Origin of the sequence: Micromonospora sp. NPDC048063, assembly GCF_043202855.1 — a bacterium.
In the GTDB taxonomy this organism is placed as follows: domain Bacteria; phylum Actinomycetota; class Actinomycetes; order Mycobacteriales; family Micromonosporaceae; genus Micromonospora.
The window spans coordinates 656574-710623 of the sequence record NZ_JBIDBG010000002.1; the positions used below are offsets into that span (position 1 = coordinate 656574).

Consider the following 54050-nt stretch of genomic DNA (forward strand, 5'->3'; position numbering starts at 1 on the left):
ACGCGGCCCGGCCGCTCCGGCTGGGCGCTCTCTGCGACCTGGGCGAGGTACTTCAACGCCGTCCGGATCGCGTCCTTCTCCGCCTCCGGCACGTCGGGGTTCGCGAGCCGCCGCATGATGACCTGGAGGTCGGGGTCGAGACCTTCGTCGGGGTTGCCGCCCATGTTGCCGGCGGCGCGGAGGGCGCCGCCGGGGTCGCCGAGGGCGTCGCCGATGGCGCGGGCGCTGGTGACGTTGGCGCCGCTGCCCTTGCTGCTCATCCAACGGAAGATCGTCGCCCGGTGGATGCCGGACTCGCGGGCGAGTCGGGCGACGCTCCACCCGTCGCGGTCGGTCATCCGCCGCAGGTACTCCGCCCAGCTCTCCCGCTTGCCACCGTCGCCCATAGGCGGACGGTACGCGACGGTGAACGGGTCAGCATGGTTGGCGGGGGGTCGCACTTTCGCGACGTGTAACCGCAGGTCAGGGTACCTGCTGCGGCGTCGCTTTACCGCTCCGACTGTGCACTTCTCGCTCATCTCTGACTCCCTGCATACGTCGCGTATAGGCGACGATAGGGGATGAGGGTCGATCCACTCCCTCGTCCGAACGGCTGATTTCGACGTCAATCCGCGACGCTCCTTGCGTCGCAGAATGACGACGGTCTAGCGTGGCCGGCATGGAAGCGACGCGAAACAGCGACGCTCCATCCGCCGAGAGCGACGCGAAAGTCCGTCTGCGGGTGGAGGTGTACGACGCCCTGGCCGCCAAGCGCGGCGCCAAGACGGTCGTGGCCCAGGCCAAGTTGCACGAGGTCGGCCGGCAGCACCTGTTCGACATCCGCGCCGGGCGGAGCCTGCCGAGCCTGCCCCTGGCGATGCGGATGGCCACCGACCTGGAGACGACGGTCGAGGCCCTGTTCGGGCGGGTGGGGCGATGACCTCGCGGCAGCCGATCAAGCCGATCGACCCGGCGTCGGAGGGCGGCAAGGCCGCCGCCGAGGCGCTGAGCCAGGTCCTCGCCGAGATCCAGGTCGCGGTGTGGCAGCGCCGCGCCGCCCGTCAGCAGACCTCGGCCGCCTGACCCCACGAAGCCCATGAGAGGGACCGATGAACGAGCTCATCGACACGACGATCGCCGCCCCCGGAAGCGGTGGCGGCAACACCAGCGGGAGCCAGAGCAACACCGGCGGCAACGCCGGCACGCACCCGACCGGTGCCGGCGGCACTCGCCCGAAGGCCGCCTGACCGTGCACGCCAAGCGCACGCAGCGCGCGGCGCTGGTGATCGCGACCTGCGTCACCGCGGCCGGGCTCGCGCTCATTGTCACGAACACCCCAACCCGGTGGGACGGCAACGGCCTCCAGGCCCTCGCCCTGCTCTGGCTGTACCTCGGCCAACGCCGCCGCGAGAACGAAGGCGGGGCCACGGCTCTCCACAAGCCGTGACCCCGGGATCTCTACCCGCACCAACCACTGACGAAAGGCACGGTCGAGATGAACAACGTACAGGCCACCCAGGAGGTGGCGCAGAGCATCGTCGCTGATGCCCTGGCGGCGCTCGCCGTCTTCGGTGTCACCACCGAGCGTGAGGCGGGCCAGCTGCTGCCGATGTGGCGCCGGTTCCACGAGATGACCGCTGCCGAGCGGACCGCCGTCTACCTGCACTACCGGCCGGCGCCGTCGACCCGGCCGGACACCGGCACCGCAGCGGAGTGCGTGCTGGCGGCCGCCGCCGGCCAGCCCGCGCACACCCGGATCGCCCGAGCGAACATGCTCCGCGCGATCACGCGCGAGTGCTTCGCCGTCGACCGCGCGGCACTCCCCGCCCCGGAGTCGGTGGCGTTCGCCGACGGCCAGGCGGTCGAGCTGGAGCTCAGCACCGTCGCCGAGGCGGAGGCGTGGGCGAGCAACCTCGACGCCACCCGCGACGCCCGGATCAGCGAGGGCCGGGACGTGGCCGGCGCGCTCTACCGCGGGTACCGGACGACCTGCAGGTGGCGCGGCTTCGAGGTGACCATCGTCGCGATCGAGCGGGCCGATCAGCCCGCCCAGGTTGCTGCGATCAGCGAGCGGCCCGCCGAGCCCGGCGAGGTGTGCACCTGCGGCCGCGCGGCGAGGACGGTGTTCACCGGCGGCCCGTGGGGTGACACGGGCTACTGCGGGCTGCCGGACGGTGGCCAGAGCGGGCCGTGTCCGTTCTGCGGCGGCCCGCGGCACCAGGGCACGCGGTGCTCCCGGTACGAGCTGCGGCCGGCGTGATGTGGGCCGCGATCGTGCAGGGCACCCAGGCGGCGGCGCCGGAGGTCGGCGGGCTGCTCGCCGTGACCGCCGTGGTGGCGCTGTGGACGTGGTGGGAGCTACGCCGGGCGGGCCTCCGGTGACCGCCGTGGTGACCGCGCCGGCGCGGATCCCGGCGCAGGCCGGCCCGCCGGCCGCCGAGCAGATCAGCGACGCGCGCCGACGTTGGGACCTGGTCGACGCCGCCGCTGGCGGCGACCGGCAGGCGTTCGGCCGCCTGTACGAGATGTACCGCGACACGGTGTTCCGGTTCGTGTACTTCCGGTGCGGGAACCGGCAGCTGGCCGAGGACCTCACCGCCGACACGTTCGTGCGGGCGCTGCGGCGTATCGACCAGGTGAGCTGGCAGGGCAGCGACATCGGAGCGTGGTTCGTCACGATCGCCCGCAACCTCGTCGCCGACTACTTCAAGTCCAGCCGCTACCAGCGGGAGGTCGCCGTCGGGGACATCCTCGACGGGGAGGACCGCGTCGACCACACCCGCGAGGGCGACCCCGCCGGAGCCGCCGTCGCCTACCTGTCCTCCAGGGACCTGCTCGCCGCCGTGAAGCAGCTCAACCCGGAGCAGCAGGAGTGCATCGTCCTCCGCTTCCTCCAGGGCTACTCCGTCCGCGAGACCGCCGTGGCGATGGGCAAGCAGGAAGGCGCGATCAAGGCCCTCCAGTACCGAGCGGTCCGGGCGCTCGCCCGGCTGCTGCCGCCCGGGATCGAGGTGCCGGCATGATCGGCGGCCTCACCACCGCGCAGCTCGCCCTGCCCCTGGTGCCCCTGGCCGACCTCAGCGACGGCTTCAAGGCACGGCACCAGGTAGGGCACTACCGCGCCCCTTGGGACTTCGCCGCCGGCGCGAAGTCGGGCGAGCCGGCCCCCCGTGAGGGCGACCTGGTGCCCGCCTGGCGGTGCTGCCACTGCGGCGGCATCGCGATGAGCCGGTACTTCCTCGTCCTCAGCCACGGCTGCGAGGACGTCCCCGGCGGGTGCCGCACGTCGTGCCGCTACCGCCCGGACGCCCCGTCCTCCCCGTACCGAATGGACGCCCACTGGATCCCGCCGACCTCGGAGGCACACCGATGAACGACCTGATCGACAGCGCCGTGACCGTGATCGCTGCCCTGACCGTCGGCCTGATCGTCGGCGCGATCGTCATGGCCTTCGCCGCACGCGCCCGCCAGCTGGACGACGAGCAGCGCACCGAGACCGCCTGGCGGGACATCCGGGGTGCCGTCGAGCAGCTCGGCGACCCGGAGATCCGCGCCCGGCTTCTGCGCCAGCTCGCGCAGATCCGCGACCGGTGGCTGCCGGGCGGCCCGATGCACCTGGACGCCTACCGCCAGCCCGCTGCCGCCGAGCTGACCCCGGCCTACGTCCACCGGCTGCTCGACGCGTACGCCACCGGCGACCCGGTCAACCTGGCCGGCTGCGCGGTGCCCCCCGATGTCCGGGGCCGGCTGCGGGCCATCCTGATCGGCGCCGCCGAGCGCACCGCCCCGCTGCCCTCGCACCCCGGCCTGGCCACCACGGCGCGCCCGGCCGACGTGCCGGGCAGCATCCCGCTCAGCAGGCGGCCCACCGATGGCTGACCAGAAGTGCCAGGACTGCGGCCGAGAGCTGCGGACCCCGGCCAGCCGCGCCCGCGGCCGGGGCCCGGTCTGCGAAGCGAAGAGCCGCCCGGCGCCCGCCGCCCTGCCCGGCCTCACCGGCCGGGCGGGCGGCTCGCCGGCCCAGGCCGGCCCCGACCTGCTCACCACCGCCGACCAGGACGACGCGGGCGAGGACGGTCCGCCGTGAAGACGACGCCCCGCCTGTGCCCCGAGTGGGACCCCGACCCGGACGTCCCGGCCGACCACCGCGACCGCGAGACGTGCCGCAACTGCCACCGCGTCGGCACCCCCACGGACGCCGGCCACACCCCGCCCACCGCACCCGCCCGCAAGCCCATGCCAGCGGCGCTCGCCGCCGCAGCCCAGGACCGCGACGCCGCGATCCTCGGCGAACGCGACCGAGAGGAGACCCGGTGACCGAGCCGTCCCGCCTACTGACCGACGACGAGCTGCGCGCGGCCGCCGCCACCCGGCCCGGGTACGCCACGTACCCGCAGTACCGCCCGCAGCCCGAGCGCCTCGGCCAACTGCCGGCCGTCGACCGCGACCTGCTGCTCAGCACGGTCCGGATCGCCGGCGTCCCGGCGCTGCTGCCGCCGGTCCCGGAGCACTGCTACCCGCCGGACGCGGTCGACCTCCCGGAGGCAAAGCCGGACGAGTCGCTCCGGCTGGTAGAGCTGCCACCGTCACCGGTGTTCGAGTTCCAGCCACACCGGTCCCCGGGCCGGCCGTGGTGGCGCCCGCGCTGGAGCTGGGCGGTGATGCCCGCCAAGGGACCCACCACGTGGGGCTACTGCTGGACGGAGGCCGGCGCCCGCCGCCGTACCGCCCGGGCAGCCCGGAGGGCGGAGTGCCGTGGCTGACAAGAGCGGCATCGAGTGGACCGACGCCACGTGGAACCCGGTCACCGGGTGCACGAAGGTGTCCCCCGGCTGCGATCACTGCTACGCGGAGACGCTCGCCGAGCGGTTCCGCGGCACGCCGGGGCACTACTTCGAGCAGGGATTCGACGTGGTGCTGCGCCCGGACAAGATGGGCCAGCCGCTGCGGTGGAAGCGCCCCCGCCGGATCTTCGTCAACTCGATGTCCGACCTGTTCCACGACCAGGTGCCGGTGGAGTTCATCGCCGAGGTGTTCGCGGTGATGGCGGCCGCGCACTGGCACACCTTCCAGATGCTCACCAAACGGCATGGGCGGATGCGCACGCTGCTGAACGATCCGGAGTTCCGGACGCTCGTGCAGTGCGAGTCGGCCACCCTCGGCCACGAGGGCATCGACATCACCACGAACAACCCGTGGGATGTGTGGCCGGTGCCCAACCTGCACCTGGGCGTCTCGGTGGAGGACCAGAAGCGGGCGCAGCTGCGCGTACCGGCGCTGCTCGCCACACCGGCGGCGGTGCGGTGGCTGTCGTGCGAGCCGCTGCTGGGCCCGGTCGACCTGGCCAAGTTCCTGCACTGGCGGCCGATCGGCGCGAACCTGGCCGAGGCCCCGCTGCCGCCGTCGTACGCCGAGGCGCTCTGCCTGCCGGCGCTGCATTGGGTGGTGGTCGGGGGTGAGTCCGGGCGGCAGGCCCGGCCGATGCACCCGGATTGGGCGCGGCAGCTGCGCGGCCAGTGCCAGGCCGCCGCCATCCCGTTCTTCTTCAAGCAGTGGGGCGAGTGGTCGCCGCTCGGCCCGCTGTACGAGCAGAGCGCCGACGACCCGGAGGCCGACGAGGCGCGGATGGAGGCCGCCGCCCTGGAGCTCAACGGCGTCCGGGTGGTCGAGCTGGAGCGGTCCGGCTACGTCCCCGACGGCCATCAGCCCGGCGACTCGCGCACCTGGCTGATGGCCCGCCTCGGCAAGCGGGAGGCCGGCCGGACCCTCGACGGCTGGACGTGGGACCACTACCCGCCCGGCGGCACGCCGTGACGGCGCTCGTCGGTCTGTGGCTGGTCGCCACCGAGGTGCTCCGCCGCCCGGTGGCGACCAGCGACCCGTACCCGCACCTGTGCGGGGTGACCCACCACGGCACCCGGTCCGGCACCCCGTACCGCTACAGCGGCCGGGACTGCGCCGCCTGCCACCACCAGCTGACCGGCGGCCCGAAGACCTCGGCGGCCCCGACCGCCCCGAAGATGCGCACGATCGGAGACACCTGATGGAGATCAGCCTGGACGCCGAGCAGGTCCTGCTGCTCGTCGCCGTCGAACAGGGCCGGGTCCACATGGACCCGCGCTACACGAAGCCCGATTTCGAGAAGGAGCCGGAGCACCCGTTCGGCCTGAAGCGGGCGACCCGCAGGCTGGCGCCCCTGAAGAAGGCCCGCCTGGTCGAGCTGGTGCCCGAGGAGGATGCCGGCCAGTACGGCGTCCGCCTCTACAAGCTGACCAGCCGCGGCCAGCACGTCCTGGAGCAGGTCCGGGAGATGGAGGCCGCCGCCCGCGCCGAGGCGAGCGCCTGATGGCCACCGCGACGGCTCCAGCAATCACCAGCCGCACGCAGTACGAGATCCTGCGGCTGTTCGCCGACGGGAAGTCGGAGATCGAGATCGCCGACTTCACCACCCTGACGCCGCGCGCCGTGTCCAAGGTGGTCAACGAGATGTGCGCCGGCGACCAGGACACTGCCCGCGAGCTGGCCACCGCGTACGAGCGGCGGGCCAGCCTGGTGGCTGCCGCCCAGGGCAAGCCGGGCGTACCTGGTGTCCCCCGGGTCACCACCGTGCCGCCGCCCGGCACTCTCCGGCCGCCGGCGCCCGCCCCCGGCCCGCCGGCGATGGCCCGGGCGACGGACGTCCTGGCAGACCTGCTCGCCGCCGCCCAGGTGTCCCCGCACCAGCGCACCCGGTCCCTGGGCGCGAAGGTCGCGGCGCTCGCCGAGGACCTCCGTACCCGGCTCACCGAGGAGCGGCGGGAGGCCGCGGCCGCCGAGGCCGCCGCCAGGGCCCGCGCCGAGGCCGAGCGCCAGGTGAAGGAGCTGGAGGCGCGGCTGGCGAAGGCCCGCGCCGCGCTGCTCGCCGCCGGCGGCAAGCCGGCCCGCGCGGCGGCTGCCGGGAAGACCACCAGCGAGATCCCGGCCAAGGTCGTCCGGGCCTGGGCCCGCGAGAACGACATCGAGGTGCCGCCGCTCGGCCGGATCCCGGGCCCTGTGATGGACGCCTACCTGGCGGCGCACCCCGGTACTCCGAAGGACGAAGGGAAGTAGCGATGGCCACCAAGCTGAAGGCCACCCTCCCGAAGTGGGAGGACAACGGCCTCGCCACGATCCGGGACCAGCTGCTGGAGAACCCCGACGGCCAGCACGTCGCGATCGTGGTCCTCGACTGCTCGCGCATCACGTACGACGTGGTGGACGGCGAGCTGGAGCCGACCCCGACGGTGCGGATCGTGCGAGTCGAGCCGGAGACGGACCCGGACGAGGCCGTCAAGCTGATCTCGTGGGCGAAGCGGCTGACCGACAAGCGGATCCCGCCGCCGGCCAAGCCGGACCCCATCCCGGGCCTGTCGGTGATCGGTGGTGGTGACCGTGGCTGAGGACGACCAGTTGCACTGCTACCACCACAGCTGCACGTCGGAGTGCGAGGACGGCTGCGACGACTCCGCCAATGACGACTGCGTGTGCTGCGACTGCTGCTGCACCTGCCTCGGCTGCGAGTACGGGCCGCGCGACGGCATGCTGATGTTCCCGGAGGCCAGCCGTGGGTGACCGTACGGTGCAGGTCAACCTGGCGGCGGCCGGCATCGGCGCCGGCGACGTGGTGGTCGACGGCCAGGACGTGTCCGCCGGGGTGTCCCGGCTGCTGCTCGCTGCCGGCGCCGGGGAGTCGCCGCGGCTGGTGCTGGAGCTGGCCCCGCAGGCGTACGAGGTCGACGCCCAGAGCGTGGTGGTCGGTGTCTCGCCGGTCGGCGCGGTGGTGCTGACCCAGCTCGGCTGGCGACCGCCGGAGACCGACCCTGCACCCGCCCCGGTCGGCCGGCTGTGCTCGGCGCTCTGCGCCGACGTCGAGCGCGACCGCGACGCCCTGGCCGCGATCGTGGCCGCGATCGGCGACGCGATCAGCCCGACCGGCGAGCGGCCGGAGGAAGCCCTTGCCACGCTCGCGGGCGACGTCGCTCGCGTGGTCGAGCAGCGCGATCAGCTGGTTGAGAAGCGGGACCAACTGGTGACCCTGGTCCGCGAGATGCTGCTCCACTTCACGGTGCGGGGCCACCCCGGCCGCCCGGCGATCCGCACGGGCTGGCTGCTGGAGAAGACGGTCAGCGGGTGGCGCTTCCGGCTTCACGAGCTGGCGTACCCGCCCGATCCGCCTCCCGAGTAGCTGCGGGCACCCCCGCCCGTCCTGCTGTTCCAACCCTCCGGCGCGGCCACCCCCCGATGGTGGCCGCGCCGTACCGCACCGGGAGAACCATAGATGTTGATCACTTTGGCGGCGGTCGCGTGGTCTGGCTGAAGTCGTCCGACAACAGCAACCAGCACCCCGCCGTGCTGGCCCCGCTGGCGTGGGACAAGGGCCCCGACGACGACCTGGACGGCTGGGACCTGCGCCTGCCGGCCGTCGCCGGCCTGGCCTGGTTGTGCGCCACCTACTCGGCAGGCCAGGAGACCGACTACGTGGTCCCCGAGGCCACCGTGGCGCTCTACGGCGGCCCGCAGTGGCGACGCCTCGCCGAGTGGGTGGCCCGGGCTGGCATCTGGACCCGGGTCGCTGGTGGCTGGCTACTCGCCGACGACTCCGAGCACCTGTTCCACATCCGCCTCAAGGCCGAACTGGAGTGGGAGCGCCAGCGCAAGAACGACAACGGCAACCCCGCCCTCACCATCCCCGTACGGCTGCGCGACGGCGACGCCTGCCGCTACTGCGGCCGGGTGGTGAACTGGGACGCCCGAAAGGGCGGCCTGGCCGGCACCTACGACCACCGCAACCCCGGCCGCGGCGCCCAGGGCCCCGACGACCTTGTGGTCGCCTGCAACCAGTGCAACGGCCGCCGCGGCAAGGACACGCACCCTGAGCGGTGGCAGCTGCTGCCCGCCCCCGCTCAGCCGTACTACGGCCAGATCACGGTGACGCACCTCGCCAAGCACGGCTACGACGTGCCGCCGTTCACCGGCCCGCGACCCTCCGGTCTGCCCGGGGGACCCCGCATCGAAGACCCGCGACCCGACGACCAGTCGGACCCCGCACCGCAGCACCCCGGGCGACCCGGCACCCCGCCGGACCACGCCCCCGGCGACCCGGCGTCCGGCCGGACCACGCCCGACCACCGCGACCCGGCCGCCAGCCGGACACCGCACCCCCGCGCGACCCCGACCACGGGCCACCGCGCCACCACCGCCCGCGCGACCCCGACCCAGGGGCACCGCGCCCTGCGCGACGCGGCCACCGGCCGCGCCCCGCGCTCAACCCCGACCCAAGATCAACACATCGGCCGATCATCGGCCGATCCGGCAGAACCCAAGCCTCCAGGATCTGGAAAGCCCGGGTCGGGTCGGGACGGGTCGGGCGCTCCACCCCGACCACCCCACCACCGCAAGCGAGGACGCAGAGGCCGCCGTGCACGCACCCAGCCTCCGCCGCCTCCACCAGCCCAGCCAGCACCAGGGGACCACCATGTCTGACGACCAGCCCACCAAGCCCCCCACCAAGCTGACCATCAGCAGCCGGGGCACCACCGTGACCATCGAGGCCACCGAGCCTCTCGCCCAGGTGGAGGCCATCGCCCAGCGTCTGCACACCGAGGCACACGCCCGCTGCTGGCCCGACCTGCCGGCCGGATTCGGCGGCACCCTGTGACCGACCAGACCGACGTCGACCGGCAGGACGCACTCGACTCGGCCGCCCGCCACGCCGCCCGCCTGCTGCACGCGTTCGGCTGGCTCCGCGTCCTGGTCGAGCCCGGCCGCGAGCCGCGGCCCGCCCCGCCGCTGCTCACCGACACCGCCCGCCACTGGCTCGGCATCCAGTCGGCCGCCGAGGCCGCCGACCGCGTGGCGAACCTCCGCGCCGGCCTGTCGGCCGCCCCGACCGGCCAGGTCCCGATCCGCCTGGAGATGCTCACCGCCCAGCACCACGCCCTGACCGTGGTCGACCAGCTGGTGGACCGAGTCGAGCGTGCCGGCGCCCGGGCCCGCCTCGGCGTGCCGGCGACCGGCCGGAACATCGTGCGGGTGCTGGACTGGCTTGCCGGCGACGGCGGACCACCCTGCTGGGCCGTGACGACCGGCGGCGTGGCGTACCGGCGCGGGGCACTGGCCGACGTCGCCGACCTGCGGGTGCTCGACCACGTGGCGCACCGGCTCCAGGAGGTCGCCGACCGGGCCCGGATGGCGATCGGCATGACCGAGGAGCGGACGGCACCGTACCCGCACCAGCCGTGCCCGGCCTGCCGCCGCCGATCCCTGGAGATCGACGCGACGCTGCGCAACGAGCGGTACTGGACGGTGGGCTGCACCTCGGCGGCGTGCCGCTGCACCGGCCCGGGCTGCCCGTGCCTCCAGCGCCACGCGATCGAGGGCCGCGGGCACGTCTGGACGTACGCCGAGCTGCCCACGCTGCACGTGGCCCAGCAGCGGCACCGCCTCAGCCACCCGGTGCGATCCGCCGCGGTTGGGCATGGTGGGTGGAGCAGCCGACGGAGGGGCGAGCGGTGAAGCGGAAGCTGGCCGAGGGCATGCACATGGTCACCCTGGACGAGCTGGAGACGCAGCTGGGCGCCTGGGTGAACGACGAGGCGCTGCGGAAGTGGCAGACCCGGTACGGTCTGGTCCGCGTCCAGCTCGACGGCGTCTGGTGGTACCACCTGGAGGCCGCGATCGAGATTGACTTCCTGACCGAGGGCCGCGGCCGTAGCCGTGGCAGCACCGTGGAGGCAGCGTGACGACGGCCGGAAACCCCGACTGGACGGACGCGGACAGCATGCGCTTCGCCCAGGAGCTCGGGCTGACCCTCGAACCGTGGCAGGCGGCTGTCCTGACCGCAGCGGTACGCGCGGGGCGCGAGCGTGCCGCGCTGTGCGGTGCTCGCACGGGCCCTGTGTGGAAGGCCGGCGGCGAGGTCTGCTCGTGCGTCGAGCCCGCCGGCCACGTCGAGCGCCAGGACGGCCGGTCCGGTGCCGATCACCGCTGCTCGTGCGGAGCGTGGTTCGTGGACGAGGTGGCCCGGCGGTCGCCCGACACGTGATCCACTGCGTGGGCCGCCGGGCCGATCGTGCGGTACATTGTCCGGCAGATGCAGCGCCCGTAGTGTCTTCACCGAACGCCCCGGTCCCCCGTGCCGGGGCGTTCGTCGTACCCGGGGAGGCCGGGTGAGCCGGCACAGCGAGGACAGCCAGGCATACCGCCGGCTGCGTGTGCAGTTCCTCGAAGACCACCCGGTGTGTTGGATATGCCGGCACGGCGGGGCCAACCAGATCGACCACAAGATCCCGAGGTCGCAGAGACGTGGGCGACTGGAGACGTGGAACTGGATGCCCTCGCACGGCCCGCCTGGCTGCCCGATCTGCAAGCAGAACTGCAACCAGGTGCGCGGCACCAAGACCATCGAGCCGACCGCATGGGTTACGTCGCCTGACTGGTGACTGATCAACCCACGTGACCTTGCGTTTGTGCAGGTCAGAGGCTTGCGACCACCGTTTTTAGAGCGTGGCCGCCCGTCGACCCCTAACCCAGGCGTCATTTTTTTCTCCCCGGGCTCTGTGCCGGGCCCTGATCTGATCGGGGGGATCAGCCGATGACCGAGCCGATCAGCACCGCGATCAGCGCCGAAATCACGGCCGCGCGGACTGCCCAGGGCGGCACTCGGGAGGATGTCGCCGCCGCCGCGCGGCTCGCTGGCGCGCCGGCGACGTTCACCGCGGCCGCGCTGCGGAACCTGGAGATCGGGCGCCGCTCTCCCTCGGTGGACGAGCTGCTCTGGATGGCCGAGGCGCTGTCGGTGCCGGTGCGGCAGTTGCTCGGCGAGCACCGGGAGCTGTTCGGCCACGACGCGTACCGGCCGCCGACATGCGGGGCGGTGGAGGACGCCACCCGCTCGGCGGTGGAGGACCTCGGCGACCTGACCGGCCGGCAGGAGGCACTGGCGCAGCTGGCGTACGCCCTGGCGGCCGACATCGACGGCGAGGGCGAGAAGCGGCAGCCGGCCGCGCTGGCGAAGGCGCTGACGGACACGCTCGACCAGTTGTGGAAGCTGAAGCCGGCCGACACCGAGCAGGACGATGAACTCGGCGCTGAGTGACCGGCGCCGGATCGGCCCTGTGCCGCTGCGGGTCGGGATGTCGCCGGAGGAGATCTTCGCGGCGTACGAGCTGACCTGTCCTCCCCGGGTGGGCACGCTGCGCGACCCGTCACGCAAGACGTACGGCGTCGGGGTGGCCCGGATCGCCGCCCAGCTCGGCCAGCCGCTGATGCCGTGGCAACGGTACGCGGTGGACACCGCGCTCGAGGTCGACCCCGACACCGGGTGGCTTGTCTACCGGGACGTGACGCTGGTGGTGCCCCGGCAGTCGGGCAAGACCACGTTGATCCTGTCGGTCAAGGCGCATCGGGCGCTGAAGATGGGCAGCGAGGCCGTGAAGTTCCGGCCGTCGCAGGGCAACCGCCAGTTCATCCTCTACGCCGCCCAGAAGCTGCTGGCGGCGCGGCGGAAGTTCGTGGAGGAGCACCTGCCGGTGCTGCAGGCGTCGCCGCTGGCGAGTCGGTTCACTACCCGGCTGGCGAACGGGTCGGAGAGCATCCTCTGGGACACCGGGGCGCTGGACAGCATCACCGCGAACACGGAGACATCCGGCCACGGTCCGACCTTGGACCTGGGCGTGGAGGACGAGTTCTGGGCGGCGATCGACCACCGTCTGGAGCAGGCGTTCTCGCCGGCGATGCTGACCCGGTGGTCGCCGCAGCACTGGCGGGTGTCGACGGAGGGCACCGAGGCGTCAACGTACATGGCCACGAAGGTGGACCTCGGCCGCGAGGTAGTGGCGTCCGGGGAGCCGACGCAGATCTGCTACCTGGAGTGGTCCGACCTCGACGGGCCCCGGGACTCGCCGGCGACGTGGCTGACGTGCATGCCGGCGCTGTGCCCGACCCCGGGCGAATGCACCTGCTCGCCGCACTGGCGGCACACGGTGACGCTGGACACCGTCGCCGGCGAGCTGGAAAAGTTCAAGACCACCCCGGACGAGTTCGACAGGGCGTACCTGAACCGGCGCAAAGGAAGCACCCTGCCGCCGGACCCCAACGTGCCGCCGGTGGAACGGTGGAACGATCTGATCGACATCCGGCAGGCGCCCGGCGAGGTGGTGGCGTTCGGCCTCGCCTGCGACTGGCAGGGGACGCAGGCGGCGATCGTCGCGGCCTGGCCCGGTGACGGCGAGGTGAAGCACCACCTCCGGGTGATCGAGTACAAACCCGGGATCGACTGGCTGCCGGGCCGCTGCGTACAGCTGGCCGAGCGGTGGCAGCCGGTCGCGTGGGGCGTGGACCTCGGTGGCGGTCCGACCAAGCAGCTGCAGCAGCCGCTCAAGGACGAGGGCATCGAGCTGCCGTCCGGTGACCCGGAGCGTGGGGACATCGCGTCACCGATGGTGAGCGACACCGCGGCGTACACCGGGACGCTGCTCGGTGAGGTCCGCGACGGCACGCTGCGCCACGAGGGCCAGGCCGCGCTGACCGACGCGTACAAGGTCGCCCGCACGAAGCCGTCCGGCCAGGTGTGGCTGCTGGACCGCCAGACGAGCGGGAACGTGATCTGCCTGCAGGCCGCGATCTCCGCGCTCTACGCGCTGGAGAGCCGCAAGCACCTGGCAGTCGAGCAGACGAACCCGTGGGACCACGTCCACTGATGGAGGGCCCCTTGAGCATGTGGAATCGTGCGCTGGCCTGGCTGGGCCTGCCCGGTGGCAGCCAGCGGGCCGCGCAGTTGGACCCGCTGATCGCCGCGATCAACTCCCGGTATCCGGCGGTCGCCGGCACGGTGGTCAGCCCGGAGACCGCCGCGCGGAAGATCGCGGTGGGCGCGTCCATCCGGCTGATCTCCAACGTCGGCCGGTCGCTGCCGATGCACGCCTACCGCGGTGAGGGCGGCGCGACCGAGCGGCTACCCGCGCCGCCCCTGCTGCGCGACCCGGACGCCACGAGCTACGGCCTGGGTGACTGGATCGCTCAGTTCCTATGGTCGGTGGCGGCCCGGGGCAACGGCATGGCGCACGTCGTGGAGCGCAGCGGCAACGCGCTGCCCCGGACGATCCTGGCGGTGCACCCCGACACGGTGTACCCGGACGTCCGCCGGTCGACGGGCGAGCTGTGGTGGATCCCGGCCCGAGGCAAGGAGATCCCGGCAGCGGACATGCTGCACGCCCGGATGTTCCCGGTGCCCGGCGCGGTGCTCGGCCTGTCGCCGATCGCCCAGCACGCGGCCACGATCGGCCTGGGCATCAGCGCCGAGCGGTTCGGCGCGGACTACTTCGATTCGGGCGGGCACCCGACGGCGCTGCTGAAGTCGGCGGCGCCGCTGAACGCCGCTCAGGCCCGCGTCGTCAAGGACCGGTTCGTGATCGCCTCCGGGTCACGGGAGCCGGTGCTGCTGCCCGACGGCATCTCGTACGAGCAGATCCAGATCAAGCCCGGCGAGTCGCAGTTCCTCGACGCCCAGGGCTACAGCTCCGCCGAGTGCGCGCGGATCTTCGGCCCGGGCATGCCGGAGATGCTGGGCTACGAGACCGGCGGATCAATGGACTACTCCAACGTGGTCGACCGGGACCTGCAGCTGTTGAAGTACACGCTCGACCCGTACCTCGTGATGGTCGAGCAGCTGCTGACCAGGTGCCTGCCGCGGCCGCAGTACGTGAAGTTCAACCGTGGCGCGCTGCTGCGGATGAACCTGCTCGACCGGTACCGGGCGTACGAGATCGCGGCCCGCATCGGGCTGGAGGTGCCCAACGAGCAGCGCGGCTACGAGGACAAGCCGCCGGTGCCGTGGGGCGACAAGCCGTACCCGGTGGGCAAGAGCGCCAGCACGGAGCCGGCGCAGCAGAAGGAGGCGCAGCAGCCGTGAGCACTCGACACCTGGACCGGCGGGCCCGGTTCGTCCGCCAGTTCAACGTGACCGCCGAGCTGCGCGCCGCCGGCGACGACAAGACCACCCTCGACGGGTACGCGTCGATCACCGGGGAGCCGTACGAGGTCAAGGACTGGCTCGGCACCTACTCGGAGACGATCGAGCGCGGCGCGTTCAAGAAGACCCTGGCGGAGAAGGACGACGTTCGGCTGCTGCTCAACCACGACGGTCTGCCGCTCGCCCGCACCAGCTCGGGCACCATGACCCTCGCTGAGGACGGCAAGGGCCTGCACACCGTGGCGGAGCTGGACCGCCGGTCGTCGCTGACCAACGACATCGCGATCGCGATGGAGCGCGGCGACCTCACGGAGATGTCGTTCGCGTTCTCCGTGACCCGGCAGGAGTGGAACGGCGACTACACCGAACGGTGGATCAAGGAGGTCAAGCTGTTCGACGTCTCCGTCGTCACGTTCCCTGCCAACCCGGCGACCTCGGCGAAGCTGCGCGCCGCCGACCTGGACGACCTGTCCGACGACGAACTGCGGGAGCTGGTCGCCCGCGCCCAGCGGCGCCTGGCGCCGCGCATCGACTCGACTCGCGAGCTGGACGCCCTGCGTCTGCTTGTCGAGCTGCCCTGAGCGCCAGGGCGCACCCGCCACTTCCCCGAGTTGCGCCGGAGCCCGCGCCGGAGCCGCCTAGCGGCCACCACCCGGGCCACCACCCGATGCGGACGCAGTGGCTCATCCACACCCACTACCGAAGGGAGCGGCCAGTCATGGACCCGCTTGAGATCCTCCGGCAGCGCCTGGACGAGCTGTGCACGCAGATCGACACCACGCGCTCCCGGGCCACCCAGATCCTGGGCATGCCTCAGGACCAGCTGACCGACGAGCTGCGGACCGAGGCGAGCAACCTGCGCTCGCAGCTGGTCACCCTGCACACCCGCCGCGGCGAGCTGGAAGGCCAGATCCGCGAGGAGGAGGCCGAGGCCAGCCGCCGCAGCGCCCGCCAGGCCGCGCAGGTCGAGCACGGCAGCGTGCCGACCCCCGAGGCGCGCGGCGTCGGCGGCGCCCGCGTCACCCGCGAGGAGCGCACCTACACCCGGGAGAAGACCGCCCGCGGTGAGAGCTCGTTCTTCGCCGACGCCTACCGGGCGCAGTTCATGGGCGACCAGGCGGCCGCGCAGCGGCTGGGCCGGCACAGCACCGAGCAGGCCGTGGAGGGCGAGGGCGTCCAGGAGCGGGCGACCACCACCGGCAGCTTCGCCGGTCTGGTGCCGCCGCAGTACCTGGTGGACCTGTACGCCCCGGTGCAGCGCAACGGTGCGCCGCTGGCGAACCTGCTGGACTCGCTGCCGCTGCCCCCGACCGGCATGACCGTGTCGATCCCCCGGGCGACCACGGGCGCCGCTGCGGCGTCGCAGGCGACGGAGAACAGCGCGCTGCAGAACACCGACGAGGTGTGGGCGGACCTCCAGGTGCCGGTCCGCACCATCGGCGGTCAGCAGGACGTCTCGCGGCAGTCGCTGGAGCGTGGCACCCCGGGCATCGACCTGATCGTGTTCCGCGACCTCGCTGCGGCGTACTACTCCGAGCTGGACCGGCAGATCATCGCCGGGTCGGGCGCGTCGGGGCAGATGCTCGGCATCACCAACACCGTCGGGATCTCGCAGGCGTCGGCGTACACCGCGGCGGCGACCGCGCAGACGTTCTACACAAAGACCGCCGGGGTGCTCGCCGCCGTCGCCGGCGCCGGTACGGAGATCGTGCCGGAGTTCTGGCTGATGCACCCCCGCCGCTGGTACTGGCTGACCGCCCAGGTGGACAGCCAGGGCCGGCCGCTGGCGGTGCCGCTGGCCAACGGCCCGGGCAACGCCCTGGCGGTCAACACCTACCCCGGCGGCACGTCGGCCGACAACGGCCAGCAGCCGCCCCGGCCGGTGGGCATCTACCACGGCCTGCCCGTCTACCTCGACGCCAACGTGCCCACCTCGGTCGGCACCGGCCCCGAGGACCAGGTCATCGCCGGCGACCCGTCCAAGGGCTACCTGTGGGAGGACAACGGCGGCGTGCCCCGGCAGCTGAAGTTCGAGCAGACCCTCGGTCAGAACCTGACCATCAAGCTGGTGCTGTTCAACTACGCCGCGTTCACCGCCGGCCGCTACCCGGCCGCGTTCGGCGTCGCCGGCGGCAACTCGGGCGCCGGCTTCGGCCAGGTCGCGCCGACCTTCTGATCCGCGCTCCGTGCCGGCTGGTCCGCGTCGGCCGGCCGGCACGGAGCCCGGCCCCACACCCGCGCCGATCGTCAAGGAGACGACCATGGAGCAGATCGATCCGGCGGCCCGGGCCGCCATGCTGATCCCGGACTCGACCCGGGCCAACTACGTCGAGCAGGTCCGCCGGGCCGCCGTCGCCCGCGGCATCTCGCTGGAAGCGGCCCGCGCCGAGCAGGTGAAGAGCTGGCGTGCCCAACACGCCGCCGACGCCCTCGCCGGCTGGAACGTCCTGGCGGACTGGCTGGAGAAGGCCGACCTCGGCACCGGCCCGGTCGTGGACCCGGCCGACGCCGCAAAGGTCCGGGCGCTGGAGTCCGCGAAGCGTGACCCCAGCAACCCGCAGGCGGCCGTGCTGGACATGTCCGACACGGAGGTCCGCGGCGAGGTCGACCAGGCCCGCCGTGACGCCGCCGCCCGCGGCTCCAACCTCGCCCCGGTGACCAAGGACGACGGCACCGAGGTGCCGGCCTCCGCCGTGGACGCCGAGCTGGACAAGGGCAGCAAGGGCACCAAGCCGGCCGGCGCGGCCGGCAAGGCGAACAGCTCGAACCGCTGAGCGGCACCGCCCGCAGCCGACCTGGCTGCGGGCGGCACCGCGCGTCGCCCTGGAGGTGGCCATGGCACGACTGATCGGGCCGGACGAGTCCGTACGGCTGGTGTACCTGCCGGACGGTCGGGCCAGGGCCCAGGGGCTCACGGCGACGCTGTACGCCGACCAGTCCGGCACCATGCTGGCCGATGTCCTCACCGAGGCCGGTGCGCCGATCGCCGGGTCGCAGGTGACGATCGACGCGTACAGCAAGCTGCCGCTGATCCAGTACCCGGACGGCGTGGACGTCGTCTACGCCACCGTGAACGGTGGGCCGCTGGTGCCGCTGTACGCCCGGCTGGACGACCGGGTGGACCAGCTGGGACAGACTGTCGCCGGAGTCGCCACCGACGTCGCTGACGCCGCCACGGCGGCGACGGCGGCGACGGCTACTGCCGCTCTGACCGTCTTCCGGTCGGGGTCGACGCTGCTGGTTCGGTCCCGGTTTGACTCGACGCGCGACATCCTCATGCCGCTGCACACCGGCGGCGGAGCGGAGTCGATGGTCCAACTGGTGCACGCCGGTCTGGCCTCGGTAGCTCTGACCGAGAGGACCACCCCGGACGCGCAGGTGTGGCCGACGGTGGCCGCCCCGACGACCGCCATCCACGACACCAGCGACGACAACTGCCCGCTCAACGTCGCGTGGTCGTACGTCGGCGCAAATCACGGCTACTCGGCCGGCTCGCAGGTCACCAGGACCGGCCACGGCAAGACCACCGCCGACCTCGGCTCGCAGTGGTCCGACGGCACCCGCACCTACACCCTGTTGCAGATCGTGGACGCCAACCGGCTGCTGTTCGGCAACCCCTACACGGTGGCCAGCGGGATCGTGACCGGCGGGTCTACCGCGCCGGCGACGACCCTGACGCACGTGTCCGGGGCTGCGAACACCGCCAGCGTGCCGATCACCGGCGGCGTGGCGGGCCTGGTGCAGATCCACCCGTCGACGTACGGGCAGACGGTGACCGTGGAACTGGACGGCAAGGCGCTGCCGGACGGCAAGGCGTACGGGCAGGTACTCACGGTCACCGAGACGTACCTGGTCGCCTCGTACAAGGGGCTGATCGACGCGGCGCAGGCCAACGTCGGCACGCCCGTGGCGTCGATCATGTCGCAGGTGTCGCCGTTGGCCAGGGTGTCCAACACCTACCGGATCAGCCCGGGGCAGGTGGTGGTCGCCCAGAGGGTGTCGGTGCTGGAGAAGACGTATCTGGGGATGGGCGTCACGCAGGCCATGGCTTTGACCGTGCCGGCCGGTGGCAGCCTCAAGCAGTTCATGGCCGGCGTCGGCGTCGCAGGCGGCCTCAGCTTCTCGACGCTGGCCGACCTGGCCTCTATGTCGGGCAACATCGACGTCACGTCCGCCGCGTACCTGTCGCCGGTCGCGCCCGCGGCCAGCATGCGGCAGTTCGCGTACAACTCTGGCGGTGCCGTCCAGTACGGCCTGGCGATGGGCATCCTCCCGGTCGCCGACGGGCACCCCACCCAGCGGCTCAAGAACGCCCCGGCGAAGTCGTGGTTCATCTCGGCCGCGACGAAGAAGAACTATCCGCAGGTCACGTGGGTGAAGATCGCCAACCCTGGGGAGTCGTACGCCGGCACCGCCTACCGGGCGTACCTCGCCGGTCCGGACACCGCCACGGAGCTGCTGGTGTCCGATGGCACCGATACGTGGGCGGTCATCGAGCGGACGACCACCACCAGCGAGGGCCGCGTGCAGGCACCGCAGTTGCTGGGCCGCACGTTGGTCTCGGCCGGTCCGGCCACCATCGCGGCGGCGGACCGGGTGACCGGCGAGGGCATCAGCTACACCGCGTCGGCCAGTCCCGCGTACGGGGTGTGGCGGGCGGCAGTGGACGCGCCCCGGCTGGAAACGATCCCCGGCGCGACCTCACAGGTGGGCAGCTACTTCCTGGTGGCGCAGGGCGCGGTCGCCACGTCCGCGCTGGCCGGCAGCTTCAACATTCTCTACCTGCACCCGATGTATCTGCCCGAGGCGGTGCTGGTCGACCGGGCATGCATCGAGGTGACGGCGGTCGGTACCGGGGTGGTGCGGCACGGGGTGTACGCCAACGACCCGGCCACCGGCCTGCCGGCGGGCGCCGGCCCGCTCGCCGACTTCGGCACGGCCGACGTGACCACCACCGGCATCAAGGAGAGCACTCTGTCTCCGGCGGTGCTGCTGCCGGCCGGGTGGCACTGGTACGGCTGGGTGTGGCAGGGCGTCAACACCACGGGACCGACGATGCGGACGTTGGGCACCGGCGTGGGGTTCGGCCCGCTGAACCTCGGCACCAGCGTGTCGCTGATGTCCGGCGCGCGGCTCGGATACTTCGTCAGCTCCGTCGCCGGCCCACTGGGCGCGATCACCGTGGCACCTGCAAGCGCTCACCAGCTGTCCGCGCCGCGCGTCGCGTACCGGCGCGCCTGACAGGAGGACGGCATGCCGATACCCGCTGGCGGGACCAACCTCGCCCCTACGCTGGACGACCTGAAGAAGCAGCTCAACCGCACTGACACGCGTGACGACGCGGAGCTGCAGCTCTATCTCGACGCCGCGATCGAGGTGGTGGAGAACATCCTCGGCGGCCCGCTGGAGGTGAAGACGTTCACCGAGCAGCACGTCGCCGCTCCCCGCGGGACGATCAGCGCGTTCCGCCGCGAGCTGGTAATCATCCCGGACCGGCGTCCCGTGGTGTCGGTGACGTCGCTGGCGCACGGCGGATCGGCGATCGACCCCGGCAGCTACAACCTCGACATGGGCGCCGGTACGGTCACGGTCGGCTACGCCTCAGAGGGCGACTACACCCTGGTGTACGAGGCCGGCTACGCATCCCTGCCGCCGTCGTACAAGCTCGCCACCCTCATCATCGCCCAGCACCTGTGGCGCACCCAGCACGGCAGCGGCGGCCGGGTGCCGCCGGGCAGCGAGGACGTCGTCACCGTGCCCGGGGCGTCGTTCGCGATTCCCTCCCGTGCGCGGGAGCTGCTCGCCAGCGGGATCCTCCCGGTGATCGCCTGATGGCCGAGTTCTTCTTCCCCGGTCTGGTCTCCGCTCTCTACGAGAGGTGGAAGGCCAACGCAGCCCTGGCCGCGCTCGACGTCGTGGTCTACGACGGGCCGCCTGGAAACGAGGCCTCAGCTGGCCGCAAGGAGCTGTTCGTCGGCGCCAGCGGCGAGGACTTCGGCGACGGCGAGGACGCCGGTGCCACCGAGCAGCAGTGGGCCAACGCCAACACCGTCGAGCGGGACTCCGTCGACCAGGTGGTGTGCGGGATCTGGTGGAGCCAGGGCGGCCCGGACACGGCCGCCGTCCGCACGGGGGTCGCCGAGGTCCTGGCGGTCATCGCCGAGGACCTGCGCGGCGACGTCACCGTTGGCGGCGCCGTCAGCTTCCACGCCGAGATGACCAGCGTGCGGTGGCGGCAGATCCGCGACGCCGACGGGTTCACCTTCGGTGCCGTGTTCGTCTTGCGGGCGCAGTCCCGCGTCTACATCTGAGGAGGGGGCAGCGGGATGGATCTCGTGAGACTGCGGTACCTCGGTGACGCCCGGGTGCGGGTGCCGAAGCTGGGCCGGGTGGTGGAGCCGGACGAGCTGGTGGGTGTGCCCCGCGACGTGTACGAGCGGTACGCGTGGCCGGAGGCGCAGTGGCGCCGCGAGGACGGCGACCAGGACCGGCCGCAGGACGGCGGCGGACCGAGCGCGCCGCAGGAGGGCGCCGGCGACCAGCAGCAGGCACCGGCCGAGGCGGCCGGCTCGAGGAGCAGGAAGGCAGGTGGCCGCGATGCGTAGCGGCCTGTGCGCGCAGTTCGGTTTCAAGGCGGAGGCGGTGGTGGGCACCGCGGTGACGGTGGACCGGTTCCTGCCGGTGGCGTCGTTCAACCCCACGCTGTCGAAGTCGGAGGTGGTGTCGGAGGGCGTGCGTGGCTGCGCCACCACGCCGCTCGTGGACGACTCGGTGATCGTGGGCCGGTCGGCGTCCGGGCAGCTGGCCACCGACGTCCGCTCGAAGGGGTTCGGGCCGCTGCTGCGGCAGATCCTCGGCGCGGTGTCCGGCCCGACGGTGATCGGTGCCACCCCGCTGTACCGGCAGATCCACACCCCGGGTGACCTGACCGGGGTGTCGCTGACGGTGCAGGCAGGCTTCCCGGAGTCGTACTCGTCCACCGTCGCGCCGTTCACGTACCGGGGCGCGAAGGTCACCAACGCGACGTTCTCCTGCGCGAGGGGTGGGCTGCTGTCGCTGTCGCTGGACCTCGACATGTGGGACGAGGACACCGCCACCGCGCTGGCGGTGGACACCTACCCGACCGGATGGGAGGTGTTCTCCTGGGCTGGTTTCTCGGCGACGATCGGCGGCACGCCGGCCACCGCGACCGGCCGCACCACGATCTCGGGCGGCGCCGCTATCAAGGGCCTGCGGGGCATCAGCCTGCCGTTCGCGCTGGGGCTGGCCACCGACCGGGTGTTCGCTGGCGGCAACGGGATCAAGTCCGAGCAGATCGAGAACGCCATGCGCTCGTACACCGGTGAGCTCGACGTCGAGTTCGCCGACCGGGCCCAGCTGCACGCGCTGTTCTCCGCGCACACGACCACGGCGCTGCAGTTCACCTGGACCGGCAAGGTCGACCTCGGCACCGGGGCGTACCCGGTGCTGCGGGTGACCTACCCGCAGGCCAAGCTGCTGACCGGGTCGCCGACCCTGCAGGGCCCGGACATCATCCCGGCGCAGACCACCTTCCGGGCCTACGGCGACCCGGCCGGCACGCACCCCGCCGTGCAGATCGAGTACGAAGCCGCCGACACCACCCTGTAGCGGAGGGCGTCGTGCGGCTGAAGGTGCAGGGATCGGCCCGGTTCCGGGCGGCCGCGCAGCAGCTGCGCCAGGCAGGCCGGGTCGGCCTCCGCCGCGAGATGGTCAAGGAGATGCGGGCGGCCGGCCGGGAAATCATCGCCGACCAGCGTGCCGAGGTGCGGCGCCTGGACGTGACCGGGCAGCGGTTCCACCGGTCCGGCACCAAGCGGCAGGTGGGCGCGGACGGCCGGGTGCGGCAGGTCCGGGTGCCGTACCGGCGCAACACCCGCTCGACCGGGCTGCGTGACCGGGTCGCGCGCAGTCTCGCCCTCGAGGTGAAGACCAGCGGCGCACCGCGGGTCCGGTTCGTGTCGAAGCGGGAGAAGATGCCGGCCGGTCAGGAGAACCTGCCCCGGCACCTGGACAACCCGAAGGGCTGGCGGCACCCGGTGTTCGGCAACCGGGAGATGTGGGTGGCCCAGCGCGGCGGCTCGTGGTTCTGGCCGCCGATCAAGAAGAAGATCCGTGTGTTTCGGGAGCGCCTCGACCAGGCGGTCACCCGCACCGTCGAGAAGATCGAGAGAGGGTAACGCGTGGAGTTCCACATCGTGCTGACCGCCGCCGACCGGGAGCGCCTCGGCGCGCCAGATCCGCTGGTGTACGACCCGGGGCACCTCATGGTCAGCGAGGCGACGGCGCTCTACAAGTCGGCGGGGATGACCCGCCAGGACATCAGCGCGGCGCTGAAGTCGGGCAACCCGGAGGGCAAGAAGGCGATCACGTGGCTGTCGCTGCGCCGCGCCGGCGTGCACGTCCGCTACTCGGAGCTCGACTTCAACGTGGTGGGCTGGGTGCTGGTCGACCCGAACCCGGAGCCCGAGGCGGACCCGGCCGCCGGCGACGCCGGGGGCGAGGGCGACGCTGAGGGAAATTCTGGGGCCCTCGCGACCGAGGGCCAGACCCCGCAGCTCTGATCGTCCAGTACGGGCCGGACCTGGAGCACTTCTTCGGGATCCGGCCCTGGGACCTCGATGAGGACCGCTACACCTGGGACCAGGTGGAGCAGCGCATCGAGTGGATCCGCGACTACTACCGGGCACGGTCGGCCACAACTCAACAGCGGGGGTGATCGGTCATGGCGAAGGCGCTGCAGCTGGACGTGCTGGGCGACGACAAGTCCGCCCGCAAGGCACTGAACGACACCGCCGATGGTCTGGACCGGGTGGCGAACAAGGCCGACGAGGCCGACGAGCAGCTGCGCGAGGCCGCCGACGGGGCGGACAAGCTGTCCACCGAGATCGCCAAGACTGAGAAGGCGATCAAGAAGCTGTCCGCCGAGTTCGACAAGACCGGCGACCGCGGCCTGTTCAAACAGCTGGGTAAGCAGCAGCGCGAGCTGGGCGTGATGCTGAAGCTACGCGAGCAGCTCGACGCCAGCCCGATGGTCGACGTCGACAAGATCGATGAGGACGTGGACCGGTCCACCGGCCGGCTCGCGTCGCGGCTGGTGGACTCGGTCAGCCGCAGCGGGGCGAAGGTGTCGGCGAAGGTCGCGGGGATCCTTGGTGACTCGGTGTCTTCGCTGCCGCCGCACGCGCAGGCCGGTATCGCCGCTGCGCTGGTCGGCGGTGCGACCGTCGCCGCGCCGCTGATCGGCGGGGTGGTGGCGTCCGGCCTGCTCGCCGGCGTCGGCGGAGCGGGCATCGGTGTCGGCGTCGCCGCCGCTCTGCAGGACCCGGCCGTCGCCGAGGCGGTCAGCGGGGTCGGTGAGCGGCTCAAGGACCGGCTGGCCTCCGCGATCGGCGACGACTTCGCCGCCCCGACGGTGCAGTCGGTCCAGCGGCTGGAGAAAGCCGCGGGCAGCCTGATCGGCCGGACGCAGGACGAGCTGGCCGAGCTGGCGCCGGTCCTGCTCGACGTGGCCGACGGTGCCGCCGAGATGGCCGAGCGGATGGGGCCGGGGCTGGAGGACGCCCTGAAGGCGTCCGCGCCGATCCTTCGGGCTCTCGGCCGCGAGCTGCCCGAGCTGGGCGGCGACATCTCCGACTTCTTCACCAGCGTGTCCGAGGGCAAGGACGGTGCGGTCCTCGCGCTGGTCACCGCCCTGGACCTGCTCGGTGCCACCATCCGGATCAACGGCGCGATCATCGAGGGTGCGGCGCACAGCTACGAGATGCTGGTGGGTGGCCTGAAGGAGGTGTCCTCCTGGGGGCAACTGCTCACCAACGACATCCCGGTCCTGGGCGACGCCTTCGACTGGACGACGGAAAAACTCGGCGGTCTCATGGCCGACGCCGGCCTGATGGGCGGGAAGAGCCGCGACCTGACCGACGAGACTACCGACCTGGCGCTGGCGCAGGAGCGGGCGGCCAAGGCAGCCGCCGAGCACGCGGACAAGCTGGACGAGCTGGCGGGTGCCGGGCAGAACGTGCGCCTGGCGACGTTGGACTTCAAGGACGGGCTGGCCGAGCTGTCGGAGTCGGTGGAGCGTAACGGCACCAGCCTGAACGAGAACAGCGAGAAGGGCCGCAACAACCTGCGGGTGGTCGAGTCGCTGATCAGCGCGGCCGACCGGGCCGGGCAGGCCGCCGAGAAGCGGGCCATCGCGGAGGGCAAGTCCGCCGACGCGGCCGCTGCGGCCGGCGCGAAGATGCGCTCCACGTTCATCGCCGACCTGATCTCGGCGGCCGAGAAGGCAGGCCTGTCCGAGTCGAAGATCCGGGCGATGGTCAAGGAGCTGCAGCGCGCCGACGGGCAGCGCGCCCGCATCTACATCGACCAGAACTTCCGCACCTTCGGCAAGCCCTACACGGACGTGACCGGCATCGGCGGCAACACGTGGCGGGGTCTGTCCTCCGGTGGTCTGGTCGGTGGTGGCGGCCCGCCCGGCATCGACACCCAGCCGCGGCTGCTCGCCTCCGACGAGTGGGTGGCGACCGGCCGCGCCCACCAGGCGCTGATGGCCGCGTTCGGCGCGGACGGCCTGGAGCAGCTCAACCGCACCGGCACCATCCCGGCCGGCGCCGCCGGCGGCGGCGCGATGGCCGGCGGGGCGGCGGCCGGCGCGGCCGCCGGCGGCGGCCCGATCGAGGTGGTGGTACGGGCGATCCTGCAGTGGCCCGACGGGTCGGTCATCACCGAGCAGGTGACCCGTCACGCGAGCAGGTCCGGTCTCGGCACCCTCGACGCGGTGTTCGGCATCCCGGCGGCCGCCGCGTGAGCGCCTACGACAGCTGGCGCTTCGAGGTGTCCAGCGCCGACCCCGATGCTGCCATCCCGGTCTGGGTGAACCTGACTTCCCGTGTGCGGACCACCGGCACCGGTGCCCGGCCGCTGCAGATCCGGCGGGGCGCCGGCTCTGAACGCGACGACATCCAGCCGTCGACGTTGACCGCGCAGCTGGAGAACACCGATCACTGGCTTACCCCCGACAACCCGATGTCCCCGTACGCAGGGTGGTGGGGGCAGGGCCGCAAGTGCCGGGTGGTGGAGACCGCCAACGGCGTCGACTACATCCGGTTCACCGGGTTCCTCAAGCCGCTCGACCTGCCCGATTGGGCGGAGCCCGGCGTGGAGCAGATCGTGACCGTGTCGGCGGTGGACTGGCTCGGCCGCCTCGACCGCGCCCCGGCGTTCGCCGGCACCCTCGGCGAGCACGTCCGCACCGCCGGCGGCCCGCTGGTGGAGCACTTCCCGTTGGACGACTCCTACCCACACATGTCCAGCAAGACGCTGGCCACGCTGACCCGCTACGTCTACGGCTTCCAGGAGTCCGTCGCGCAGGAGCCCGAGGACCTGATCAGGGCGACATCTCTGGCCGGGCCGCCCGGAGACGACCAGTCCTACCCCCAATGGGATCCGGTGGGGCACGTCACGGGGTTCCTCGCCCAGGCCAGACTCCGATCCCCGATCAACGTGCCCGTGGGCGCGTCGGACGTCGTGGCCGTCTCCGCGTGGCTCTACCGCCAACCCGACGAGGTCAACGACTACAGCGGCCCGATCCTGACGGTGGGCGATGCGCAGTCCCTGTCAGGGGGGCTGATCATCAACGACTTGAGGACGGGCAACTCGGTCGCCGGCACCGTGTACTCGGGCGCGTCGGACGTGGACGTGCTGGTCGGCAGGCGCCTGGAGTCCGACGTGTGGCGGCTGGTGACGGTGCGCTACGACATGACCAGCGGTGCCGTCGATGTGTGGTTGGGCAGCGACGCCGCCGCCTCTGGGTTCATGGCGCCCCCCGCGCCGTTCACGCTCACCGAGGCGTGGGTGGGACTGGAGTGGGTGGGCAGCATTGCTCACGTACAGGTGCGGGTCGGCCCGCCCGCGACCACCATGACCCGGGCCATGCACCTGGCGCAGTACGCCCACGGCTACCGCGGCCTGCACCGGCAGACCGTGGCCGAACGGATCACCACCCTCGCCGGGTACGCCGGCGTGCCGGCGGCTGACCTGAGCATCGACGCGGGCGCGTCGACCCCGATGCAGCGGGCCAGGCTGGCCCGGCAGAAACCGGCGTCGGCGATGCGGTCGGCGGCCTCCGCCGAGGGCGGCGCCCGGCTGTTCACCCGCGGCTCCGGGGAGATCCGGCTGCGGCCGAGGCAGGCCCGCTACCGCCAGGCCGTCACCCTGCAGATCCCGTACGCGTGGCTGCAGCGTGGGCTGCGGTTCCGCGAGGACACCCCGATCAACGACGTGGTGGCGTCGCAGGCAGGCGGAGGGCAGACCCGCCGCACCGACGCCGCCTCGGTGCAGCGGTACGGCTCCGGCGGGGACCCGGTCACCCTCGACACGGCGATCGACGCTGACCCCGGCAACTACGCGTCATGGACGGTGCAGGCGTACAAGTCGCCTCGGCTGCGCTGCCCGCAGCTGCACCTGGACCTGCTGCCCCGCACACCGGCCGAGCGGGCGCAGCTGCTCGCCCTGGACATCGGCGACCGCATCGAGATCACCGGGGGGCCGGCCACGATCCCCACCGCCGCCCGTCACCTGATCATCGAGGGCCTGGCCCCGGACGAGATCGGCGTGGCCTCCCGTTCGATCACCTTCACCACCAGCCCGCTGCTCGGCCCGTCGGCCGGCACTCCGCCGACCGGCGTGATCGTCGGGGACCTGGTCTCCCCTACGGCCGTCGTCGCTTACTGACCCGGGAGGACCTGCCGTGCCCACCGTTCCCCAGACCAAGGCGACCTGGACCAACGGCGTCGACGCGCTCAGCTCCACGAACCTGCACGCCTACCTGCGCGACCCGCTCCGGTTCCTCATGAATAAGCCGATCTGCCGGGTGCGACAGACCGTGGCGCAGTCGATTCCGAGCAACGCTGACACCCCGCTGACGTTCACGACGGAGGACATCGACACCGACCCCGACGCCATCGGCGGGCACTCCACGTCGACCAACACGTCGCGGTTTACCGCCCGCTACGCCGGCTGGTATCGGACGGGCGGCGGCGTGGCGATCAGCACCGCCGGGGCAGGCACCACCGGCTTTCGCGGATCGTCGTGGTTCGTCAACGGCGCGCTGGTGAGCGGCTCGAAGCTCTACTTCCCGAACAACAGCACCGCTGCGACGGTGCTCCCCGCCAGGTCGATGCTGGTCTACCTCAACGAAGGCGACTACATCGAGTTGGCTGGCTACCAAAACCAGGGCAGCGCCGTGAACACCTTCACCGGCACCGAGTTCCAAAGCTCGATGGACATCACGTGGGAGAGGCTCTGACATGTGGATTCCCGTTGGGGATAACCGCTGGGACTGGACCGCCGACGCCGATCGGCACCTGCTGGTGCTCGACGGCGACGCCGGGATGTTCGGCGAGCTGCACGGGCAGTACCTGCACCGGTACCGGGCGCCGGAGCAGGTCGACCAGGAGTGGCCACTGACCGATGCCCAGCACATCGACACGGCGCTGCTGGACGAGCCGGTCGAGTCCGACGAGCAGGCATGGCAGGTCCTGGCTGACGCCGTGGCGGTGACGGGATGACGTACGCCCCGCAGTCCTACAAGGACGTCCGAAACTTCCTGATCACCGAGCTGGACATGCACCCCGGCACAGCGGCGTACGGCGACGACCTGGACCCGGCCGAGGTCGGGATCGTCGGCTCCGCCGCCCACGTGCGTACCGGCACCTCGTACCACCTCGGCAAGAGCGACCTCAAGATGTCGCGCGACCCGTACAGCGCCCGGCTGGCCCGGGACCGGCGCGGCCTCACCGACGGCGCCGCCGCCCTCGACGTCGGCATCTTCCGCAAGACGCTGCCCAGCGGCAGGGTGGTCACCCACCGCACCCTCGGCACCTGGCTGGTCGAGCAGTGCCACGCCGGGGCGTCCGACGCGGCGTGGATCCGCGAGGTGATCTGGTCGCCGGACGGACGAACGGTGCTGCGCTACGACCGCGAACGCGGTCAGCGGTCCGCGCCGCGCGCTGGCGAGGCCGACGACAGCCACCTGACCCATGACCACGTCTCGGGCTACCGGGACGAGGAGGTCACCCCGAAACGGCCGCTGTTCCAGCGGTTCCTGCGAGAGATGGGAGATGACGACGTGAGCGCTGCCGAGGTGTGGGACACCACCAAGTGGGTGGGCAACGACGGCAAGACGAAGTACAGCGCCGGTTCGTGGCTGCGCAACGCGAACATCGCCGCTGCGGGCGCCAAGGCGGAGGCGACGAAGGCGCGGCTGCTGGCGGAGGCGATCCTGGCGAAGATGGAGGGCCTCGACACCAGCGCGGTGCTGGCCCGGGTCGACGCGCACGCCCAGGCCGAGCGCGACCGCGACGACGACGCCGCCCGCCGCGACGCCCAGCTGGCCGAGCTGGTCCGGCAGCACCAGTCCGGCGCGCTGGACGCGGCCGAGGTGGTCAGGCTCATCGGCGAGCGGCTCGCCGCGAGCGGCACACCTGACGTGTCTTCCGGTGCAGCAGGGTGACCGCGCCCGCCGTGGTGAGCGGGGGCGGGTTGAACAGCGGCGGCGCCGGGAAGGTTGGGACCGTGCGTGAAGGCAGAGCGAGTAGTCCGGATCTTGCGGGACGTCGGGTGCATCGGGGTCGGCCTGAGTGTCGTCTGGCATCAGACGTGGGTGGTGGAGCCGGGCAAGGCGTCCGAGGTGTTGCTGCTCGCGGCGGTGTCGCTGCTGGGTCTGCCGGCCGGGGCGGGGCTGCTGTCTCAGCGGACTGGCGATGGCGGCAGCAGTACGTCCGATTCCGGGTCGGACTCACCACCGCCGGACTCGTCGCCGCCGCGACGATCTCCGCCCTCGCCGGCGTCGTCCGGGGCGGGTAGCCCATGACCGGCCCGGAACGGGAGCGGGAGCGGAAGCTGCGGCTGTCTCTGCGCCGCAGCTGGCACATGCTGGCGGTCGGCTTCGTGTGCGCGTTCCTCGCCGCGGCGTCGGCGATGGTGTACGCCAACCGGGTGGCTCGGGACTCCGAACGGAAGTGGTGCAGTCTCATCGCGACGATGGACGATGCCTACCGGACCACCCCGCCGCAGACCCCGGCCGGGCGCAAGATCGCCAACGACATCCGCCGTCTGAGGAACGACTTCCACTGCCCGCCGTCCCGGTAGCTACCCGCTACCGGTGCTCGTGCCGGTGTTGCGTGACCTTGCCGCAGCCGGGCCGCTGGCAGCGCCACTGACGGCCCATCTCCCAGCACCCCTCAACCGTGCAGGCACCCCACGCCGGGGTGGTCTCTCCGTGCCCGTCGGGGCACGGCTCGGGCTGCTCCGCCCACCCGGCGGCGGTCCGTCTCATCCGCGCCACCAATCGACCGTACCCAGGAGGTACTCCATGTCCGAGCTCTACCAGCGGCCGGCGTCGGCCCCGATCGAGACGAAGGTGAAGGCCGCGGCTGCCGGCGCCGCCGGCAGCGCGGCGATCATCGCTCCGGCGGTGATCTGGGCCGTGGACGAGATCTGGTTCAACGGTGCGGCCGATCCGGCGGTGCCCCTGCCGCTCGTCGGCCTCATCGGCCTGGCCGTCACCGGAGTGTGTGCGTTCGTCTCCGGCTGGATGGCCAAGCACACTCAGCGCCCGGACCTCGCCCAGGCCTGACCCGCCTGACGCAGAGAGCCCGCCGTCTCCTTCGGGAGGCGGCGGGCTCTTTGTCATGCGTGTGGAGGGGATCAGGCAGCGTCGTGGAACACCTCGCCGCCGAGCACGGCCGCCACCGCGCGGCAGGCAGCCGGATCCGGGCAGCCCACCGTCCAGTTCCGGCCCAGCACCAGGTCGACGTCGGCCACGCCCTCCAGCATCTCGGCCTCCGCGTTCGGCTGCTCGCGGGCGTCGGCGGCCGATGCGTAGATGCCGATGGTGTACTCCTCTGCGCCGACCCAGCAGCTGCCGCGGGCGACCGCACCGGTGGGCTGGGCAACGGCCTCGTACCGTGCGCAGTTGATGCCGCCCTTCACCAGGGCGTCCACGAGCAGCAGAGGACTCTCGTAGGTGCCGCCGTCGACTGGCGGGGCGGCCGCTGCGGCCGACGTCGTGGCCGGGGGGCTGGACGGCGCGGCGGCAGGCTCGGGGGCGCTGGTGCAGCCGGCCAACGCGGCGAGAAGAAGAAGGGCGCCAGCGTAGTGGCGGGTGCGAGTCATGGCGGGCACCGTACTCCGGCGGCTGAAGCCCGACTGTCGGGTTGCCGACCCGGGAACGTCACGTACGCAGCGGGCCCCGCCGTCTCCCTTCGAGGGCGACGGCGGGGCCCGGTTGTGTGTCTGCTCGCTCTCACCACTCTGGGCCGGTGGTGCCGCATACTGACGGCATGGCTGCTGGTGGTTGGCGCTTGAACCCGCCCGAGTACATACAGCGCGCGGGGTGGCGGGACCGTGTCCGCCTGGCGTGGTCGCGGTGGACCCGCCGCCTTATCGCTGGGTCGTGAGCTGGCACTGCACCTGACCGGCGCCGCGCTCGCGCGACCGGTGCTCGCCGTCTGCGATCTCGCACCGGTACATGTCGTCGGCGTGGCCGGTCACCGTGATGGTGATCTGGATCCGTAGCCCGGACGTGTACGACAGGGTCTGCTTGTACTCGCCGCCGGCGACGGTCTCCCGGGTGTGGTCGCCGCGGTCCTGGCCGACCTTCGCGGCGCGCACCCACACCTTGTACGGGCCGGTGGCCTCGGTGACGCGGATAGTGACGGTCCGCTCGGCGCGCGGGTCGACCTGCCGGTCGGCGGCCGGCCGGTCGCTCTGGACGCGGCCCGGGTCGCCCTCGCAGGCGAGCACGGCGGCGAGGACGCCGACAGCGGCGGCCGTCTTGACGGCCCAGCGGGATCGGTGATGATGGAGCATGGTCATGGTCAGACCTCCGGTGTCTGATCGGATCAAGGCCCCGGCCGGCGTCTCCAGCGCCGCGTCCGGGGCCGGCCTACTTTGCGGGTGACCGCCGTGTCCGTCGGGAAGCGGCGGGGCTCTCATCGGCCGGGAACTGGCCAGCCTGCCGGCGCCGGCACTCCGGCTTCGGGCAGTCGCAGAACCAGCCCAGCTCGGCCGTCCGGATCCGGTTGCCGCCGCAGGTGTGCCCGACAGGCAGGATCGTCGGCGCGCAGCCGAGGCAGCGGGACGGGACCGCGTTGTCGAGGCTCACGGCCGGAGGGCCTGGTCTACGAGCAGCGCGGCCCACGCGGTGGCCCACGGCCAGCAGCGCTTCGCGGTGCGGCAGATGCGGCAACGGCCGTCGACCTGGCGGTGCTCGTCGAGGTCTCGCTGCCAGCTGGTGGTCCGGGTGTCGGCCGCGGCCGGGATGCTCACGGCCGGGCCCTGGCGGCGGCTGCGAGCACGTCGACGGACACCAGTAACTCCCAGCACCACGGCGCGGTGCAGTCCGCGGACGGCCAGCTGCACTCCAGGCCGTGCCCGTAGACCCACATCCAGGTCGGGTCGTGGGAGGCGTAGACGTGCACGATGCGGATGTCGTGGTGCGTCTGGCCGAGGATGCCGGGGCTGGCCTGCCACTCGCCGGCCCGCACGGACACTCGGGTGCCCGGCTCGGGCATCGTCGGCGCGGTCACCGGGCTGGCCTTTCGTCGCGGTGCCCGGCCTGGTGCCGCCGGGCCTGGTCGCGTAGCCGCTGGACGGCTGCGGCCTGGTCCTCGGCGTTCCAGACCTGGCCAGGACTGGACCGGGGAGCCTGCGATTTGCGGGTGACGAGGGTGAGGAGCCATTGCCACATCGACGTCCCTCCAGGGTCGATGGGTTTGCGTACGCAAACCTCTACGGAGAGTGTGCGCGGGGTCAGGCTGGCCCGTCAAGCATTTGGGTACGCATACTGTTGGCGCTGATCGTCCACTCGGGGAGGGAGGCCGCACCGATGCCGCCGATGGGATACCGGCAGATTGCCGCCGCACTCCGCGCGGCCATCGACGCAGGGGAGCATCCGCCCGGCTCGCGCCTGCCCACCGAGGCCGAGCTGGCGGCGGAGTACGACGTCTCCCGCGAGACCGTCCGGCGCGCCCTGGCGGTGCTCAAGGCGGCCGGCCTGGTGACGACCGCGACCAGTCAGGGCACGGTGGTGGCGCGTCCGCCGGTGCGGGTACGGCTGGCGCACTACGCCACTGCGGCCGACCCGGATCGGCCCGGCCGGGACCTCGGCCCGTGGGAGACCGCCTGCGCGGAGCAGGGTGTGACGTCGCGCGTGGAGGTGACCGGCGTCGACCGCGTCCCGGCACCGGAGCAGGTGGCCGAGCTGCTCGGGCTGCCAGCCGGCAGCGAGGTGGTCCGCCGCGGTCGCCGCATGTTCGCCGGCGAGGACCTGGCCCAGGTGCAGGAGTCGTGGGTGCCGGCCGACGTCGCCGCCGGCACGCCGCTGGAGCGGCCGGAGAAGCTCGTCGGCGGGCTGTACGCGGCGCTGACTGCTGCCGGCGTGGAGCTGGCGGCGGCGACTGAGGAGGTGGCCGGCCGTGGCCCGACGGCCGAGGAGCAGGATCTGCTCGGCCTGCCGGAGGCCGGCACCGTGCTCGAGGTGTGGCGGGTGACCCGGGACCGGACGGGTCGGGCGGTGGAGGTGCTTCACACCGTCTCGGATATCCGCCGGGTGGCGCGGGTCTACGAGGACCTGCCGATCGGCTGACGCCGGGCAGGCGGGCGCGCCGGACCGCTCCCGAGTGCTGCACGTGCGGGACGCAGCTCGCTCACCGTCCGGACCTCCACGCCCGTTCCAGTTCCTCGGCCAGCCGGTCGCGCTCGTACTGGCGCTGCTCGTCCTCGGTGGCCGTCCACCAAGTCCGGGCCGGCGCTGGCTCGGCAGGCTGCGGGGCAACCGCGGCCAACAGCAGCAGCACGCCCAGGAGCGTGGCGAGGATGGCGGCCTGGACGGCGACGACGACTCTCACCGCATGACGCCGATCACAACGCCTGCGGCGATGACCAACGCGGCCAGGATGGCGACGAGACGCTCGGAACGGGTCACCGGCGCCACCGACGCCGGCGCCGGCTGATTGACACGGCCCCCGCCGGGGATGGGTGGCGGGCTGGCGTGCGGGTAGTCGGGCATCACAATGATCACCCCGGATCAACTCTTGATCACCGCATGATTACTCTTCGCACCGTACTTAGGGTGCTTAGGGAGGTCAAGGACGCGGCTGTTGCCCTCTGTCGCTCATGGTGTAATTCGCGGGCCCAACCCCTGGAGATCCCTATATGCCCGCCCGCTGGCTCACCTATGAGCAGATCGCTGCTGACCTCGCCGAGAGAATCGCTCGTGGTGAATACGCGCCCGGCACACGGCTGCCGAGCACCCGCGCCCTCGCTGAGTTGTATTCGGTGTCCACGGCGACGGTCGAGCGGGCCCACATTGTTCTGCGCGAGCGAGGCCTGACGTTCGGGGTCACCGGTAGGGGCGTATTCGTGGCGGAACGTGAAGAAGGCAACTCGTAGCGCTATCAGGAAATCTGATGTCGTGCCCACGCTTCGTAGTACGTGAGCATGCGTGTCGGTCTATTCGCGTTCCGTGATCAAATCCGCCGTTCGGGCGCTCCGCCCGCTCACGCTGGGTGGTCGTGGTCTGGTCTATACCACGTGGAACTTCCACCCGCCACTCGGGGCGGTGCTCGGCTGGGGACAGCTACCTCAGTTCACCTGAGCAGGGCTTTCGCAGGCGGGTCGCACGGGTGTTTCATCAGTGCTCCGGTTTGAGTCTCCGTTAAGACAAGGAGCCCGCGTGCGCCACAATCCCTCCCCAATCCTCTTCCTCAGCGCCATCGCCGCCGCCACCGCCACCGCCTGTTGGGTGGTGAGGCGCGAGTGTCTTCGGGTCCGCCAGGCCGTCCGGGTACCACAGGATCCCCTGCCGCCCGTTGACTGCGAGACGGCCGCAGCACTCAGGCGGATCAACCTCCGGCTGGTGCACGGCAGCAGGTCCTGAAGGCGCGTGGGGGATGGGTGATGGTGGTAGTTACCCATCCCCCACCATCGTGGGCAACGTGTTGACGGCCCCGGAGTGGCGCCGCACCACCCAGAGCAACACCCTGGTGGCCAACTTCAAGGTCGCCTCCACCGCTCGCCGGCTCGACCGCGACAGCGGTCGCTGGGTCGACGGCAACAGCCTGCGCGTCCGCGTCAACTGCTGGCGCAAGCTCGCCGAGGGCGTGGCCGCCTCGGTGATGGTCGGCGACCCGGTGATGGTCTGTGGGCGGCTCTACACCCGCGACTGGACCGACGACGCCGGCAACCACCGCACCCTCTACGAGCTGGAGGCGGTCGCCGTCGGTCACGACCTGTCCCGGGGCCGGGGCCGGTTCATGCGCAACCGGCCGAGCATGACCACCAGCACCGTCGAGGACGCGGAGGCCGAGCACCGGGTGCACGGCGAGGCGACCGAGCCGGTGCCGGACGAGGACGCCCCCGCCCGGCCCGACGGCCGGCTGCTCGACGTCGAGTTCGAGCTGCCCGACTTCGGCCCGTCCGGGGCCGGCCCTGGCCTGCCGGCCGACGCCGGCTTCGACGGCTCGCTCGACCCCTTCGACGACCTGGCGGACGGCAGCCGCGACGAGGAACCCGCCGGCCCCGCGCCGGAGGCCGGCGACCCGACGCCGGTGCCCGAGGAGTCCGACGCGCCAGCGGGCTCGCACCCCGAGGAGACCGACGCGGGTTTCACCCCGAACGGGCGCGGCCGACGGGGTCGGGGGCGGGTGCCGCAGCCGGCGTGACCGGGCGGGCCCGGGCGACACGACGGGGGCGGGGTGACGTCGGCCACGCCGTCGTCACCCCGCGTGTCTCCCGCGCCCCCGTCCGGCGGACCCCGGCCGGTGTCGGCGGGCGCGTCCCCCGGCAGGGGTGGGGCGCGGCCCGTGGCGGTCGGGGGACTCCTGCCGGCGAGCACGGCCGTTGTCGGTGTGGCACGGCCCCTGTCGGGGCCCTTGTCGGTGGCACGGCCCCTGTCGGGGGCGGTGGCACAGCCCTTGTCGGCGGGCACGGCCCTGTCGGCGGGCCTTGTCGGCGTGGCGCGGTCCCTGTCGGCGGGCCGCCCGGTCGCTGGCCCGCGAGGACCGGTCGCTCCCGCCCGAGGGCGGGAAGGCGCTCGGCTAGGCTGGCCGGCCGGAGGTGATGGCGGGTGCGACAGGCGACGCCGGTGGCGACCGCGGCGGGACTGGTCGCGGGGTACGCCCTCGACGCGCTCCTCGGCGACCCCCGCCGCTACCACCCCGTGGCCGGTTTCGGCCGCGCCGCCGGAGCCCTGGAGCGGTGGATCTACCGCCCGGACAGGGGCGCCGGTACGGCGTTCGCCGCGCTGGCGGTCGGCGCGCCGGTGCTGCTCGGCGTGGCCGCGACGGTTGCCACCCGACACCGGCCGGTGGCCCGGGCGGCACTGGTCGCCGCCGGGACCTGGACGGTGCTGGGCGGGCGTACCCTGCGGCACGAGGCCACCGTGATGGGGCGGGCCCTGCGCGACGGCGACCTGCCGGCGGCGCGGCAGCGGCTCGGTCATCTCTGCGGCCGGGACCCGTCGGCGCTCGACGAGCCCGAGCTGGCCCGCGCGACCGTGGAGTCGGTCGCCGAGAACACGTCGGACGCCGTCGTCGCCCCGCTGCTCTGGGGCGCGGTCGCGGGCCTGCCCGGCCTGCTCGGCTACCGGGCGGCGAACACCCTCGACGCGATGGTGGGCCACCGCTCGCCCCGCTACGCCCGGTTCGGCACCCCGGCCGCCCGCCTCGACGACCTGCTCAACCTGGTGCCCGCGCGGCTGACCGGGCTGCTCACCATCGCCGTCGCGCCGACCGCCGACGGCGACCGGGAACGCGCCTGGCGGGTGTGGCGCCGGGACCGCGACGACCACCCCAGCCCGAACGCCGGGCAGTGCGAGGCCGCGATGGCCGGCGCCCTCGGCGTACGGCTCGGCGGGCGCAACGTCTACTTCGGCCGCTCGGAGGTGCGGCCGTTCCTCGGCGACGGCCCCCGGCCCGAGGCGCGGCACCTGAAGCGGGCCGCCCGGATCTCGGGCGCGGTCGGGCTGGCCGCGCTCGGCCTGGCGGCCGCCTACCCGCTGACCGTCGGTCGCCTGGTGACCGCCGTCGGCCGCCGCGCCCTCGGCCGGGGCGCTGTGGTGCGGCGCGCGCTGCGGCGGCCCGACACCGGGCAGGGCATCCTCGGGCAGCGCGCCGGGAATCGAAGCGCCGCCGGTCCGCTGGTGGGTGCCACCGGCCCGCTGGCGGGCACCGACGGTCCGCTGGTGGGTGCCACCGGTCGCCGCGTCGCGGCGACGGCGGGGCGGGTGAGCGGCCGGTGAGCGGCGGGCTGCTGGTCGCCGGCACGACCTCCGACGCCGGCAAGAGTGTGCTCACTGCCGGCATCTGCCGGTGGTTGCACCGCCGGGGCGTGAAGGTGGCGCCGTTCAAGGCCCAGAACATGTCCAACAACTCGGCCGTGGTCGTCGGCGCGGACGGCCGGGGCGGCGAGATCGGCCGGGCCCAGGCGATGCAGGCGGCGGCCTGCGGGCTCGCCCCCGACCTGCGGTTCAACCCCGTCCTGCTCAAGCCGGGCAGCGACCTGGCCAGCCAGGTGGTGCTGCTCGGCGAGGCCGTCGACACGGTCACCGCCGGCAACTTCCGCCAGCTGCGGCCCCGCCTCGCCGAGACGGCGTACGCGGCGCTCGCCGAGCTGCGGGAGGCGTACGACGTGGTGATCTGCGAGGGGGCGGGCAGCCCGGCGGAGATCAACCTGCGGGCCGGCGACTACGTCAACATGGGCCTGGCCCGGCACGCCGACCTGCCCACGATCGTGGTCGGCGACATCGACCGGGGCGGGGTGTTCGCCTCGATGTTCGGCACCGTCGCCCTGCTGGACCCGGCCGACCAGGCACTGATCGCCGGGTTCGTGATCAACAAGTTCCGGGGCGACCTCGGGCTCCTCCGGCCCGGGCTGGACATGCTGCACCGGGTCACCGGTCGGCCGACGTACGGGGTGCTGCCCTGGGCGCTCGACCTCTGGCTCGACGCCGAGGACTCGCTCGCGTACGGGCGGGTGCTCGGCCGGCCGGCCGCCCCGCGCGGCACCGACTGGCTGGACGTCGCCGTGGTCCGGCTGCCCCGGATCAGCAACGCCACGGACGTCGAGGCGCTCGCCACCGAGCCCGGCGTACGGGTGCGGCTGACCGTCGAGCCGGCCGAACTGGCCGCCGCCGACCTGGTCGTCCTGCCCGGCTCGAAGTCGACCGTGGCGGACCTGGCCTGGCTGCGGGAGACCGGGCTCGCCGACGCGGTGCTGGCGCACGCGGCGGCGGGCAGGCCGCTGCTCGGCATCTGCGGCGGCTTCCAGATGCTGGCCCGGGCCATCCACGACCCGGTGGAGAGCCGGCAGGGGAGCGTGCCGGGGCTGGGCCTGCTGCCGATCGAGGTCACCTTCGACCCACGCAAGACCGTCCGGCAGTCCGTCGGGGCTGCCGGCGGCGACGTCCCGGTCCGTGGTTACGAGATCCACCACGGCTACGTCTCGCACGCCGATCCCACGCTGACCCCGCTGCTGACCTGCGCTGACGGCAGCGGCGAGGGCGCGGTGGCGGGCACGGTGCACGGCACCCACTGGCACGGAGCCTTCGAGTCCGACGAATTCCGCCGCCGTTTCCTGACCGAGGTGGCCCGGCTGGCCGGCCGGTCCGGCTTCCGGGTCGCGCCGGACACGTCGTTCGCCGCCGCCCGCGAGCGCTCCCTCGACCTGCTCGGCGACCTGGTCGAGGAGCACCTGGACACCGACGCCCTCTGGCGCCTCGTCGAGACCGGCCCGCCGGCCGACCTCCCCTTCATCCCACCCGGCGCCCCACCGGCCCCCTGACCCGCCCCGCCCCCGCGCACGTCCGTGTCGAACGGGCCTGTGGGCTTGGGTGCCGTGCCTGCGCCTCGCACCTTCGCGCCACCGATGGTGGTCCCATGGACGGGGCAGCTCGACAGTGGCCGGACGGTGGGTGGCGGACCCAGACCATTCGGATCGGAGCCGCCGGATCGGACCCGCCGGTCCGGAGTCAGTAGCGGATGTCGGCCGGGCGGTCGGACATGGGCAGCCCCGCCTCGCGCCACGCCTGTACGCCGCCGATCACGTCGGTGGCGCGGTGCAGCCCGAGCGCCCGCAGGCTCGCCACCGCGAGGCTGGAGGCGTAGCCCTGCCGGCACACCACGACGATGCGCCGGTCGTAACCCGTGGCCTCGGGGATCCGCCAGGCGCTGGCCGGGTCCAGCCGCCATTCCAGCACCGTCCGGTCGATCACGACGGCACCCGGGAGGTCGCCCTGTTCCCGGCGCTGCACGTCGGTGCGGGTGTCGACCAGCAACGCCCCGGTGCGGACCGCCTCGACGGTCTGGTGCGGGGTCAGCCGGCGCACCCCTACGCGGGCCTGTTCCAGCAGGGCGTCGACGCCCGGACTCATCACGCTGTGGGACACCAGCCGATCATCCCGCCCGGTCCGGGGCCCCGCCGACCGAACGCCCCGGCCAGCCCGACGACCGCTCGTTCGGGCGACCCCCGATCGGTGTGCCCGCACGGCGGTCGCCCCCGACGCCATGCCGGTGCCCGCCCACGCGCCGTCCGCGCGGCTCGCCCGTCGTCGGTCCGCTCCGGGCCTCCCACTACCGTCGGCCAGGTGGTGGTGGTGGCGGTGGTCGAGGCGTACGACCGGTTGGCCCGGCGGGTGCTCGCCGGGCCGGCGCGGTTGGGGCGGACCCGGCTCGTGGTGGTGGACGGGCCGAGCGGCGCGGGCAAGAGCGTCTTCGCGGCGCGGCTCGCGGACGCCCTCGCCGACCTGCCCGGCGCCGGGCGGCCGCCCGTGGTGCACACCGACGACCTGCTCGACGGGTGGGACGACCAGCTCACCTTCTGGCCCCGGCTCGAAGAGTGCGTGCTGGCGCCGCTGCGCGCCGGTCGGCCGGGGGCGTACCGCCGGTACAGCTGGGTCCGCCGGGCCTTCCTGCCCCGTCCGGTGCCGGTGCCGGTCGCGCCGGTGCTGGTGGTGGAGGGGGTCAGCGCGGCGCGGGCCGAGGCCGCGGCCGACCGCACCCTCGCGGTCTTCGTCACCGCCCCGGCTCCGCTGCGGCTCACCCGGGCCGTGCGGCGGGACGGCTCCGGTATCCTGCCGGAGCTGCGCCGCTGGCACCTCGGGGAGCGGGCGCACTTCGCCGCGGACCGCACCGAGGCCCGGGCCGACCTGGTGGTCGACGGCGCGCCGACCCTGCCGCACGACGCCGCCCGCTACTACGTGCGGCGGCGCTGACCAGGGTGGCCGTGGCCTCAGGCGAGGCGATCGGTAAGGCCGGCATACGATGCCGGTCATGACCACACCGATCATGTCCGAGTCCGAGGTCCGGGCCGCCGTCGAGCGGGAGCTGCCCGGCGTCCGTGCCGACCTGGAACGCCTCGTCCGCATCCCCGGCATCGCGTTCGAGGGCTTCGACCACTCGCACGTGGAGCGCTCCGCCGAGGCGGTGGCCGAGCTGCTGCGCGGCTGCGGCCTCGACGTCAAGATCGTGCGCTCCGGCGGCCAGCCGGCGGTCATCGGGAAGAAGCCCGCCCCGCCCGGTGCGCCGACGGTGCTGCTCTACGCCCACCACGACGTTCAGCCGGTGGGCGACCTGTCGCTGTGGGAGTCGGACCCGTTCGAGCCCGTGGAGCGGGACGGCCGGCTCTACGGCCGGGGCGCCGCCGACGACAAGGCCGGCATCATGGCGCACGTCGCGGCGCTGCGCGCGTTCGGGGACGCGCTGCCGGTGGGCGTGGTCCTCTTCATCGAGGGCGAGGAGGAGTACGGCTCCGACTCGCTGGAGCGGCTGCTCGCCGAGCACCGCGACGAGATCGCGTCGGACGTGATCGTCATCGCCGACTCCGGCAACTGGGACATCGGCGTGCCGGCGCTGACCACCTCGCTGCGCGGCATCGTCAACTGCTTCGTCGAGGTGCGCACCCTCGACCACGCCGTGCACAGCGGCATGTTCGGCGGCGCGGTGCCGGACGCGCTGACCGCGCTGGTCCGGCTGCTGGCCACCCTGCACACCGACGCCGGCGACGTTGCCGTCGACGGCCTGGTGGGCCGGGAGGGCGCGGCCGTCGACTACCCGGCGGAGCGGATTCGCGCCGAGGCCGGGCTGAGTGAGGGCGTGGACTTCATCGGCACCGGGCGGATCACCGACCGGCTCTGGACCAAGCCGGCCCTCGCGGTGCTCGGCATCGACGCCCCGGCCACCGGCGAGGCGCCGAACGCCCTGGTCCCGACCGCGAAGGCGAAGCTGAGCGTGCGGCTCGCGCCGGGCGACGACCCCAAGCGGGCGTACGCGGCCCTGCGCGCCCACCTGGAGAAGTACGCGCCGTGGGGTGCGCGGGTGACGGTCACCTTCGAGCACGACGGTGACCCGTGTGTCATCGACGCGTCCGGCCCTATGTTCGACGCCGCCCGTTCGGCGTTCCGGACCGCCTGGGACGGCACCGACCCGGTGGACATCGGCATCGGCGGCTCGATCCCGTTCATCGCCACCTTCCAGGAGATGTTCCCGCGGGCGGCGATCCTGGTGACCGGCGTCGAGGACCCGCACGCCCGGGCGCACGGCCCGAACGAGAGCCTGCACCTCGGCGAGTTCGCCCGGGTCTGCCTGGCCGAGGCGCTGCTGCTGAAGAAGGTCGCCGAGGCGGGCGCCGACGGGCGTTAGGTGTCGGAACCGTAACTTCCGGGTCGATGTGGGAGTTTGCGGTGTGTCGGGCGTGGGCTTGTTATAGCCTCTCGAACATGCGTACGAACGAGGTGATGAGCCGGCTCGAAGCCGCCGTCAGCGCTCTGGGGGACGTCGATGTCTCCGCGTGGCCCGAGGACACGCTCAAGGAACAGCTCGGTGAGCTCTCCGCCGCCCTGGTCGCGCTCGACACGGTGCTCTCCCGGGTCGCCGACGAGATCCGCGCCCGCGGGCTCCGCATCGAGGAGCCCGTCTCGGCCTGACCGCCCGGCCGCGTGACGGCCCGGGCACGGCAATGCCCGGGTGGTGTCGGGGGTGGCTGGCAGGATGGACCCGTGCGGTTCATCGACCTGGCAGCCACCTCCGCCGCCGTCGGCGCCACCCGGGCCCGACGGGCCAAGGTGGAGCTGCTCGCCGAGGCGCTGCGGTCGCTCGACCCCGACGAGGTCGCGGCCGGCTCGGGGTGGCTGGCCGGCGAGCTGCGCCAGCGGCAGACCGGGGTGGGCTGGGCGAGCCTGCGTGACCTGCCGCCCCCGGCGGCCGAGCCGACCCTGACCGTGGCCGCCGTCGACGCGGCCGTCGACGAGATCGCGGCGGTGCGTGGGCCGGGGTCGCAGGCCCGCCGCCGGGCGCTGCTCGGTGCGCTCTACGCCGCCGCCACCGCCGACGAGCAGCGGCTGCTGACCGGCCTGTTCAGTGGCGAGCTGCGGCAGGGCGCCCAGGCGGGGCTGCTCGCCGACGCGGTGGCCCGGGCGGCCGACGTGCCGGTCGCCGCCGTACGCCGGGCTCTGCTGCTCGCCGGCGACCTGCGGGCGGTCGCGGTCGCCGCGCTCGACGGCGGCGCGCCGGCGCTGGCCGCCTTCGGCCTCCAGGTCGGCCGCCCGCTCGCACCGATGCTGGCCCAGAGCGCGCCCTCGGTGGACGAGGCGCTCGCCGCCACCGGCACGCCCGCCGTGGTCGACGTCAAGCTCGACGGCATCCGGATCCAGGTGCACCGCTCCGGCCACGACATCGCCGTCTTCACCCGCAGCCTCGACGACATCACCGCCCGGGTGCCCGAGGTGGTGGCCGCCGTGCGGGCGCTGCCCGCCCGCGAGCTGGTGCTCGACGGCGAGGCGATCGGGCTCGACGAGACGGGCCGGCCGCTGCCCTTCCAGGAGACGTCGAGCCGCGCGGCGCGGCGCACCACGCCGAGCACCACCGGCCGGGCCCCGGTCGCCCCGGCCGTGCTCGCCGCCGCCGAGTCCACCGGCGAGACGGTGCTGACGCCGTACTTCTTCGACCTGCTGCACCTCGACGGCAACGACCTGATCGACCTGCCCGGCCGGGAGCGCTGGGCCGCGCTCGCCGCCGCGGTCGACCCTCCGCTGCTGGTCGGCCGGATGGAGGTCGACGGCCCGGAGCGGGCCGGCGAGGCGTTCGCCGCCGCGGTCGACGCCGGCCAGGAGGGGGTCGTGGTGAAGGCGCCCGACGCCCCCTACGACGCCGGCCGCCGGGGCGCCGCCTGGGTCAAGGTGAAGCCCCGGCACACTCTCGACCTGGTGGTGCTCGCGGTGGAGTGGGGCAGCGGCCGGCGCCAGGGCTGGCTGTCCAACCTGCACCTCGGCGCGCGGGACCCGCGCACCGGCGACTTCGTGATGCTCGGCAAGACGTTCAAGGGCCTGACCGACGAGGTGCTGCGCTGGCAGACCGAGCGGTTCCTCTCCCTCGCCGTCGAGCGCGGCGACTGGGTGGTGCGGGTCCGCCCCGAGCAGGTGGTCGAGATCGCCTTCGACGGGGTGCAGACCAGCTCCCGCTATCCGGGCGGGGTGGCGCTGCGCTTCGCCCGGGTGGTGCGCTACCGCGACGACAAGACGGCGGCCGAGGCCGACACCATCGACGCCGTACGCGCCATCCACGCAGGGCGGGCCAGCGGCTGACCGCCCGGCGGGGGTGTGCCGGGCGGCGCGAGCCGTGGGCGGGTCACATGTTCGACAGCGACCGGGCGTAGTTGACCTGGTTGTTGATGTGCTGCACCTGGGCCTGGTTCGCGACGGGCATCCGGGCCACGTACTGCTGGGCGCCGTTCGACACGGTGATCTGCACGGTGCCGTGGTGCCGGGTCTCCTTGATCAGCAGGAACAGCAGGCTGAAGATGGTCAGGCAGAAGAAGCCGACGATGGCGCACACCACCGCCCAGGTGGCGGTCTTCTGCTCCTGCTGCCAGTGGTCGACGACGTGCCAGGAGGCGCCGGCGAGCGGCAGCACGCCGGCCGGCGTGTGGATCACCGGCGGGCTCACCATGATCTCGCCGATCTGCACCGCCACCGCACCCTGGGCGGGCGGCGGGTAGCCGGCCGGCAGCGGGCCCGGCTGCCCGACCGCGGGCGCCATCACCGGCGGGTGCGGCCCCGGCCGGACCAGATCCGTACCGGGCGACGCCGCGTAGGGCTGGGCCGGCGGGGCGGAGTACTGCCCGGCGGCCGGTGGGACGGAGTAGGGCTGGGCCGGCGGCGCGGAGTAGGGCTGGGCCGGTGGGGCGGAGTACTGCCCGGCGGCCGGTGGGACGGAGTAGGGCTGGGCCGGCGGCGCGGAGTAGGGCTGGGCCGGTGGGGCGGAGTAGGGCTGGGCCGGCGGCGCGGAGTACTGCGCGGCGGCCGGCGGGGCGGAGTAGGGCTGGGCCGGTGGGGCGGAGTCCGGGCCGGGGAGCGGCGGTGCGAGGTGGGGCGGCGCTGCCGGCGGCGCCTGGTGGCCGGCCGAGACCGGGGCGGATGCCCAGGGATCGGTCGTCGGGTGCGGCTGAGTCGGCGGCTCCGAGGGCGGCAGCGGCATGGTGGGATCAGGGGTCACTGCGAACCCCCACGCAGATTGATCATTGACGGACCCTACAACGGGACCGGTATGGCCGAGGAATCGCGGATCGTCCGTCCTGCGCCCGGAACCGGCGCGGCGGACCGCACCGCTCAGGCGACGCTGTGCGACGCCGGCTCCGCGGCGCGGTCGGAGGGCCGCTCCTGCCCCACGCCGGCCAGCCGGCGGGCCTCCCGGCGGGCCACCCAGCCGTAGCCGAAGAGGGTCATCGCGGCGAAGATCCACCACTGCACGACGTAGCCGAAGTTCTGCCAGTTGTTGGTGTGCCCGACCGGCACGTCCTTGAAGGTCGGGTCGGCCGCCGGGGTCTGCTCGTCCAGCAGCAGGTACGCCCCGTGCACCGGGTACGGCAGCTCCTGGGCCAGCCGGGGCACGCCGATCCGCCGGGTCTCCAGCTTGCCGTCGCGCCGGGTGACGCCGACCGAGCCGCTCTCGCTCAGGTGCACCCGGCCCGTCACGGTGACCTCACCGGTGGGGGCGGGCGGCACGTCCGGCTGGACGGTCGCGTCACCGCCCGGGGCCGGCGGGATCCAACCCCGGTCCACCAGCACCGCCGTGCCGTCGGCCAGCACGAGCGGGGTGACCACCTCGAAGCCGACCGTGCGCTCCACGGCGCGGCCCCGGACCAGGACGACGTTCGCCGAGTCGTACCGGCCCGTCACGGTGACCTTGGTCCAGGACCTGTCCTCGGCGGGCGCGGGGCCGGCCGTGCCGCTGCCTCCGGTCGGGGCGGGCAGCACGTCGCGCAGCGGGACCGGGTCCATCCGCAGGCCGGCGTCGATCCGTTCGTTGATCGCCGTACGCCCGTGGTAGCGGTCCAGCTGCCAGTTGCCGAGCAGCACCATCACCGCCGCGGCGACCAGGGTCAGCGCGAGGATGCCCAGCCAGCGCGGCGTCAGCAGGAACCGGTACACGACCACGAGGCTACCCCTGTGCTCCGGGCCACCGACCTCGGTGGCCCCGATCCGCGCCGGGTCACCGACCTCGGTGGCCCCGATCCGCGCCGGGTCACCGGCCTCCGCGGGCCCGATCCGCGCCGGGTCACCGGTCTCGGAGGCCCCGGTCCGCCCCGGCGCCGCGCGCCCGACAGGTCCGCTCGGCGGCGGCCACCCGCCCGCCCGCGTCGGCTATCGTCACGCGGGCGGACCGGCCCGGTCGGCCCGCCGCAGGGTTCCCCCGCCGCCCCGCAGGGAGTCGATGATGACCGTCGTGCCGCGCCTGGTGCTCAGTGCGCCGTCCTCCGGCCACGGCAAGAACACGTTGGCGATCGGGCTGCTCGCGGCGCTCGCCGACCGGGGCGTCGACGTCGCCGGGTTCAAGATCGGCCCGGACCACGTCGACGCCGCGTACCTCGGGCTCGCCGCGGGGCGCCCCGGTCGCACCCTCGACCCCCGGCTGGTCGGCGCCGACCGGATCGCCCCGCTGGTCGCCCACGGGGCGTCGGGCGCCGGGCTCGCGCTGGTGCAGGGCAGCATGGGGCTGTACGACAGCCTCGCCGGCCGTCCGGAGAGCGAGTCGACGGCCGCCGTGGCGACCGCGCTGCGCAGCCCCGTCGTGCTGGTGGTCGACGTCGCCGCGATGGGGCAGTCGGTGGCCGCCCTGGTGCACGGCTTCCGGGCGTACGACGAGCAGCTCTGGCTCGGCGGGGTGGTCCTCAACCGGGTGGCCTCGGCGCGGCACGAGGAGCTGCTGCGCGCGGCACTCGACGACGTCGGCGTACCGGTCTACGGGGTGCTGCGCCGCCACGACCTGCCGGCGGTGCTGCCGCCGCGCCGGCACGGGGCGGTGCCCGCGCTCGCCCGCACCGGTGAGGCCACCCGCGCCGTCCGCCGGCTCGGCGAGGCGGTCGCCGCCACGGTCGACCTGGACCGCCTGCTGGGACTGGCCCGCTCCGCCCCGCCCCTGCCGACGCCGCCGTGGTCGCCCGAGGCCGGCCGGCCCGCCGCCGGCCCGCGCCCGGTCGTCGCGGTCGCCGGGGCGGCGGGCGGCAGCTACGGCCACGCCGAGGCCACGGAGCTGCTCCGGGCGGCCGGCGCGGAGGTGGTGACGGTCGACCCGCTGCACGACGAGGCGCTGCCCGCCGGTGCCGCCGCGCTGGTCGTCGGCGGCGGGCTTCCCGAGTCGTACGCCGAGCAGCTCTCCGCCAACCGTCGGCTCTGCATCGCGGTCGCCGAGCTGGCCCGCACCGGGCGGCCGGTCGTCGCCGAGGGCGCCGGCCTGCTCTGGCTGGCCCGGGAGCTGGACGGGCTGCCCATGTGCGGGGTGCTCGACGCGGTCGGGACCAGCCGGGACGGCCTGGTCGTCGGCTACCGGGAGGCGACCGCCCTGACCGACAGCGTGGTGGCGCCGGCGGGCACGGTGGTGACCGGGCACAAGGAGCACCGCGCCGTGCTCACCCCGCGCGCCGGCGCGCGGGCGGCCTGGAGTTGGGCCGGCGGGGCGCCCGAGGGCTTCGTCTGGCGGGGCGTGCACGCCTCGCAGCTCACCGTGCACTGGGCGGCGTACCCGCAGCTCGCCGCCCGGCTCGTCGGCGCGGCGGCGGAGGCGGCGGCCGACCCCGCGACCGCCGGGGTGCCCGCGTGATCGGCCAGGTGGCGGTGCGCCGCTTCCCGGCGCTGACGGTCTCCACGCCCCGCACCGAGGTACGCGCGCTGACCGCCGCCGACGCGAAGGCCGCCGACGAGGTCTTCGCCGACCGGCAGACCCAGCGGTGGCTGCCGCTGGTCGACACGTCCGGCCAGATCGACGGGCTGGCCTGGTGCACCGACCTGGCCCGGCAGCGGCGTGACAGCGGCGACGGCGACCACTACGCGGTGGTGCGGCGGGAGGACGACCGGGTGGTCGGCTGCCTGTGGACCCGGCGCACCGACTGGGGCGCCCGGTGCACCGAGGTCTCCTACGCGATGGCGGCGCACGCGCGGGGCTTCGGGCTGGCCGCCGAGGCGGTCGACGCGCTCGCCATCGCGCTGATCCTCGAACACGGCTTCCAGCGCGTCGAGCTGCGCGTCGCCCCCGGCAACCTGGCCTCCCGCCGGGTCGCCGAGAAGGCCGGCTTCAGCTACGAGGGACTGCTGCGCAACGCCGGCTTCGTCCGGGGTGGCCGGGTCGACCTGGAGGTCTGGTCCTTCGTCGCCGCCGACCTGCACTGACTCCTGAGGCTGGCCGGGTCGGTCGGCCGGCGGCGGGGGCGGCGGGCGGTGGTCAGCCGACGATGCGGTCCGAGGGCGGGGTGAACTGGCGGGTCGGCTGCCCCTTGAGCGCGTCACGGAGGGTCTCCGCGACCGCGGCGATCGGGATCTGGGACTGGCCGTCACCGACCGCGTTGAACGGGTTGTCCGGGTCGGAGATGAAGCTCGCCGCCGCCAGTTCCGGGGTGTAGCCGACGAACCAGGCCGACCGGGTGCTGTCGGTGGTGCCCGTCTTGCCCGCGACCGGCCGGCCGACCGTGCCCCGCACGCTGTCCGCCGTCGACCAGCCGCCGCAGCTCCCGCGGGCCGGGGTGTCGCCGGTCGGGCAGCGGGCGGCGTCGGTGGCGGCCCGGGCCGCGTCGGCGTTCACCACCTGCCGGCAGCGCGGCTTGGCGACCTCGCGTTCGATCCCGGAGGCGGTCTTCCAGGTGGTCGGCGTGCCGTCCCGGTTGTAGATCGCCTGCACGGGGATCGCCTCGCAGTACCGGCCGTCCGCGGCGATCGCGGCGTACGCGTTCGCCATCTCCAGCGGGGTGGCGTCGGAGACGCCCAGGGTGAACGCGCCCCACGTCTTCGCCTTCGCCGGGGACGCGTGCTCCCGGTCGACGTCGGTGCGCCAGCGCAGCCCGAGCTGCTCGGCGAGGCGGACCGCCTTGTCGGCGCCGACCTGCTCCTCCAGCCACACGAAGTACGTGTTCACCGACTTGCCGAAGCCGGACCACATGGTCTGGTTCCCGGACATCGCGCCGCTGGCGTTGGACGGCGCCCAGCCGTTGTAGACCTCGGAGCGGTACCGGTACGGGGCGTTGAACGAGGTGGACAGCGGCAGGCCCGCGTTCAGCGCGGCCAGCATGGGGAACATCTTGAACGTCGAACCGGCCTGGTAGCCCGGCAGGTCACCGCCGCCGAGCAGGGGCGCCACCGTGTTGGGGTAGTTCGCCTTGATGTTCGGCCCGGCCTCCGGGTTGGAGCTGGGCGGGTTCTCGTCCAGCTTCAGCGAGTACGTCCGGTTCACCGCCATCGCCTTCACCCGTCCGGTGCCGGGCTCGGAGACCACGATGCCGTTGGCGAACGGGCTGCCGGTGTTCTCCTTGCTGCCGACGTTCTGCTCGGCGGCCGCCTGGATCTTCGGATCCATGCTGAGCACGATCCGGTAGCCGCCCCGGCGCAGCTTGTCCATCCGTTCCAGCCGGTTGTCCCCGAACGCGGGCTGCGCGCTCCACCAGTTCTTCAGGTAGTCGCAGGCGAAGCCCCAGCTGTTCCACTTCTCCGGCACCGACGCGCAGTCGTTCGGCGGGTAGGTCAGCTTCAGCCGGATCGGCTCGGTCTTGGCCTGCGCCACGTCATCGGGCGAGAGGTAGCCGAGCTGGCTCATCCGGTCCAGCACGTAGTTGCGCCGGCCGGTGGCGTCCTTCTGGTCCGAGCTGGCCGGGTCGTACTCGGACGGGGACTTCACCAGCCCGGCGAGGGTGGCCGCCTCGACCGGCGTGAGGTCCTTCGGGGGCTTGGAGAAGAAGATCTCGCTGGCCGCGTAGATGCCGTACGCCCGGTGCCCGAAGTAGGCGGAGTTGAGGTAGCGCTCAAGGATCTGCTCCTTGCTCAGCTCCTTCTCCAGGTCCAGCGCCATCCGCATCTCCCGGACCTTGCGCAGGCTGGTCTGCTGGGTGGCCTCCTGCACCTCCTGCGGCGTCTTCGCGCTGTCGCGCAGCGCCATCCGGACGTACTGCATGGTGAGGGTGGAGGCGCCCTGGGAGACGCCGCTGGAGCGGGCGTTGGCCACGAAGGCGCGGGCGACGCCCTTCGGGTCGACGCCCCGGTGCTGGTAGAAGCGGGTGTCCTCGGCGGCGACGATCGCCTGCTGCATGTTCGGCGAGATGTCCGCCAGCTTCGTGTACTGCCGGTACTCCTCGTAGAACATCGTCAGCACCGTCTTGCCGTCGGGCGCGTAGAGGTACGACGTCTCGGCCGGCAGCGCGGTGGTGAGGATCTTGGTCTTGTGCTCCATGGCGTGCGCCGTGACCTTCGCGCCGAGGCCGGTGGCGGCGGCCACCGGGTAGGCCACGGCGGCGACCACGATGCCGGCGATCAGCCCGGCGCGGAGAAGGGGAACGAGACGACCAGCGGCAGCAAGGGGTCGGTTGCTCACAGGGTCAAGTTATGACATTTCCGATTCGCACTTGAGAAATATTCATAAACGCCCGTGTGGTGACGCGCCCCACGCCGGGATCCGCTGTCCCGTGCGCCGCCTTCCCGGCAGGATCGCGGACATGCGTGGTCAGCCGACCGAGACCCTCCCCACCGCCGAGCCCGGACCCGACCCCGCGGGGCCCGCACCCGACCCCGCCCGGACCGGACCCGACCCGGCCGGGCCCGCACCCGACCCCGAGGGAAACGAGCCCGACCTCACCCACCACGGGGACGCCGAGGTGGGCGACGGGCTGGTCGACCTCGCCGTCAACGTGCGGCGGGACACCATGCCGGACTGGCTGGCCGACCCGGTCACCGCCGCCCTCGGCGACCTCGCCGCGTACCCCGACCCGGGGCCGGCGCGGGCCGCCGTCGCCGCCCGGCACGGGCGCCCGCCGGCCGAGGTGCTGCTGACCGCGGGCGCGGCCGAGGGCTTCGTGCTGCTGGCCCGGGCGCTGCGGGGCGTACGCCGGCCGGTGGTGGTGCACCCGCAGTTCACCGAGCCGGAGGCGGCGCTGCGCGCGGCCGGGCACCAGGTGGAGCGGGTGCTGCTCGACGCGGGCGACGACTTCCGGCTCGACCCGGCCCGAGTGCCCGCCGACGCCGACCTCGTCATGATCGGCAACCCGACCAACCCCACCTCCGTGCTGCACCCCGCCGCCGACCTGGCCGCGCTGGCCCGGCCCGGCCGGGTGCTGGTGGTCGACGAGGCGTTCGCCGACACCACGGTCGCGGCGGGGGCGGCCGGCGAACCGGAGTCCCTGGCCGCCCGACGGGACCTGCCCGGCCTGGTGGTGGTCCGCAGCCTCACCAAGACCTGGGGACTGGCCGGCCTGCGGATCGGCTACCTGCTCGGCGAGGCCGCGCTGCTGGAGCGGCTGGCCGCCGCCCAGCCGCTGTGGGCCGTCTCCACCCCGGCCCTGGCCGCCGCGTCGGCCTGTGCCACGCCCGTCGCGGTCGAGGCCGAGCGCGCCATCGCCGCCCGGCTCGCCGCCGACCGCGCGCACCTGGTCGCCCGCCTGTCGGCCCTGCCCGGCGTACGCGTCGCCGGCCGGCCCGCCAGCGCGTTCGTGCTCGTCCACCTGCCCGGGGCCGCCCAGGTGCGGGCCGCCCTGCGGCAGCGCGGCTGGGCGGTGCGCCGGGGCGACACGTTCCCCGGTCTCGGGCCGGACTGGCTGCGGATCGCCGTGCGCGACCCGGCCACCACCGACGCGTTCACCGAGGTACTGGCGGAGATCCTGGAGGCATGATGCTGGAGACCACGATCGCGGCGATCCGGCCGCCGGACGAGCCGGCGATGGCCGCCGCCCGGGAGTCGCAGGGGCGCCTGACCAAGCCGGCCGGTTCGCTCGGCGCCCTGGAGGAGCTCTCCGTACGCCTCGCCGGCCTGGCCGGACACTGCCCGCCGCCGCTGCCGGAGCCGGCCGCGGTCGCGATCTTCGCCGGCGACCACGGCGTGCACGCCCAGGGGGTGACCCCCTGGCCGCAGGAGGTCACCGCGCAGATGATCGGGAACTTCCTGGCCGGCGGGGCGGTGGTCAACGCGTTCGCCCGGCAGGCCGGCGCCTCCGTCACCGTGGTCGACGTCGGCGTGGCCACCCCGCTGCCGGTCCCCGACGCGCCGGCGGCCGACCCCGCCGGGGCGGGCGCCACCGGAGCCGCGCCGGCCCGGGACGTGCCCCGGCTGGTCGCGGCGAACGTCCGACCCGGCACCCGGGACCTGGCGGTCACGGCCGCGCTCACCCGGGACGAGGCCCGGGCGGCGGTGGAGACCGGCATCCGGGTGGCCGGCGAGCTGGTCGACGCGGGCGCGGGCATCCTGCTCACCGGGGACATGGGCATCGGCAACACGACGCCGGCCGCCGCCCTGATCGCCGCGTTCGCCGGCATCGACCCGGCGGAGACGACCGGGCGGGGCACCGGGGTCGACGACCCCACGTACGCCCGCAAGGTGGAGGTGGTGCGCACCGCGCTGCGCCGGCACGCCCCCGACCCGGCCGACCCGCTGGGCGTGCTGGCCGCCGTCGGTGGCCTGGAGCACGCCGCCCTGGCCGGACTGATCCTGGGCGCCGCCGCCCGACGGACCCCGGTCCTGCTGGACGGGGTCATCGCGGTCTCCGCGGCCCTCGCCGCGGCGGCCCTCGCCCCGCACGCCGTGGCCGCCATGGTGGCCGGGCACCGCTCCGCCGAGCCGGGCGCCACCGTCGCGCTGCGCCGGCTGGGGCTGGAGCCGCTGATCGACCTGGGGCTGCGCCTCGGCGAGGGCACCGGCGCGCTGCTCGCGCTGCCGGTGGTCACCGGCGCGGTCCGGGTGCTGCACGAGGTCGCCACCTTCGACTCGGCGGGGGTGGCCGAGAAGTGAGCGGGCGAACCATCCGGATCAGTGGCGTGGCGCCCCGCGCCGGGGAGCGGAGCGAGGGGGCGGCGTGAGCGACAACCCGTACCCCCTGGGCCTGCGGCTCGCCGGCCGGCGGGTGGTCGTGGTGGGTGGGGGAACGGTGGCCACCCGCCGCGTGCCCGCCCTGCTCGACGCCGGCGCGGACGTCTTCCTCGTCGCGCCGGAGCTGACCCCGGCGCTGCGGTCGCACGTCGACGCCGGACGGCTGCACTGGGCGCCGCGCCGGTTCACCCCCGGCGACCTGGACGGCGCGTGGCTGGTCCAGGTCGCGGTCGACGACCCGCTCGCCGCCGCGTCGGTCAGCGCCGCCGCCGCCGAGCGCCGCATCTTCTGCGTACGTGCCGACGACCGGGCCGCCGCCACCGCCTGGACCCCGGCGGTGACCCGGCACGGGCCGGTGACCGTGGCGGTGCTCGGCGGCGGCGACCCGCGCCGGGCGATGGCCGTCCGCGACGCGATCCGCGACCTGCTGGATGTAAGGAAGGGCCCCCTACTAACGCCTGCGGTAGAGGAAGGGACCCTTCCTTACACCCGAGCCGGGCGGGTGGCGCTCGTCGGGGCCGGGCCCGGCGACCCGGAGCTGATCACCGTCAAGGGTTGGCGGCTGCTCACCGAGGCGGACGTGGTGGTCGCCGACCGGCTGGTGCCGGGGTTGCTCCTCGACGAGCTGCGCGCCGACGTGGAACTCGTGGACGCCTCGAAGATCCCGTACGGGCCGTCCCGGGCCCAGGAGGAGATCAACCGGATCCTGGTGGACCGGGCGCTGGCCGGGAAGTTCGTGGTGCGGCTCAAGGGCGGCGACCCGTACGTCTTCGGCCGGGGCGGCGAGGAGCTGCTGGCCTGCGCGGCGGCGGGCGTGCCGGTGACCGTGGTGCCCGGCGTGACCAGCTCCGTCGCGGCACCGGCCGCGGCCGGCATCCCGGTCACCCACCGGGCGGTGGCCCACGAGTTCACGGTGGTCTCCGGGCACGTCGCACCCGACTCGCCGGCCTCCCTGGTTCGCTGGGACGCGCTGGCCGGGCTGCGCGGCACGCTGGTCGTCCTGATGGGGCTGAAGAACCTCGCCGCGATCACCGCGACGCTGGTCGCGCACGGCCGCCCGGCCGAGACGCCGGCCGCGGTGGTGCAGGAAGCGACGACCGGCTCACAGCGGGTGCTCCGGTCGACCCTGGCGGACGTCGCCGCCGACGCGGTCGCCGCGAACCTTCGTCCCCCGGCCGTCGTGGTCATCGGCAACGTGGTCGACGCCCTCCGCACCTGAATTCCCCGCCCCTGCAGCGCTCGTTGATCATGAAGTTGTTGTCGCGACACGCCGAGGCGGGCGGTAACAACTTCATGATCGACCCGGGGGTGGGGGAAGAGAGACGACGACGGCCGGAGCACGGGGCTCCGGCCGTCGTCGGGTGAACTGGTCAGGTCACTGCTTGAGCATGTTGTCCAGCAGCAGGGCGCAGCGGATCAGGCCGAGGTGGCTGTACGCCTGCGGGTGGTTGCCCAGCCCGCGCTCGGCCAGCGGGTCGTACTGCTCGGGGAGCAGGCCGGTCGGGCCGGCGGTGTCCACCATCTGCGCGAACAGCTCCTCGGCGTCGGTACGCCGCCCGGTGCGCAGGTACGCCTCGATCAGCCACGCGGTGCAGATGTGGAAGCCGCCCTCGCGCCCCGGCAGGCCGTCGTCCCAGTGGTAGCGGTAGACGACCGGGCCGCTGCGCAGGTCCGCC

Annotated in this window: 68 protein-coding genes and 2 pseudogenes (2 of these 70 cut by a window edge); 58 read left to right on the forward strand and 12 right to left on the reverse strand. The window is 73.6% G+C overall.

The window, feature by feature from the left end:
- Positions 1 to 386, reverse strand: partial view of a helix-turn-helix domain-containing protein gene (locus tag ACGFZ2_RS07795; protein ID WP_393451158.1) — the 5' portion only. The gene continues 31 nt to the left of window position 1, outside the view; the window shows 386 of its 417 coding nt (coding positions 1-386); the start codon lies at positions 384 to 386; the stop codon falls past the left edge of the window.
- 272 nt (positions 387 to 658) lie between these two features.
- Here ACGFZ2_RS07795 and ACGFZ2_RS07800 point away from each other — a divergent pair, with 272 nt between their 5' ends.
- From ACGFZ2_RS07800 to ACGFZ2_RS08015, 44 genes are all read left to right on the forward strand, one after another.
- Complete coding sequence (locus ACGFZ2_RS07800; protein ID WP_393451161.1) at positions 659 to 919, forward strand: hypothetical protein; 261 nt, start codon at positions 659 to 661, stop codon at positions 917 to 919.
- On the forward strand, positions 916 to 1062 hold the full coding sequence (locus ACGFZ2_RS07805) for a hypothetical protein (RefSeq protein ID WP_393451163.1): 147 nt from the start codon (positions 916 to 918) through the stop codon (positions 1060 to 1062). The genes ACGFZ2_RS07800 and ACGFZ2_RS07805 overlap by 4 nt, the downstream gene beginning before the upstream one ends.
- Positions 1063 to 1088: 26 nt before the next feature.
- Complete coding sequence (locus tag ACGFZ2_RS07810; RefSeq protein WP_393451165.1) at positions 1089 to 1226, forward strand: hypothetical protein; 138 nt, start codon at positions 1089 to 1091, stop codon at positions 1224 to 1226.
- A 2-nt stretch (positions 1227 to 1228) separates the two neighbouring features.
- Positions 1229 to 1426 (forward strand): hypothetical protein, encoded by a 198-nt coding sequence (locus tag ACGFZ2_RS07815; RefSeq protein ID WP_393451168.1) that lies wholly within the window; start codon positions 1229 to 1231, stop codon positions 1424 to 1426.
- Positions 1427 to 1474: 48 nt separating this feature from the next.
- Positions 1475 to 2239 (forward strand): hypothetical protein, encoded by a 765-nt coding sequence (locus ACGFZ2_RS07820; protein WP_393451171.1) that lies wholly within the window; start codon positions 1475 to 1477, stop codon positions 2237 to 2239.
- Positions 2124 to 3002, forward strand: a complete 879-nt coding sequence (locus tag ACGFZ2_RS07825; RefSeq protein ID WP_393451174.1) for a sigma-70 family RNA polymerase sigma factor — start codon at positions 2124 to 2126, stop codon at positions 3000 to 3002. Before ACGFZ2_RS07820 ends, ACGFZ2_RS07825 begins: the two co-directional genes overlap by 116 nt.
- Positions 2999 to 3352, forward strand: a complete 354-nt coding sequence (locus ACGFZ2_RS07830) for a hypothetical protein (RefSeq protein ID WP_393451177.1) — start codon at positions 2999 to 3001, stop codon at positions 3350 to 3352. Before ACGFZ2_RS07825 ends, ACGFZ2_RS07830 begins: the two co-directional genes overlap by 4 nt.
- Positions 3349 to 3858, forward strand: coding sequence for a hypothetical protein (locus tag ACGFZ2_RS07835; protein WP_393451180.1), 510 nt, complete (start codon positions 3349 to 3351; stop codon positions 3856 to 3858). The genes ACGFZ2_RS07830 and ACGFZ2_RS07835 overlap by 4 nt, the downstream gene beginning before the upstream one ends.
- Positions 3851 to 4066 (forward strand): DUF6011 domain-containing protein, encoded by a 216-nt coding sequence (locus ACGFZ2_RS07840; protein WP_393451183.1) that lies wholly within the window; start codon positions 3851 to 3853, stop codon positions 4064 to 4066. The genes ACGFZ2_RS07835 and ACGFZ2_RS07840 overlap by 8 nt, the downstream gene beginning before the upstream one ends.
- Positions 4063 to 4296 carry a hypothetical protein gene (locus ACGFZ2_RS07845; protein WP_393451187.1) on the forward strand — a complete coding sequence of 78 codons (234 nt, stop codon included), beginning with the start codon at positions 4063 to 4065 and terminating at the stop codon, positions 4294 to 4296. Before ACGFZ2_RS07840 ends, ACGFZ2_RS07845 begins: the two co-directional genes overlap by 4 nt.
- Complete coding sequence (locus ACGFZ2_RS07850; RefSeq protein ID WP_393451190.1) at positions 4293 to 4742, forward strand: hypothetical protein; 450 nt, start codon at positions 4293 to 4295, stop codon at positions 4740 to 4742. The genes ACGFZ2_RS07845 and ACGFZ2_RS07850 overlap by 4 nt, the downstream gene beginning before the upstream one ends.
- Entirely contained in the window at positions 4735 to 5793 is a 1059-nt protein-coding gene (locus ACGFZ2_RS07855; protein WP_393451193.1) for a DUF5131 family protein, read from the forward strand. The genes ACGFZ2_RS07850 and ACGFZ2_RS07855 overlap by 8 nt, the downstream gene beginning before the upstream one ends.
- Entirely contained in the window at positions 5790 to 6023 is a 234-nt protein-coding gene (locus ACGFZ2_RS07860; RefSeq protein ID WP_393451196.1) for a hypothetical protein, read from the forward strand. The genes ACGFZ2_RS07855 and ACGFZ2_RS07860 overlap by 4 nt, the downstream gene beginning before the upstream one ends.
- A complete protein-coding gene (locus ACGFZ2_RS07865) occupies positions 6023 to 6325 on the forward strand; it encodes a hypothetical protein (protein ID WP_393451199.1) in 303 nt (100 codons plus the stop codon). Before ACGFZ2_RS07860 ends, ACGFZ2_RS07865 begins: the two co-directional genes overlap by 1 nt.
- Positions 6325 to 7068 carry a histone-like nucleoid-structuring protein Lsr2 gene (locus ACGFZ2_RS07870; protein WP_393451202.1) on the forward strand — a complete coding sequence of 248 codons (744 nt, stop codon included), beginning with the start codon at positions 6325 to 6327 and terminating at the stop codon, positions 7066 to 7068. Before ACGFZ2_RS07865 ends, ACGFZ2_RS07870 begins: the two co-directional genes overlap by 1 nt.
- A gap of 2 nt (positions 7069 to 7070) precedes the next feature.
- Positions 7071 to 7397, forward strand: coding sequence for a hypothetical protein (locus tag ACGFZ2_RS07875; RefSeq protein ID WP_393451205.1), 327 nt, complete (start codon positions 7071 to 7073; stop codon positions 7395 to 7397).
- A complete protein-coding gene (locus ACGFZ2_RS07880; protein WP_393451208.1) occupies positions 7390 to 7569 on the forward strand; it encodes a hypothetical protein in 180 nt (59 codons plus the stop codon). The genes ACGFZ2_RS07875 and ACGFZ2_RS07880 overlap by 8 nt, the downstream gene beginning before the upstream one ends.
- The gene (locus tag ACGFZ2_RS07885) at positions 7562 to 8182 is read left to right on the forward strand and encodes a hypothetical protein (RefSeq protein WP_393451211.1); all 621 of its coding nucleotides are present in this window, start codon (positions 7562 to 7564) and stop codon (positions 8180 to 8182) included. Before ACGFZ2_RS07880 ends, ACGFZ2_RS07885 begins: the two co-directional genes overlap by 8 nt.
- 119 nt (positions 8183 to 8301) lie before the next feature.
- A complete protein-coding gene (locus tag ACGFZ2_RS07890) occupies positions 8302 to 9480 on the forward strand; it encodes a hypothetical protein (protein ID WP_393451214.1) in 1179 nt (392 codons plus the stop codon).
- Entirely contained in the window at positions 9473 to 9655 is a 183-nt protein-coding gene (locus tag ACGFZ2_RS07895) for a hypothetical protein (protein ID WP_393451217.1), read from the forward strand. Before ACGFZ2_RS07890 ends, ACGFZ2_RS07895 begins: the two co-directional genes overlap by 8 nt.
- Positions 9652 to 10512 carry a hypothetical protein gene (locus ACGFZ2_RS07900; RefSeq protein ID WP_393451220.1) on the forward strand — a complete coding sequence of 287 codons (861 nt, stop codon included), beginning with the start codon at positions 9652 to 9654 and terminating at the stop codon, positions 10510 to 10512. The genes ACGFZ2_RS07895 and ACGFZ2_RS07900 overlap by 4 nt, the downstream gene beginning before the upstream one ends.
- On the forward strand, positions 10509 to 10739 hold the full coding sequence (locus ACGFZ2_RS07905) for a hypothetical protein (RefSeq protein ID WP_393451223.1): 231 nt from the start codon (positions 10509 to 10511) through the stop codon (positions 10737 to 10739). Before ACGFZ2_RS07900 ends, ACGFZ2_RS07905 begins: the two co-directional genes overlap by 4 nt.
- The gene (locus ACGFZ2_RS07910; RefSeq protein WP_393451226.1) at positions 10736 to 11041 is read left to right on the forward strand and encodes a hypothetical protein; all 306 of its coding nucleotides are present in this window, start codon (positions 10736 to 10738) and stop codon (positions 11039 to 11041) included. Before ACGFZ2_RS07905 ends, ACGFZ2_RS07910 begins: the two co-directional genes overlap by 4 nt.
- 124 nt (positions 11042 to 11165) lie before the next feature.
- Entirely contained in the window at positions 11166 to 11438 is a 273-nt protein-coding gene (locus tag ACGFZ2_RS07915) for a hypothetical protein (RefSeq protein ID WP_393451229.1), read from the forward strand.
- 152 nt (positions 11439 to 11590) lie between these two features.
- Entirely contained in the window at positions 11591 to 12094 is a 504-nt protein-coding gene (locus ACGFZ2_RS07920) for a hypothetical protein (RefSeq protein ID WP_393451232.1), read from the forward strand.
- Positions 12075 to 13697, forward strand: coding sequence for a hypothetical protein (locus ACGFZ2_RS07925; RefSeq protein WP_393451235.1), 1623 nt, complete (start codon positions 12075 to 12077; stop codon positions 13695 to 13697). Before ACGFZ2_RS07920 ends, ACGFZ2_RS07925 begins: the two co-directional genes overlap by 20 nt.
- 17 nt (positions 13698 to 13714) lie before the next feature.
- The gene (locus ACGFZ2_RS07930; RefSeq protein ID WP_393451467.1) at positions 13715 to 14908 is read left to right on the forward strand and encodes a phage portal protein; all 1194 of its coding nucleotides are present in this window, start codon (positions 13715 to 13717) and stop codon (positions 14906 to 14908) included.
- Positions 14905 to 15549: an HK97 family phage prohead protease gene (locus ACGFZ2_RS07935; protein WP_393451238.1), complete on the forward strand. Its 645-nt coding sequence runs from the start codon at positions 14905 to 14907 to the stop codon at positions 15547 to 15549. Before ACGFZ2_RS07930 ends, ACGFZ2_RS07935 begins: the two co-directional genes overlap by 4 nt.
- Positions 15550 to 15686: 137 nt before the next feature.
- Positions 15687 to 17144 carry a phage major capsid protein gene (locus tag ACGFZ2_RS07940; RefSeq protein WP_393451241.1) on the forward strand — a complete coding sequence of 486 codons (1458 nt, stop codon included), beginning with the start codon at positions 15687 to 15689 and terminating at the stop codon, positions 17142 to 17144.
- An 85-nt stretch (positions 17145 to 17229) separates the two neighbouring features.
- Positions 17230 to 17742 carry a hypothetical protein gene (locus tag ACGFZ2_RS07945; RefSeq protein WP_393451244.1) on the forward strand — a complete coding sequence of 171 codons (513 nt, stop codon included), beginning with the start codon at positions 17230 to 17232 and terminating at the stop codon, positions 17740 to 17742.
- Between the two features lie 61 nt (positions 17743 to 17803).
- Entirely contained in the window at positions 17804 to 20209 is a 2406-nt protein-coding gene (locus ACGFZ2_RS07950; protein WP_393451247.1) for a hypothetical protein, read from the forward strand.
- Positions 20210 to 20221: 12 nt separating this feature from the next.
- Positions 20222 to 20800, forward strand: a complete 579-nt coding sequence (locus tag ACGFZ2_RS07955) for a head-tail connector protein (protein WP_393451250.1) — start codon at positions 20222 to 20224, stop codon at positions 20798 to 20800.
- On the forward strand, positions 20800 to 21279 hold the full coding sequence (locus ACGFZ2_RS07960) for a hypothetical protein (RefSeq protein WP_393451253.1): 480 nt from the start codon (positions 20800 to 20802) through the stop codon (positions 21277 to 21279). Before ACGFZ2_RS07955 ends, ACGFZ2_RS07960 begins: the two co-directional genes overlap by 1 nt.
- 15 nt (positions 21280 to 21294) lie before the next feature.
- Complete coding sequence (locus ACGFZ2_RS07965; protein WP_393451256.1) at positions 21295 to 21573, forward strand: hypothetical protein; 279 nt, start codon at positions 21295 to 21297, stop codon at positions 21571 to 21573.
- Positions 21566 to 22597: a phage tail tube protein gene (locus ACGFZ2_RS07970; protein WP_393451259.1), complete on the forward strand. Its 1032-nt coding sequence runs from the start codon at positions 21566 to 21568 to the stop codon at positions 22595 to 22597. The genes ACGFZ2_RS07965 and ACGFZ2_RS07970 overlap by 8 nt, the downstream gene beginning before the upstream one ends.
- Before the next feature lie 11 nt (positions 22598 to 22608).
- A complete protein-coding gene (locus ACGFZ2_RS07975; RefSeq protein WP_393451262.1) occupies positions 22609 to 23166 on the forward strand; it encodes a hypothetical protein in 558 nt (185 codons plus the stop codon).
- Positions 23167 to 23169: 3 nt separating this feature from the next.
- Positions 23170 to 23550, forward strand: coding sequence for a hypothetical protein (locus ACGFZ2_RS07980; RefSeq protein ID WP_393451265.1), 381 nt, complete (start codon positions 23170 to 23172; stop codon positions 23548 to 23550).
- A gap of 161 nt (positions 23551 to 23711) precedes the next feature.
- Positions 23712 to 25796 (forward strand): hypothetical protein, encoded by a 2085-nt coding sequence (locus ACGFZ2_RS07985; RefSeq protein ID WP_393451268.1) that lies wholly within the window; start codon positions 23712 to 23714, stop codon positions 25794 to 25796.
- Positions 25793 to 27721 (forward strand): hypothetical protein, encoded by a 1929-nt coding sequence (locus ACGFZ2_RS07990; protein ID WP_393451271.1) that lies wholly within the window; start codon positions 25793 to 25795, stop codon positions 27719 to 27721. The genes ACGFZ2_RS07985 and ACGFZ2_RS07990 overlap by 4 nt, the downstream gene beginning before the upstream one ends.
- Before the next feature lie 16 nt (positions 27722 to 27737).
- Positions 27738 to 28295, forward strand: a complete 558-nt coding sequence (locus ACGFZ2_RS07995; RefSeq protein WP_393451274.1) for a hypothetical protein — start codon at positions 27738 to 27740, stop codon at positions 28293 to 28295.
- Position 28296: 1 nt separating this feature from the next.
- Positions 28297 to 28557 (forward strand): hypothetical protein, encoded by a 261-nt coding sequence (locus ACGFZ2_RS08000; RefSeq protein WP_393451277.1) that lies wholly within the window; start codon positions 28297 to 28299, stop codon positions 28555 to 28557.
- Positions 28554 to 29501 carry a hypothetical protein gene (locus ACGFZ2_RS08005; RefSeq protein WP_393451280.1) on the forward strand — a complete coding sequence of 316 codons (948 nt, stop codon included), beginning with the start codon at positions 28554 to 28556 and terminating at the stop codon, positions 29499 to 29501. Before ACGFZ2_RS08000 ends, ACGFZ2_RS08005 begins: the two co-directional genes overlap by 4 nt.
- 356 nt (positions 29502 to 29857) lie before the next feature.
- Positions 29858 to 30139, forward strand: coding sequence for a hypothetical protein (locus ACGFZ2_RS08010; RefSeq protein ID WP_393451283.1), 282 nt, complete (start codon positions 29858 to 29860; stop codon positions 30137 to 30139).
- Between the two features lie 223 nt (positions 30140 to 30362).
- Positions 30363 to 30626, forward strand: a complete 264-nt coding sequence (locus tag ACGFZ2_RS08015) for a hypothetical protein (protein ID WP_393451286.1) — start codon at positions 30363 to 30365, stop codon at positions 30624 to 30626.
- 71 nt (positions 30627 to 30697) lie between these two features.
- On the opposite strand, the gene ACGFZ2_RS08020 is transcribed toward ACGFZ2_RS08015, so the two are convergent.
- From ACGFZ2_RS08020 to ACGFZ2_RS08035, 4 genes are all read right to left on the reverse strand, one after another.
- A complete protein-coding gene (locus ACGFZ2_RS08020; protein ID WP_393451289.1) occupies positions 30698 to 31165 on the reverse strand; it encodes a hypothetical protein in 468 nt (155 codons plus the stop codon).
- Between the two features lie 267 nt (positions 31166 to 31432).
- Positions 31433 to 31867: a hypothetical protein gene (locus ACGFZ2_RS08025; RefSeq protein WP_393451292.1), complete on the reverse strand. Its 435-nt coding sequence runs from the start codon at positions 31865 to 31867 to the stop codon at positions 31433 to 31435.
- A gap of 285 nt (positions 31868 to 32152) precedes the next feature.
- Positions 32153 to 32320, reverse strand: coding sequence for a hypothetical protein (locus tag ACGFZ2_RS08030; protein WP_393451295.1), 168 nt, complete (start codon positions 32318 to 32320; stop codon positions 32153 to 32155).
- Complete coding sequence (locus tag ACGFZ2_RS08035) at positions 32317 to 32580, reverse strand: hypothetical protein (protein ID WP_393451297.1); 264 nt, start codon at positions 32578 to 32580, stop codon at positions 32317 to 32319. The genes ACGFZ2_RS08030 and ACGFZ2_RS08035 overlap by 4 nt, the downstream gene beginning before the upstream one ends.
- A gap of 299 nt (positions 32581 to 32879) precedes the next feature.
- Here ACGFZ2_RS08035 and ACGFZ2_RS08040 point away from each other — a divergent pair, with 299 nt between their 5' ends.
- Positions 32880 to 33638: a GntR family transcriptional regulator gene (locus ACGFZ2_RS08040; protein WP_393451300.1), complete on the forward strand. Its 759-nt coding sequence runs from the start codon at positions 32880 to 32882 to the stop codon at positions 33636 to 33638.
- Positions 33639 to 33699: 61 nt separating this feature from the next.
- Here ACGFZ2_RS08040 and ACGFZ2_RS08045 read toward each other — a convergent pair whose 3' ends face one another.
- On the reverse strand, positions 33700 to 33900 hold the full coding sequence (locus ACGFZ2_RS08045) for a hypothetical protein (protein WP_393451303.1): 201 nt from the start codon (positions 33898 to 33900) through the stop codon (positions 33700 to 33702).
- On the reverse strand, positions 33897 to 34061 hold the full coding sequence (locus ACGFZ2_RS08050; RefSeq protein WP_393451306.1) for a hypothetical protein: 165 nt from the start codon (positions 34059 to 34061) through the stop codon (positions 33897 to 33899). Before ACGFZ2_RS08050 ends, ACGFZ2_RS08045 begins: the two co-directional genes overlap by 4 nt.
- Before the next feature lie 146 nt (positions 34062 to 34207).
- On the opposite strand from ACGFZ2_RS08050, the gene ACGFZ2_RS08055 reads away from it, so the two are divergent.
- From ACGFZ2_RS08055 to ACGFZ2_RS08070, 4 genes and pseudogenes are all read left to right on the forward strand, one after another.
- Positions 34208 to 34444 (forward strand): GntR family transcriptional regulator, encoded by a 237-nt coding sequence (locus ACGFZ2_RS08055; protein ID WP_393451309.1) that lies wholly within the window; start codon positions 34208 to 34210, stop codon positions 34442 to 34444.
- Positions 34445 to 34944: 500 nt separating this feature from the next.
- Entirely contained in the window at positions 34945 to 35715 is a 771-nt protein-coding gene (locus tag ACGFZ2_RS08060; protein WP_393451312.1) for a single-stranded DNA-binding protein, read from the forward strand.
- A gap of 404 nt (positions 35716 to 36119) precedes the next feature.
- Positions 36120 to 37127: pseudogene (locus ACGFZ2_RS08065) on the forward strand (cobalamin biosynthesis protein); the annotation flags it as partial.
- A gap of 161 nt (positions 37128 to 37288) precedes the next feature.
- Positions 37289 to 38833 (forward strand): cobyric acid synthase, encoded by a 1545-nt coding sequence (locus ACGFZ2_RS08070; RefSeq protein WP_393451315.1) that lies wholly within the window; start codon positions 37289 to 37291, stop codon positions 38831 to 38833.
- A gap of 187 nt (positions 38834 to 39020) precedes the next feature.
- Here ACGFZ2_RS08070 and ACGFZ2_RS08075 read toward each other — a convergent pair whose 3' ends face one another.
- Positions 39021 to 39422: a rhodanese-like domain-containing protein gene (locus ACGFZ2_RS08075; protein WP_393451470.1), complete on the reverse strand. Its 402-nt coding sequence runs from the start codon at positions 39420 to 39422 to the stop codon at positions 39021 to 39023.
- Positions 39423 to 39428: 6 nt separating this feature from the next.
- On the opposite strand from ACGFZ2_RS08075, the pseudogene ACGFZ2_RS08080 reads away from it, so the two are divergent.
- The 4 genes and pseudogenes from ACGFZ2_RS08080 to ACGFZ2_RS08095 form a co-directional block, all read left to right on the forward strand.
- A pseudogene (locus ACGFZ2_RS08080) lies at positions 39429 to 40343 on the forward strand (uridine kinase); the annotation flags it as partial.
- Positions 40336 to 41688: a dipeptidase gene (locus ACGFZ2_RS08085; protein ID WP_393451473.1), complete on the forward strand. Its 1353-nt coding sequence runs from the start codon at positions 40336 to 40338 to the stop codon at positions 41686 to 41688. The pseudogene ACGFZ2_RS08080 and the gene ACGFZ2_RS08085, both read left to right, overlap by 8 nt.
- 77 nt (positions 41689 to 41765) lie before the next feature.
- Positions 41766 to 41972: a hypothetical protein gene (locus tag ACGFZ2_RS08090; RefSeq protein WP_350686124.1), complete on the forward strand. Its 207-nt coding sequence runs from the start codon at positions 41766 to 41768 to the stop codon at positions 41970 to 41972.
- 72 nt (positions 41973 to 42044) lie between these two features.
- Entirely contained in the window at positions 42045 to 43628 is a 1584-nt protein-coding gene (locus ACGFZ2_RS08095) for an ATP-dependent DNA ligase (RefSeq protein WP_393451318.1), read from the forward strand.
- 43 nt (positions 43629 to 43671) lie between these two features.
- Here the strand turns inward: ACGFZ2_RS08095 and ACGFZ2_RS08100 are convergent, their stop codons facing one another.
- On the reverse strand, positions 43672 to 44538 hold the full coding sequence (locus ACGFZ2_RS08100) for a hypothetical protein (protein WP_393451321.1): 867 nt from the start codon (positions 44536 to 44538) through the stop codon (positions 43672 to 43674).
- Between the two features lie 113 nt (positions 44539 to 44651).
- Complete coding sequence (locus ACGFZ2_RS08105) at positions 44652 to 45479, reverse strand: SURF1 family protein (RefSeq protein WP_393451324.1); 828 nt, start codon at positions 45477 to 45479, stop codon at positions 44652 to 44654.
- A 280-nt stretch (positions 45480 to 45759) separates the two neighbouring features.
- On the opposite strand from ACGFZ2_RS08105, the gene ACGFZ2_RS08110 reads away from it, so the two are divergent.
- Both ACGFZ2_RS08110 and ACGFZ2_RS08115 read left to right on the forward strand, forming a co-directional pair.
- A complete protein-coding gene (locus tag ACGFZ2_RS08110; RefSeq protein ID WP_393451327.1) occupies positions 45760 to 47142 on the forward strand; it encodes a cobyrinate a,c-diamide synthase in 1383 nt (460 codons plus the stop codon).
- Positions 47139 to 47708, forward strand: coding sequence for a GNAT family N-acetyltransferase (locus tag ACGFZ2_RS08115; RefSeq protein WP_393260777.1), 570 nt, complete (start codon positions 47139 to 47141; stop codon positions 47706 to 47708). Before ACGFZ2_RS08110 ends, ACGFZ2_RS08115 begins: the two co-directional genes overlap by 4 nt.
- Before the next feature lie 52 nt (positions 47709 to 47760).
- Here ACGFZ2_RS08115 and ACGFZ2_RS08120 read toward each other — a convergent pair whose 3' ends face one another.
- Positions 47761 to 49893, reverse strand: a complete 2133-nt coding sequence (locus ACGFZ2_RS08120; RefSeq protein WP_393451330.1) for a transglycosylase domain-containing protein — start codon at positions 49891 to 49893, stop codon at positions 47761 to 47763.
- Between the two features lie 121 nt (positions 49894 to 50014).
- Between ACGFZ2_RS08120 and cobC the strand changes: the two genes are divergently transcribed.
- The 3 genes from cobC to cobA all read left to right on the forward strand — a co-directional run bounded on the left by cobC (position 50015) and on the right by cobA (position 53593).
- Positions 50015 to 51184, forward strand: a complete 1170-nt coding sequence (gene cobC, locus ACGFZ2_RS08125) for an Rv2231c family pyridoxal phosphate-dependent protein CobC (protein ID WP_393451333.1) — start codon at positions 50015 to 50017, stop codon at positions 51182 to 51184.
- Complete coding sequence (cobT, locus tag ACGFZ2_RS08130) at positions 51184 to 52296, forward strand: nicotinate-nucleotide--dimethylbenzimidazole phosphoribosyltransferase (protein WP_393451476.1); 1113 nt, start codon at positions 51184 to 51186, stop codon at positions 52294 to 52296. The genes cobC and cobT overlap by 1 nt, the downstream gene beginning before the upstream one ends.
- 64 nt (positions 52297 to 52360) lie before the next feature.
- Positions 52361 to 53593, forward strand: coding sequence for a uroporphyrinogen-III C-methyltransferase (gene cobA / locus ACGFZ2_RS08135; protein WP_393451336.1), 1233 nt, complete (start codon positions 52361 to 52363; stop codon positions 53591 to 53593).
- Positions 53594 to 53749: 156 nt separating this feature from the next.
- On the opposite strand, the gene otsB is transcribed toward cobA, so the two are convergent.
- Positions 53750 to 54050, reverse strand: partial view of a trehalose-phosphatase gene (gene otsB / locus ACGFZ2_RS08140; RefSeq protein WP_393451479.1) — the 3' portion only. It continues 2264 nt past the right edge of the window; the window shows 301 of its 2565 coding nt (coding positions 2265-2565); its start codon lies off the right edge, out of view; it ends in the stop codon at positions 53750 to 53752.

Coding starts and splice junctions, on each gene's coding strand:
- ACGFZ2_RS07800 (WP_393451161.1), top strand. CDS start 659: ATGGAAGCGACGCGAAACAGCGACGCTCCATCCGCCGAGAGCGACGCG.
- ACGFZ2_RS07805 (WP_393451163.1), top strand. CDS start 916: ATGACCTCGCGGCAGCCGATCAAGCCGATCGACCCGGCGTCGGAGGGC.
- ACGFZ2_RS07810 (WP_393451165.1), top strand. CDS start 1,089: ATGAACGAGCTCATCGACACGACGATCGCCGCCCCCGGAAGCGGTGGC.
- ACGFZ2_RS07820 (WP_393451171.1), top strand. CDS start 1,475: ATGAACAACGTACAGGCCACCCAGGAGGTGGCGCAGAGCATCGTCGCT.
- ACGFZ2_RS07830 (WP_393451177.1), top strand. CDS start 2,999: ATGATCGGCGGCCTCACCACCGCGCAGCTCGCCCTGCCCCTGGTGCCC.
- ACGFZ2_RS07835 (WP_393451180.1), top strand. CDS start 3,349: ATGAACGACCTGATCGACAGCGCCGTGACCGTGATCGCTGCCCTGACC.
- ACGFZ2_RS07840 (WP_393451183.1), top strand. CDS start 3,851: ATGGCTGACCAGAAGTGCCAGGACTGCGGCCGAGAGCTGCGGACCCCG.
- ACGFZ2_RS07865 (WP_393451199.1), top strand. CDS start 6,023: ATGGAGATCAGCCTGGACGCCGAGCAGGTCCTGCTGCTCGTCGCCGTC.
- ACGFZ2_RS07870 (WP_393451202.1), top strand. CDS start 6,325: ATGGCCACCGCGACGGCTCCAGCAATCACCAGCCGCACGCAGTACGAG.
- ACGFZ2_RS07875 (WP_393451205.1), top strand. CDS start 7,071: ATGGCCACCAAGCTGAAGGCCACCCTCCCGAAGTGGGAGGACAACGGC.
- ACGFZ2_RS07895 (WP_393451217.1), top strand. CDS start 9,473: ATGTCTGACGACCAGCCCACCAAGCCCCCCACCAAGCTGACCATCAGC.
- ACGFZ2_RS07920 (WP_393451232.1), top strand. CDS start 11,591: ATGACCGAGCCGATCAGCACCGCGATCAGCGCCGAAATCACGGCCGCG.
- ACGFZ2_RS07925 (WP_393451235.1), top strand. CDS start 12,075: ATGAACTCGGCGCTGAGTGACCGGCGCCGGATCGGCCCTGTGCCGCTG.
- ACGFZ2_RS07930 (WP_393451467.1), top strand. CDS start 13,715: ATGTGGAATCGTGCGCTGGCCTGGCTGGGCCTGCCCGGTGGCAGCCAG.
- ACGFZ2_RS07940 (WP_393451241.1), top strand. CDS start 15,687: ATGGACCCGCTTGAGATCCTCCGGCAGCGCCTGGACGAGCTGTGCACG.
- ACGFZ2_RS07945 (WP_393451244.1), top strand. CDS start 17,230: ATGGAGCAGATCGATCCGGCGGCCCGGGCCGCCATGCTGATCCCGGAC.
- ACGFZ2_RS07950 (WP_393451247.1), top strand. CDS start 17,804: ATGGCACGACTGATCGGGCCGGACGAGTCCGTACGGCTGGTGTACCTG.
- ACGFZ2_RS07955 (WP_393451250.1), top strand. CDS start 20,222: ATGCCGATACCCGCTGGCGGGACCAACCTCGCCCCTACGCTGGACGAC.
- ACGFZ2_RS07960 (WP_393451253.1), top strand. CDS start 20,800: ATGGCCGAGTTCTTCTTCCCCGGTCTGGTCTCCGCTCTCTACGAGAGG.
- ACGFZ2_RS07965 (WP_393451256.1), top strand. CDS start 21,295: ATGGATCTCGTGAGACTGCGGTACCTCGGTGACGCCCGGGTGCGGGTG.
- ACGFZ2_RS07970 (WP_393451259.1), top strand. CDS start 21,566: ATGCGTAGCGGCCTGTGCGCGCAGTTCGGTTTCAAGGCGGAGGCGGTG.
- ACGFZ2_RS07985 (WP_393451268.1), top strand. CDS start 23,712: ATGGCGAAGGCGCTGCAGCTGGACGTGCTGGGCGACGACAAGTCCGCC.
- ACGFZ2_RS08000 (WP_393451277.1), top strand. CDS start 28,297: ATGTGGATTCCCGTTGGGGATAACCGCTGGGACTGGACCGCCGACGCC.
- ACGFZ2_RS08005 (WP_393451280.1), top strand. CDS start 28,554: ATGACGTACGCCCCGCAGTCCTACAAGGACGTCCGAAACTTCCTGATC.
- ACGFZ2_RS08010 (WP_393451283.1), top strand. CDS start 29,858: ATGACCGGCCCGGAACGGGAGCGGGAGCGGAAGCTGCGGCTGTCTCTG.
- ACGFZ2_RS08015 (WP_393451286.1), top strand. CDS start 30,363: ATGTCCGAGCTCTACCAGCGGCCGGCGTCGGCCCCGATCGAGACGAAG.
- ACGFZ2_RS08020 (WP_393451289.1), bottom strand. CDS start 31,165: ATGACTCGCACCCGCCACTACGCTGGCGCCCTTCTTCTTCTCGCCGCG.
- ACGFZ2_RS08025 (WP_393451292.1), bottom strand. CDS start 31,867: ATGACCATGCTCCATCATCACCGATCCCGCTGGGCCGTCAAGACGGCC.
- ACGFZ2_RS08040 (WP_393451300.1), top strand. CDS start 32,880: ATGCCGCCGATGGGATACCGGCAGATTGCCGCCGCACTCCGCGCGGCC.
- ACGFZ2_RS08050 (WP_393451306.1), bottom strand. CDS start 34,061: ATGCCCGACTACCCGCACGCCAGCCCGCCACCCATCCCCGGCGGGGGC.
- ACGFZ2_RS08055 (WP_393451309.1), top strand. CDS start 34,208: ATGCCCGCCCGCTGGCTCACCTATGAGCAGATCGCTGCTGACCTCGCC.
- ACGFZ2_RS08060 (WP_393451312.1), top strand. CDS start 34,945: ATGGGTGATGGTGGTAGTTACCCATCCCCCACCATCGTGGGCAACGTG.
- ACGFZ2_RS08075 (WP_393451470.1), bottom strand. CDS start 39,422: ATGAGTCCGGGCGTCGACGCCCTGCTGGAACAGGCCCGCGTAGGGGTG.
- ACGFZ2_RS08085 (WP_393451473.1), top strand. CDS start 40,336: ATGTCCGAGTCCGAGGTCCGGGCCGCCGTCGAGCGGGAGCTGCCCGGC.
- ACGFZ2_RS08090 (WP_350686124.1), top strand. CDS start 41,766: ATGCGTACGAACGAGGTGATGAGCCGGCTCGAAGCCGCCGTCAGCGCT.
- ACGFZ2_RS08110 (WP_393451327.1), top strand. CDS start 45,760: ATGACCGTCGTGCCGCGCCTGGTGCTCAGTGCGCCGTCCTCCGGCCAC.
- cobC (WP_393451333.1), top strand. CDS start 50,015: ATGCGTGGTCAGCCGACCGAGACCCTCCCCACCGCCGAGCCCGGACCC.
- cobT (WP_393451476.1), top strand. CDS start 51,184: ATGCTGGAGACCACGATCGCGGCGATCCGGCCGCCGGACGAGCCGGCG.